The organism is Desulfoluna spongiiphila (assembly GCF_900101345.1).
Taxonomy (GTDB): Bacteria; Desulfobacterota; Desulfobacteria; order Desulfobacterales; family Desulfolunaceae; genus Desulfoluna; species Desulfoluna spongiiphila.
Genome location: NZ_FMUX01000003.1, coordinates 52,200 through 109,870, shown reverse-complemented (window position 1 = coordinate 109,870; position 57,671 = coordinate 52,200). Strand labels below are relative to the sequence as shown.

At 58.2% G+C, this 57,671-nt stretch carries 42 protein-coding genes and 3 tRNA genes (1 of these 45 only partly in view); 21 read left to right on the top strand and 24 right to left on the bottom strand.

Annotation, left to right across the window (positions count from 1 at the left end):
• From BLQ12_RS05780 to BLQ12_RS05760, 4 genes are all read right to left on the bottom strand, one after another.
• Window positions 1-938, bottom strand: partial view of a tryptophanase gene (locus BLQ12_RS05780; RefSeq protein ID WP_092209193.1) — the 5' portion only. 445 nt of this gene lie to the left of the window's left edge; the window shows 938 of its 1,383 coding nt (coding positions 1-938); the start codon lies at window positions 936-938; the stop codon falls past the left edge of the window.
• A gap of 62 nt (window positions 939-1,000) precedes the next feature.
• Window positions 1,001-1,384 carry a RidA family protein gene (locus tag BLQ12_RS05775; RefSeq protein WP_092209191.1) on the bottom strand — a complete coding sequence of 128 codons (384 nt, stop codon included), beginning with the start codon at window positions 1,382-1,384 and terminating at the stop codon, window positions 1,001-1,003.
• Window positions 1,385-1,885: 501 nt separating this feature from the next.
• Complete coding sequence (locus BLQ12_RS05770) at window positions 1,886-4,870, bottom strand: insulinase family protein (protein ID WP_175469529.1); 2,985 nt, start codon at window positions 4,868-4,870, stop codon at window positions 1,886-1,888.
• 720 nt (window positions 4,871-5,590) lie between these two features.
• A complete protein-coding gene (locus BLQ12_RS05760) occupies window positions 5,591-6,022 on the bottom strand; it encodes a hypothetical protein (protein WP_092209185.1) in 432 nt (143 codons plus the stop codon).
• Between the two features lie 549 nt (window positions 6,023-6,571).
• Here BLQ12_RS05760 and BLQ12_RS05755 point away from each other — a divergent pair.
• Together BLQ12_RS05755 and rsmA are read left to right on the top strand one after the other, a co-directional pair.
• Window positions 6,572-7,189, top strand: a complete 618-nt coding sequence (locus tag BLQ12_RS05755) for a DUF2062 domain-containing protein (RefSeq protein WP_092209183.1) — start codon at window positions 6,572-6,574, stop codon at window positions 7,187-7,189.
• Entirely contained in the window at window positions 7,173-8,045 is an 873-nt protein-coding gene (rsmA, locus tag BLQ12_RS05750; protein WP_092209181.1) for a 16S rRNA (adenine(1518)-N(6)/adenine(1519)-N(6))-dimethyltransferase RsmA, read from the top strand. The genes BLQ12_RS05755 and rsmA overlap by 17 nt, the downstream gene beginning before the upstream one ends.
• Window positions 8,046-8,166: 121 nt before the next feature.
• Here rsmA and BLQ12_RS05745 read toward each other — a convergent pair.
• The 6 genes from BLQ12_RS05745 to tig all read right to left on the bottom strand — a co-directional run bounded on the left by BLQ12_RS05745 (window position 8,167) and on the right by tig (window position 14,332).
• Window positions 8,167-8,244 (bottom strand) — tRNA-Asp (locus BLQ12_RS05745).
• A 5-nt stretch (window positions 8,245-8,249) separates the two neighbouring features.
• A tRNA-Val gene (locus BLQ12_RS05740) sits at window positions 8,250-8,325 on the bottom strand.
• Between the two features lie 106 nt (window positions 8,326-8,431).
• Complete coding sequence (gene lon / locus BLQ12_RS05735; RefSeq protein ID WP_092209179.1) at window positions 8,432-10,822, bottom strand: endopeptidase La; 2,391 nt, start codon at window positions 10,820-10,822, stop codon at window positions 8,432-8,434.
• 249 nt (window positions 10,823-11,071) lie between these two features.
• Window positions 11,072-12,316: an ATP-dependent Clp protease ATP-binding subunit ClpX gene (gene clpX, locus BLQ12_RS05730; protein ID WP_092209177.1), complete on the bottom strand. Its 1,245-nt coding sequence runs from the start codon at window positions 12,314-12,316 to the stop codon at window positions 11,072-11,074.
• A 3-nt stretch (window positions 12,317-12,319) separates the two neighbouring features.
• On the bottom strand, window positions 12,320-12,934 hold the full coding sequence (clpP, locus tag BLQ12_RS05725; RefSeq protein ID WP_092209175.1) for an ATP-dependent Clp endopeptidase proteolytic subunit ClpP: 615 nt from the start codon (window positions 12,932-12,934) through the stop codon (window positions 12,320-12,322).
• Window positions 12,935-12,994: 60 nt separating this feature from the next.
• On the bottom strand, window positions 12,995-14,332 hold the full coding sequence (gene tig / locus BLQ12_RS05720) for a trigger factor (RefSeq protein ID WP_092209173.1): 1,338 nt from the start codon (window positions 14,330-14,332) through the stop codon (window positions 12,995-12,997).
• Between the two features lie 428 nt (window positions 14,333-14,760).
• Here tig and BLQ12_RS05715 point away from each other — a divergent pair, with 428 nt between their 5' ends.
• Together BLQ12_RS05715 and BLQ12_RS05710 are read left to right on the top strand one after the other, a co-directional pair.
• A complete protein-coding gene (locus BLQ12_RS05715) occupies window positions 14,761-15,450 on the top strand; it encodes an N-acetylmuramoyl-L-alanine amidase family protein (protein WP_092209171.1) in 690 nt (229 codons plus the stop codon).
• A 64-nt stretch (window positions 15,451-15,514) separates the two neighbouring features.
• Window positions 15,515-15,591 (top strand) — tRNA-Pro (locus BLQ12_RS05710).
• Window positions 15,592-15,689: 98 nt separating this feature from the next.
• Here the strand turns inward: BLQ12_RS05710 and BLQ12_RS05705 are convergent.
• Window positions 15,690-16,007, bottom strand: a complete 318-nt coding sequence (locus BLQ12_RS05705; protein ID WP_092209169.1) for an STAS domain-containing protein — start codon at window positions 16,005-16,007, stop codon at window positions 15,690-15,692.
• Window positions 16,008-16,604: 597 nt separating this feature from the next.
• Here BLQ12_RS05705 and lnt point away from each other — a divergent pair.
• From lnt to BLQ12_RS05680, 5 genes are all read left to right on the top strand, one after another.
• The gene (lnt, locus tag BLQ12_RS05700) at window positions 16,605-18,203 is read left to right on the top strand and encodes an apolipoprotein N-acyltransferase (RefSeq protein ID WP_092209167.1); all 1,599 of its coding nucleotides are present in this window, start codon (window positions 16,605-16,607) and stop codon (window positions 18,201-18,203) included.
• Window positions 18,204-18,431: 228 nt separating this feature from the next.
• A protein-coding gene (prfB, locus tag BLQ12_RS05695) for a peptide chain release factor 2 (RefSeq protein ID WP_437438239.1) occupies window positions 18,432-19,533 on the top strand; the annotation gives its coding sequence in 2 pieces (ribosomal slippage) (window positions 18,432-18,488 and window positions 18,490-19,533; 1,101 coding nt in all).
• A complete protein-coding gene (locus tag BLQ12_RS05690) occupies window positions 19,530-20,078 on the top strand; it encodes an HD domain-containing protein (RefSeq protein WP_175469528.1) in 549 nt (182 codons plus the stop codon). Before prfB ends, BLQ12_RS05690 begins: the two co-directional genes overlap by 4 nt.
• A gap of 392 nt (window positions 20,079-20,470) precedes the next feature.
• Entirely contained in the window at window positions 20,471-21,430 is a 960-nt protein-coding gene (gene thiL / locus BLQ12_RS05685; RefSeq protein WP_092209163.1) for a thiamine-phosphate kinase, read from the top strand.
• A 16-nt stretch (window positions 21,431-21,446) separates the two neighbouring features.
• Window positions 21,447-22,226, top strand: a complete 780-nt coding sequence (locus BLQ12_RS05680) for a TatD family hydrolase (RefSeq protein ID WP_092209636.1) — start codon at window positions 21,447-21,449, stop codon at window positions 22,224-22,226.
• 710 nt (window positions 22,227-22,936) lie between these two features.
• On the opposite strand, the gene BLQ12_RS05675 is transcribed toward BLQ12_RS05680, so the two are convergent.
• From BLQ12_RS05675 to BLQ12_RS05660, 4 genes are all read right to left on the bottom strand, one after another.
• The gene (locus BLQ12_RS05675; RefSeq protein ID WP_092209161.1) at window positions 22,937-24,484 is read right to left on the bottom strand and encodes an amidohydrolase family protein; all 1,548 of its coding nucleotides are present in this window, start codon (window positions 24,482-24,484) and stop codon (window positions 22,937-22,939) included.
• A 48-nt stretch (window positions 24,485-24,532) separates the two neighbouring features.
• Complete coding sequence (locus BLQ12_RS05670) at window positions 24,533-25,297, bottom strand: hypothetical protein (RefSeq protein ID WP_139163870.1); 765 nt, start codon at window positions 25,295-25,297, stop codon at window positions 24,533-24,535.
• Window positions 25,298-25,490: 193 nt separating this feature from the next.
• Entirely contained in the window at window positions 25,491-26,012 is a 522-nt protein-coding gene (locus BLQ12_RS05665; protein WP_092209157.1) for a hypothetical protein, read from the bottom strand.
• A gap of 376 nt (window positions 26,013-26,388) precedes the next feature.
• Window positions 26,389-27,342 carry an AEC family transporter gene (locus tag BLQ12_RS05660; protein WP_175469527.1) on the bottom strand — a complete coding sequence of 318 codons (954 nt, stop codon included), beginning with the start codon at window positions 27,340-27,342 and terminating at the stop codon, window positions 26,389-26,391.
• Between the two features lie 460 nt (window positions 27,343-27,802).
• Between BLQ12_RS05660 and BLQ12_RS05655 the strand changes: the two genes are divergently transcribed.
• On the top strand, window positions 27,803-28,723 hold the full coding sequence (locus BLQ12_RS05655) for a molybdopterin-dependent oxidoreductase (RefSeq protein WP_092209153.1): 921 nt from the start codon (window positions 27,803-27,805) through the stop codon (window positions 28,721-28,723).
• 9 nt (window positions 28,724-28,732) lie between these two features.
• On the top strand, window positions 28,733-31,369 hold the full coding sequence (locus BLQ12_RS05650) for a hybrid sensor histidine kinase/response regulator (protein ID WP_092209151.1): 2,637 nt from the start codon (window positions 28,733-28,735) through the stop codon (window positions 31,367-31,369).
• A 146-nt stretch (window positions 31,370-31,515) separates the two neighbouring features.
• Here the strand turns inward: BLQ12_RS05650 and BLQ12_RS05645 are convergent, their stop codons facing one another.
• Complete coding sequence (locus tag BLQ12_RS05645) at window positions 31,516-33,582, bottom strand: methyl-accepting chemotaxis protein (protein ID WP_092209149.1); 2,067 nt, start codon at window positions 33,580-33,582, stop codon at window positions 31,516-31,518.
• A gap of 388 nt (window positions 33,583-33,970) precedes the next feature.
• Here BLQ12_RS05645 and BLQ12_RS05640 point away from each other — a divergent pair, with 388 nt between their 5' ends.
• The 4 genes from BLQ12_RS05640 (at window position 33,971) to BLQ12_RS05625 (ending at window position 40,061) form a co-directional block, all read left to right on the top strand.
• Window positions 33,971-35,410, top strand: a complete 1,440-nt coding sequence (locus BLQ12_RS05640) for an OmpA family protein (protein WP_175469526.1) — start codon at window positions 33,971-33,973, stop codon at window positions 35,408-35,410.
• 168 nt (window positions 35,411-35,578) lie between these two features.
• On the top strand, window positions 35,579-36,562 hold the full coding sequence (locus BLQ12_RS05635) for a Smr/MutS family protein (protein ID WP_175469525.1): 984 nt from the start codon (window positions 35,579-35,581) through the stop codon (window positions 36,560-36,562).
• A 404-nt stretch (window positions 36,563-36,966) separates the two neighbouring features.
• On the top strand, window positions 36,967-38,691 hold the full coding sequence (locus BLQ12_RS05630) for a hypothetical protein (RefSeq protein WP_139163868.1): 1,725 nt from the start codon (window positions 36,967-36,969) through the stop codon (window positions 38,689-38,691).
• 38 nt (window positions 38,692-38,729) lie between these two features.
• Window positions 38,730-40,061, top strand: a complete 1,332-nt coding sequence (locus tag BLQ12_RS05625) for a hypothetical protein (RefSeq protein WP_092209143.1) — start codon at window positions 38,730-38,732, stop codon at window positions 40,059-40,061.
• Between the two features lie 328 nt (window positions 40,062-40,389).
• Here the strand turns inward: BLQ12_RS05625 and BLQ12_RS26905 are convergent, their stop codons facing one another.
• Complete coding sequence (locus BLQ12_RS26905) at window positions 40,390-40,590, bottom strand: hypothetical protein (protein ID WP_139163867.1); 201 nt, start codon at window positions 40,588-40,590, stop codon at window positions 40,390-40,392.
• 13 nt (window positions 40,591-40,603) lie between these two features.
• Between BLQ12_RS26905 and BLQ12_RS05620 the strand changes: the two genes are divergently transcribed.
• Entirely contained in the window at window positions 40,604-42,403 is a 1,800-nt protein-coding gene (locus BLQ12_RS05620) for a hypothetical protein (protein ID WP_092209141.1), read from the top strand.
• A gap of 252 nt (window positions 42,404-42,655) precedes the next feature.
• Here BLQ12_RS05620 and BLQ12_RS05615 read toward each other — a convergent pair whose 3' ends face one another.
• A complete protein-coding gene (locus tag BLQ12_RS05615; protein WP_092209139.1) occupies window positions 42,656-43,552 on the bottom strand; it encodes a CE1 family esterase in 897 nt (298 codons plus the stop codon).
• Between the two features lie 344 nt (window positions 43,553-43,896).
• Here BLQ12_RS05615 and BLQ12_RS05610 point away from each other — a divergent pair, with 344 nt between their 5' ends.
• The 4 genes from BLQ12_RS05610 to BLQ12_RS05595 all read left to right on the top strand — a co-directional run bounded on the left by BLQ12_RS05610 (window position 43,897) and on the right by BLQ12_RS05595 (window position 48,275).
• Window positions 43,897-45,063 carry a P-loop NTPase family protein gene (locus tag BLQ12_RS05610; RefSeq protein WP_092209137.1) on the top strand — a complete coding sequence of 389 codons (1,167 nt, stop codon included), beginning with the start codon at window positions 43,897-43,899 and terminating at the stop codon, window positions 45,061-45,063.
• A complete protein-coding gene (locus BLQ12_RS05605; RefSeq protein ID WP_092209135.1) occupies window positions 45,060-46,415 on the top strand; it encodes a DUF2201 family putative metallopeptidase in 1,356 nt (451 codons plus the stop codon). The genes BLQ12_RS05610 and BLQ12_RS05605 overlap by 4 nt, the downstream gene beginning before the upstream one ends.
• 57 nt (window positions 46,416-46,472) lie before the next feature.
• Entirely contained in the window at window positions 46,473-47,162 is a 690-nt protein-coding gene (locus tag BLQ12_RS05600; protein WP_139163866.1) for a hypothetical protein, read from the top strand.
• A gap of 192 nt (window positions 47,163-47,354) precedes the next feature.
• The gene (locus BLQ12_RS05595; protein ID WP_092209131.1) at window positions 47,355-48,275 is read left to right on the top strand and encodes a transposase; all 921 of its coding nucleotides are present in this window, start codon (window positions 47,355-47,357) and stop codon (window positions 48,273-48,275) included.
• A 375-nt stretch (window positions 48,276-48,650) separates the two neighbouring features.
• Here BLQ12_RS05595 and BLQ12_RS05590 read toward each other — a convergent pair whose 3' ends face one another.
• The 6 genes from BLQ12_RS05590 to BLQ12_RS05565 all read right to left on the bottom strand — a co-directional run bounded on the left by BLQ12_RS05590 (window position 48,651) and on the right by BLQ12_RS05565 (window position 55,927).
• A complete protein-coding gene (locus tag BLQ12_RS05590; RefSeq protein ID WP_254781995.1) occupies window positions 48,651-49,571 on the bottom strand; it encodes a class I SAM-dependent methyltransferase in 921 nt (306 codons plus the stop codon).
• Between the two features lie 335 nt (window positions 49,572-49,906).
• On the bottom strand, window positions 49,907-50,941 hold the full coding sequence (locus tag BLQ12_RS05585) for an ABC transporter ATP-binding protein (RefSeq protein WP_092209127.1): 1,035 nt from the start codon (window positions 50,939-50,941) through the stop codon (window positions 49,907-49,909).
• Window positions 50,934-52,106 carry an ABC transporter ATP-binding protein gene (locus tag BLQ12_RS05580; RefSeq protein WP_092209124.1) on the bottom strand — a complete coding sequence of 391 codons (1,173 nt, stop codon included), beginning with the start codon at window positions 52,104-52,106 and terminating at the stop codon, window positions 50,934-50,936. The genes BLQ12_RS05585 and BLQ12_RS05580 overlap by 8 nt, the downstream gene beginning before the upstream one ends.
• 2 nt (window positions 52,107-52,108) lie before the next feature.
• Window positions 52,109-53,035, bottom strand: coding sequence for an ABC transporter permease (locus tag BLQ12_RS05575; RefSeq protein ID WP_092209121.1), 927 nt, complete (start codon window positions 53,033-53,035; stop codon window positions 52,109-52,111).
• A 30-nt stretch (window positions 53,036-53,065) separates the two neighbouring features.
• On the bottom strand, window positions 53,066-54,094 hold the full coding sequence (locus tag BLQ12_RS05570; protein ID WP_217640244.1) for an ABC transporter permease: 1,029 nt from the start codon (window positions 54,092-54,094) through the stop codon (window positions 53,066-53,068).
• A gap of 33 nt (window positions 54,095-54,127) precedes the next feature.
• Window positions 54,128-55,927, bottom strand: a complete 1,800-nt coding sequence (locus tag BLQ12_RS05565; RefSeq protein WP_092209119.1) for an ABC transporter substrate-binding protein — start codon at window positions 55,925-55,927, stop codon at window positions 54,128-54,130.
• Window positions 55,928-56,372: 445 nt separating this feature from the next.
• Here BLQ12_RS05565 and BLQ12_RS05560 point away from each other — a divergent pair, with 445 nt between their 5' ends.
• Window positions 56,373-57,467, top strand: coding sequence for a M20 family metallopeptidase (locus BLQ12_RS05560; RefSeq protein ID WP_175469524.1), 1,095 nt, complete (start codon window positions 56,373-56,375; stop codon window positions 57,465-57,467).
• Window positions 57,468-57,671 lie beyond the last annotated feature (204 nt).

Sequence of the window (57,671 nt, the reverse complement as noted above, 5' to 3'; positions counted from 1 at the left end):
AGGCCTTCATAGAGACCGATGGCCAGGGCTTCGAGGTCACGTCCGGACAGTCCGCCGTAGGTGGTGAAGCCTTCAAAGGAGATGGTTCGTCCCTTGCACGCGGTGAACAGCTCTTCGTCTTCCTTCACGCCGTAGAGGCCGCCCATGTTGACGATGGTGTCTTTTTTGGCGCTCATGGTGAAGGTGTCGGCGTAGCTGAACATCTCGTTGATGATGGCTTTGATGGATTTGTCGGCGTAGCCTTCTTCACGCTGCTTGATGAAGTACGCGTTTTCTGCGTAACGGGCGGCGTCGATGTTGAGCTTGATGCCGTATTTCTTACACACGGCTGCGGTCTCTTTGACGTTGGCCATGGAGACAGGCTGGCCGCCGGCGGAGTTGTTGGTGACGGTCATGATGACCAGGGCCACGTTTTCGGGGCCGTATTCCTTAATTAAGGATTCCAGCCGTTCAACATCCATGTTGCCTTTAAAAGGAGCCCTTTTGGCAGGGTCGTTGGCCACGGGGACCACACAGTCCACGGCGCGTGCTCCGGAAAGCTCAACATGGGCACGGGTGGTGTCAAAGTGCATGTTGGAGATGGAGTACTGGCCTTTTCCCATCATCACACCGAAGAGCACTTTTTCTGCGGCGCGGCCCTGGTGCACGGGCTGAATGTACTTGTATCCGGTGATGTCCTGGGCGGCATCCAGAAGCTTGTAGTAGCTTGAGCTTCCTGCATACGCCTCATCGCCTCGCATGACACCGGCCCACTGCTCCTGGCTCATGGCGTTTGTGCCGCTGTCGGTGAGGAGGTCGATGTAGACATCTTCGCCCCGCAAGTTGAAGGTGTTGTATTTCGCTTCCGCGATTTTCTGCACCCTCTCTTCTCGGGTGAGCATTTTGATGGTTTCAACCATTTTGATTCGAAAGGGTTCAGCTACATATTTGATTGCCATGATAAAAGCCTCCAAAATTTTTGATTTTATATGAATCGTAGGTGATAGGGATGTTTCGTCCGTTAGCCCATGGCTGCGATGGCTTCAATTTCAACCAGAGCATCCTTGGGCAGTCGTGCCACTTCAACAGCCGAGCGGGCCGGGTACTTGCCTTCCCCGAACATCTCCTGATAGACGGCATTCATTTCGCTGAAATCGTCCATGCTGGATAAGAAGACGGTGGTTTTCACCACATGGTCCAGCGTCATGTTTTTGCATGCGAGGATCTCGACAAGGTTTTTAAGGGATTGTTTCGTCTGGGAGGCGACGCCTCCTTCGGGAAACGCCCCTGTTTCCGGGTTCACCGGAAGCTGGCCTGAAACGAAAACCAGGCCTGTGGTGGCGATGCCTTGGGAGTAGGGCCCGATGGCCGCCGGTGCTTTTTTTGTGAACAGTGTCTCTTTCATGATCTATTCCTTAACTCGTGATTTCAACCATGACCGCCGTTGATTGATAGAGTTCTATAGTGAAAAAAAATTATTGTCAAAGAAATTCTTTATTATTATGAAAAATTCCATTCCGCCCGGGTTGGTTTTATTTTAACCTATTTTAATTGTTGGTTTAACTTAAAATGTTTGACGGGGCAGGGGTGTGTGTCTTGGTGTGATAGACTTTTATTAAAGGGGGGCAAGGACTGCCATGGGGCCTCAGGGGAAGGCGGATTTGGGCTGCGGGGCTTCGGCGACAAAAAATCCCCCGTTGACTGGTCAACGGGGGATTTTCTGTTTTGTTCGGGTGGAAAACAAAGGGCCATGGCTCTCTGCCGGAGGTAGGGGGCCGACACAAGATACATGCAAAAAAAAATGCCGCTGCCCTTTTCTCCGAGGGACAAGGGGGAAAGGGCAGCGGCAGACAGCTTTCAAGGTGGCTCACCTTGCCGCCGGAGGCATCGCTTGTGTCTGTGTTGCTTAGATGGTGTGGATCTCAAGCTCCTTGTCCAGGCGACCGGAGAGCCCTTTGAGGCGATCGGCCCCGGAGATGACGGCCACGCTTTTGAGGTCGGCTTTCGGGGGGAAGTAGCGTGCGGCGGCCCCTCGGACTTTTTCGGCGTTCAGGGCAAGAAGACCTTCCTTGTAGTCCCTGCGGGTGTCATCGGAGAGGCCCACGAGCTCGCGGAAAAACCCTTTGCGCGCGGCAGCCGCCGGGGTTTCGGGGCGGTCGATGGCGGCGCAGGCCTGGAGGATCGCTTCCTTGACGTCTTCGTCGGTGTAGTCGGTACCCGTAATGAAGCGGGCGGCGTTGTCGTAGGCGGACAGGGTCTTGGCCACGTGGGGGTCCCGATAGGATCCCATGCTGAAGGTGCCCTCTTCGCTGCTGTAGGCGGCAAAGGCGCCGTACGCTCCGCCCTTTTCCCGGATCTCCCGGTGCAGGTACAGGGAGCGCAGGAGCCGGGCGATGATGGACAGGGCCGGTGCGTCCTCGTGTCCCATGGAGGCCACGGGAAAGGAGGAGGCCACAAAGGAGACGGCGCTGTTGGTGGCCCACCCTTCGTGAACCGGGGCACAGGATGCCGGCACCGAGGCAAAGGTGAGGGGAGAGGAGCCGTTGGGCAGGGCCTGGGTAAGGGCGCGCTGGTCCGCTTCGGCCAAGGCCAGGGTGGCCTCATCCCCGGCCAGGGCGCAGCGCAGGTTGCCCCGGTTGAGAAAGGTGTCCCCGATGCGGGCCAGCTGATCTCCGATGCGTGCCAGGAGCTCCTCGGAGGCGTCTCCGCGTACCAGGTCGTCGGTGAGGGCCTTTATGTAGCGGATCTGTCCGACACCGTTCCACAGCTCGGAGAGGGCCAATGAGTCGGTGAAGTTCCGGTTGGCAAGGGAGATGGCCAGGCTGTGGCCGTTTTGGACCACCGCGGCTTCCAGGGAGGCCCGGTATTCCAGGAGCAGGTTCCGAAGCCGCTTCAGGTCGGTGAACCGGTATCGCGTCAGGGTTTCGGTGAGCAGGTCGAACATGGCTCCCCGATTCCTTGCCAGGCATTTGCTGTTGATGGCGATAAGGGGCAGGGATGAGCGGTTCTCGTCGTAGCGCCTCCGGGATGCAGGGGAGAGTCCCATGCCGCCGGTGTGGGCGGCAATGGCCCGGGCCAGCTCCTCGTAGTTCTTGTCTGCCGTGCCCACCTTCATGATGGAGGAGCAGAAGAAGGGGACCAGGGGAATCAGGTCCGCATCGAGGCTGCCTGCCTCCAGCACCCCGGTGTAGTATAAGAGGGTGTTGGTGGCGCAGGGGTAGGTGAAGAGGCGATTGCTCCCACGGTCTGCCGGGGCAACGGAGTCGATGGTGGCCGGAATATCCGACAGCTCCAGGGTGGGCAGGCAGGAGATATCTTCTTCGGCCTCCTGGAGGTCTTTCAATGCCTGGGCATCCGATTTGATTTTGGTTTTTTCATCGTCGGTGAGATTGCCTGCGATGGCACGAAGGGTTGACTCCTCTTTCTCGGCCTGCCGGGCGGCAAGGCTGCTGTCCGGGGCCAGGGTAAAGCGGACCCGGTGGGGGTTCTCCAGCAGGCGTTCGCGGATGAGGGATTCAAAGTACCCGCCTTGTTTGACCGCCGCCTTGATGGCCTCCAAGTCCTCGTCCAGGAGAAGGAGCTTTTCGGGGTCACCGCCGTGGAACCAACACCCGGAGAGGCCCAGCAGGATTTTGATGCCGTAGGGGTAAGGGGTATTGGAGATCTCGCGTCGCCGGATCTCCATCTGGTGGATGGCCGAATCGATGAGTTCTGTGTCGATGCCTTCATCGGCGATGCGCCCAAGGGATTTAAAGACCAGGGCTTCGATGGCATCGGCGTCTTCGGCCCGGGTCTCCTTGAGGCCGCAGCCAAAGGAGGCGTCCCGGGCATCGGAGTCAAAGCCCGTGGCGTCGCAGAGGGAGGAGCCGAGGTTGGCGTCGATGAGGGCCTTGCGCAAGGGGGCGGCCGCGTTGCCCAGGAGGATCTGGGAGAGGAGGCTGAAGGCCAGGGTCTCCCGGGTATTTAAGATGTCGGTCACCAGCCAGACCAGGCTCACCTGGGCCCGGTTGTCGCGTCCCTCTTCCTCATCGGCCGGGTAGTACTCGACGACCTTTCGGGGGGAGGTCCAGCGCGTCTGGGGCTGAACCGTGGTTCTGGGGTCGATTTTTTCAAAGCGGGTGAGTACTTTTTCACTGATAACTTTCAGGTGGTCAACCAGAGGGATGTCACCGTAGGTAAAGAAGTAGGCATTGCTGGGGTGGTAGTGACGGGCATGGAAGGCTTTGAGTTCTTCCCAGCTGAGGTCGGGGATCGCATCGGGGTCTCCGCCGGAGTTGTTGGCGTAGGTGGTTTCCGGCATGAGCGCTTTGTTGAGGGCTCGCCCTAAAACCTGGTGCGGTGAACTCATGGCGCCTTTCATCTCATTGTAGACCACGCCCTTGAAAGCCAGTGCCTCTTCGGCACCCTCTTTTCCTGCCTCGAACTCAAGGCGGTGGCCTTCCTGTTTGAAGCTCAGCTCGTCGATGCGGGGAAAGAAGGCCGCATCCAGGTAGACATCCATGAGGTTGTAGAAGTCTTTGCGGTTCTGACTGGCAAAGGGGTACATGGTCCAGTCCGACGCAGTGAAGGCGTTCATGAAGGTGTTGAGGCTGCGTTTGATCATGGAGAAAAAGGGGTCACGCACCGGGTAGCGCGCAGACCCGCAAAGGGCCGTGTGCTCCAGGATGTGGGCCACGCCGGTGGAGTCCTTGGGCACGGTTTTAAAAGCCACGGCAAAGGTGTTCTCCCGGTCCTGGGCACTGATATGGATGTGGGATGCCCCGCTGGCATCGTGCCTCAGCTCATAGTAAAAGGCGTGGATGTCGGCGATGGGGCATGCTTTGACGACCGTAAAGCCGTGGAGACTCTGGCCCGGTCGGATGGGGGCGTTGCAGGGGTCGGTGTGTGTCATGGTCTGATTCATCCCAAAATCTATGGTTCTGCGCATACCGGGTGCATTGTACAGGCTGGTTGAGCAGGCGTTGCGGAACTCTTGTACGTCGCCTTGCAGGGCGCTGGGTCCCGGTGTCGGCCAGCTGGGTGCCTCGGCTCTCAAGGCGGGACGCTGTGTCCGCCCCGGGGCCTGTGCGTGCGATCCGGTCGGGCGCGTGAAGGTGCGCTGCGATCTACGTAAGATGAGCATCCCAACCCTGTTTGTCGAGGGCTGTGGCAAAGAGTTCGTTTTTTTGTTCGGATGAAACAGTGGGAAGGAATGGAGATGTCCTCCCTGACAGGTTGTGGACAGCGCACCGGGCACCCGGGCGCAAAGGGAGTGTATCGCCTTTGCGCAAAGGCGTAAGGGCCTTGGAGATACCCGTCATACAACGCAAGAGGGCACGGAAACGTGCCTGGCGTATGTCCAAGGGCCCGGGGTATCCACAACCTGTAAGGGAGAACGATCCTGAATCGGGCAAGAGCAAATGAAATGGGTGCGGGACCCGGAAAGCAACGGCATCGTACGGACGCACACGGTGGTCGACCCGGCCGTATTGCATGGCATCGGGTGGTTGACCTGTGCGGGCAATCATGCCGGTGTGCACGGAGTCGTTTCCATGTCCCTGAAGCATGTACCGGGCGTCACTTGGAAGAAGGACGTCAGAGGGTCGGTGCCCGGTATGAAGCTTCCGGCTCTTTAGGCGGCGATATACACACCACGGGTTTTGCGCTTGATTCGGCCGATTTTGTTCAGACGGAAAATGATGTTGCGAAGCTTCTTGTCTTCAAAACCGGTTTTTGCCTGAATTTTAGCGAAATCGGCACCATTGCGGGAGCTCTTGATGACCTTGAGAACTGTACCGGATGCAGTCATTTCAGAGCGATCACCCTTTTCTTTACCAGCGCTGGCCACATAGCCGCGGCCGGAGGTCTGGCGAATCAGCTTTTCAAGGCGGTCAATCTGAGCAGAAAGCTTTTCGATGTCCTGGCGAGACGGGATATCGTAGCTTTTGATGATGGTCTTGAAAAGAGAGTCAATGCTTACCGGCTTTGTGCGTACGCGACGACGGCTGGCGGGTGCTTCGTGGGTTTGTTCTTCCTGAATGGGATTGGGGGTTTCTGCAGACATATGTCCTCCTTGTACTGTTTTGTTTCTTTTTATTTACGTTTATGTGTAACCAGAAGGATGCCTTATGTAAACACGACCGACCCGCACACCCCTGCACGCGCATTTCCCCCCTCTCGTCAGCACGCACGCTTAGGAGCTCCATGACAAACATGGTTTATGCTTGTAGGCAAAACAGAAATCGATCAAGAGACATCCTCTAGATAAGGATTACCCGTTAGATAACTTAATTGTTTATGAGAGTCAAGCAATCTTCAAAGGAAAAAAAGAACCTTTTAGTAAAAATCATGAAAACGGGGGGACGCCACGGCGGAAAAAGCACAAATCGTGTTGAAAGGGTGAGCTTTTCATGGTATTTTCAAATCGCCGAAAATAAAATGGATTGGTGAGGCGGACCATGAAAATTTTGGTGCCGTTTCAGCCCTTTCCATACCCTGCGACAGGCACTGTAACGAAAACGACCCCACGGGAAAAAAATTAGGTCGTAGTTGCAGTTTTTTGTTTATGTGACGTTGTTTTCTAAGGCTTTGCTTTTTTAGGGATTTGAGAAGTATGAATCAGACCGGACAGAAATCCTCGATGTCTAATGAGAATATAACATATTGGAACAAAATAAAAAAACACTTTTGTTCTCTTTTAGAAAAAATTAAGAGGTTGCAGGGGAATCCTCACTACATTGCCATGGGGATGGCTATCGGCGTGTTTGTCGGGGTAACTCCCACCATTCCTTTTCATACGGCTTTAGCAATCCTTTTGGCTTTTGCCCTTCGCGGCAGCAAGCCGGCGGCAGCAATCGGCGTCTGGATTGCCAATCCCTTGACTATTCCCTTGTTTTATTACAGCGGCTATAAGGTTGGGGTGGGGCTATTCGGCGGGAACCGTGGGGGTGGCCCGGATATCGACCTGATGATTCGTATGATGGAGAGTACGATTCCCCTGGCTGAAAAACTGGCGCTGATCAGGGGGTTTTTGTCTCACCACCTCGGGGTGGCGTGCATGATGCTCGCCGGCAGTGTGGTGCTGGCTGTGATTCCTACCATCGCGACCTATTTTCTGACGCGAAAGTTGGTTGCGGGTACTTATACAGGTGTAAAAGTGATCAGTAAATCAAGATACAAGAATGATGTAAATCGCCAATGCGGCGAGGAGAGTGATGATGACATCGCCTAGAATTACCCTGGCTGCGTGGGATATGCATGCGAAAAAAAAGTTTGGGCAGAATTTTTTGAACGACCCCTCGGTTCCGGAGCTCATTGCCGAGCGCGCGGGAATTTCTGCCGAGGACCTGGTGGTGGAGATCGGACCGGGCCTTGGGGCGCTGACCGTTCCCCTTGCCAGGCGGGCTGCCCGTGTGTGCGCCATCGAAAAGGACAGCCAGATCCTTCCCGTTCTCAGATCCGAGCTGCTTGCCTCGGGCACCGACAACGTGGAGATATTAAATGAAGATATCCTCAACGTCAGCCTGACGGAGATCGCCGAGGCCCATGGGGGTCCCATTATTGTGGCGGGGAACCTGCCGTACAATATTTCGTCGCAGATTCTTGTGCAGATGATTCGGGAGCGTCGCTGGGTCAAAAAGGCTCTGTTTATGTTTCAAAAAGAGCTGGCCGAGCGCATCACGGCCCCCGAGGGGACCCGGAACTTTGGCCGTATGGCGGCCATGCTGGGGTATTGCGCCACGATTCGGACCCTGGTGAGGGTGGACGCCTCCAAGTTTTTTCCGCGGCCCAAGGTGGACTCCGAGGTGATCGAGGTGACCTTTCTTACGGACCCGCCCCATGTGGCCACCGACGAAGCGCTGTTGTTTGCCGTGATCAAGGCGGCCTTCGGCAAGCGTCGCAAGAACCTTCGCAACGCCCTCTCCAACAGCGAGCTCCCCTTGTCTCCTGTGCAGGCCGAGGAGGTGTTAAACGGGGCGGAGATTGCGGTGAATCGTCGGGCCGAGTCCCTGACGGTGGAAGAGTTCGTCAGGCTGGCCAATGAGCTGGCCGGGTTCCTGGCGGCGTCTTCCGGTTCTGAAGGGTAGGTGGGCTTTTAAACTCAAAAGGCTCCGGGGCAGCGGCTCCGGGGCCTTTTTTATTGGTCTTTCCAATTTTCGGGCATAAAAAAAGGGCTCCCTTTGCAAGGAACCCTTGTTCTTTTTTTTGTGGCGGGAGTGACGAGACTCGAACTCGCGGCCTCCAGCGTGACAGGCTGGCGTTCTAACCAAACTGAACTACACCCCCGCATGTGGTGGGCGATGCAGGGTTCGAACCTGCGACTTCAACCTTGTAAGGGTCGCACTCTACCAACTGAGTTAATCGCCCGTTGCCGTGAAGGCTTTCGCCCTCAGGAACGAAGCCTTTTTAGCAATAATCATCGGGTCACGTCAAGGGAATAAAGTGACCCGATGTTATTTTTTTTTATGGGGCCTCAACACGGATTGGGGCTGGTGAAGAGGCTGGTTCCCTCGGGCGTGATAAGGGCTTCATTTAACACCTCATCCAGATGGTCGGCCGGGACCACCTTCATTTGCTTGAGAATGGAGGCCGGAATCTCTTCCAGATCCTTTTCGTTCTCTTTGGGGATGATCACCTTTTTCAGGCCGCCCCGGTGGGCCGCAAGGATCTTCTCCTTCAGGCCGCCGATGGGCAGGACCCGGCCCCTGAGGGTGATTTCGCCTGTCATGGCCACCTCTTTGTCCACCGGGTATTTGGTAAAGGCGGAGACAAGGGCCGTGCACATGGTGATGCCTGCAGAAGGGCCGTCTTTGGGGATGGCGCCTTCAGGCACGTGGATGTGAATGTCCACCTTGCTGTAGAAGTCGTCGTCGAGCTTTAAGGCGGCGGATTTCGATCGCACGTAGCTGACGGCGGCCCGGGCCGACTCTTTCATGACATCCCCGAGCTTGCCGGTGACGGTGAGTTGTCCCTTGCCGGGCATCAGGGCTGTCTCGATGCAGAGCAGCTCGCCCCCCACCTGGGTCCAGGCCAGGCCTGTGACGATGCCGATCTGGTCCTTCTCTTCTCCCTGGCCGTATCGGAACCGAATGGGGCCGAGGTGTTTTTCCACCTTTTTCGGGACGATCTTCACCGGCTTTTTGGCCTTTTTCTTAACCACCTCCAGGGCGCTTTTCCTGCACACGCCGGAGATCTCCCGTTCCAGGTTACGGACGCCGGCTTCCCGGGTGTAGTTGCGGATGATGTCAAAGACCGCCTGGCGGGTAAACTCGATCTCATCAATCTTCAGGCCGTTCATCTTGGTCTGCTTGGGGATGAGGTGGTCCTTGGCGATCATGTACTTTTCATGCTCGGTGTAGCCGGGGATGCGGATCACCTCCATCCTGTCCTGGAGGGGCAGGGGGATGTCGGACAGGGTGTTGGCCGTGGTGATGAAAAGGATGTCCGACAGGTCGTAATCCACATCAAGGAAGTGGTCGTTGAAGGTGTTGTTCTGTTCGGGATCCAGCACCTCCAGAAGGGCCGACGAGGGATCTCCCCTGAAGTCCGTGCTCATCTTGTCCACCTCGTCGAGGCAGAACACGGGGTTGTTGACGCCGGCTTTTTTCAGGTTCTGGATGATTTTGCCGGGCATGGCCCCCACGTAGGTGCGGCGGTGCCCGCGGATTTCCGCTTCATCGCGCACGCCCCCTAAGGAGATGCGGATAAAACGCCGACCCGTGGCCCGGGCCACGGAACGCGCCAGTGAGGTCTTACCCACCCCGGGAGGGCCCACCAGGCAGAGGATGGGGCCCCGCACCTTGTTGACCAGGGATTGCACGGCCAGGTACTCCAGGATGCGCTCCTTGGGCTTTTCCAGGCCGAAATGGTCCTTGTTGAGGATGGCTTCGGCGTCGTTTAAGTCGCTTTTGGTTTTGCTCCGGTTGTACCAGGGCAGGTCGAGCATCCAGTCGATGTAGTTTCGTACCACGCTGGCCTCGGCGCTCATGGGCGACATCAGCTTCAGCTTTTTGAACTCCTGCTTCACCTTGAAGGCCGCCTCTTTGGAGAGGCGCTTGCCCTTGATGCGCTGTTCGAGCTCCTGGAGCTCGTCATCGGCGCTGTCGTCGGCGCCCATCTCTTTTTTGATGGCCCGCATCTGCTCGGTGAGGTAGTAGTTTTTCTGGGTCTGCTCGATCTGGTTTTTGACCCGGCCGCGAATTTTCTGACCCATCTCGAAGATTTCACCTTCCCGCTTGATGAGGCCCAGAAGGATGTCCATGCGCTTGCTGATGTCCACTGCTTCCAGAAGGGTCTGCTTGTCGGCGACCTTGAAGGGGAGGTGGGAGGCGACGGTGTCGGCGAGTTTTCCGGAGTCCTCGATGGCGGCGACTTTTCCGATGAGCTCTTTGGAGATGCTCTTGTTGAGTTTGGTGTACTCTTCAAAGGCGTCGATGACGGCCCGGGACAGGGCTTCGCCTTCGGCTTCCGTCACCGGGTTTTCGGGCATGGGCTCGGCATCCACCGAGAGAAATTCTTCACCGGGGATAAAAGAGACGATGCGGCCTCGGGCTTTGCCCTCCACCAGGGCCTTGACGGTGCCGTCGGGCAGTTTGAGAAGCTGAAGGATGGTGCCCACGGTTCCGACACTGCTGATATCCTGCTCTTCGGGGTTGTCCACCCCGGCGATGAGCTGGGTCGACAGGAAAATGGTTTTGTTTTTTCCCATGGCCTCAGCCAGTGCGTTGACGGATTTGGTCCGCCCCACAAAAAGGGGGACCACCATTCCGGGGAAAACCACGATGTCCCGCAGGGGAAGAATCGGAAGCGTCACACGGCTGGAACTGGAATCGTCGTTTTTAAATATCTTCGGTATATTGATCATCGGAGCTTCTTCACCATCATCTGATAAGGTATTGGTCGAGGAGGAAGGGTCAGCGGCCTGAAGGGCATTCGGGGATGGTCCGACAGGGAGATCGCCGATCAAACCGGGGCCCTTCCGCACCGCGGGGGTGCGGAAGGGCTGTCAACCGGATTGCGCCGGCCGAAGGGGCTGGGGGAACGAGCACGCACGGGAAACTGTTTTTTGCCGGTCCGGCGCGTCAGGTTTCGCCGTGGTGTGTTTCCGTGTCCCTTAGGCCTGCTGCTGCGGTGTTTCGTAGAGAATGATGGGGTCCTCTTTTTCGAGGATCACATCTTCATTGATCACGCACTCGCTGATGTTTTCCATGGAAGGAATTTCGTACATGATGTCAAGCATGGAGCGCTCGAGGATGGCCCGAAGCCCGCGGGCACCGGATTTGCGCTCCACCGCTTCGTGGGCGATGGCTTTCACCGCATCATCGGTGAATCGCAGCTTCACGTCCTCGAACTCGAACAGCTTCTGGAACTGCTTGACCAGTGCGTTTTTGGGTTCCGTGAGAATCTTGATCAGTGAGTCTTCGCCCAGCTCGTTCAAGGTGGCGATCACGGGAAGGCGCCCGAGAAATTCAGGAATAAGCCCGAATTTGATGAGGTCTTCCGGTCGAACCATGGTCAGGAGTTCACCCAGGCTCTTGTCGGTCCGGCTGGTTACCGTGGCGCCAAAGCCCAGCGCTTTTTCGCCGGTACGCCTCTGGACCAGTTTCTCCAGGCCGGTAAAGGTGCCGCCGCAGATGAACAGGATGTTGTTGGTGTTGATCTTGACAAAGTCCTGCTGCGGGTGCTTCCGCCCTCCCTTGGGGGGGACGCTGGCCGTGGTTCCCTCAATGATCTTGAGGAGGGCCTGCTGCACCCCTTCCCCGGAGACATCCCGGGTAATGGAGGGGTTGTCGGAACGCTGGGCGATCTTATCGATTTCGTCGATGTAGACAATGCCGCGTTCGGCCCGTTCCACGTCGTAATCCGCGTTCTGGAGCAGGGAGAGGATGATGTTCTCCACGTCTTCGCCCACGTAGCCGGCCTCGGTGAGGCTGGTGGCGTCGGCGATGGTGAAGGGCACATCAAGAAAGCGCGCCAGGGTCTGAGCCAGAAGGGTTTTTCCTGAACCGGTGGGCCCGATCAGAAGGATGTTACTCTTCTGGAGCTCCACGTCCGATGAGCTCATGGCCGAATCCAGCCGCTTGTAGTGGTTCCGGACGGCTACGGAGAGGACCTTCTTGGCCCGATCCTGCTCGATGACATACTCATCGAGGCGCTCTTTGATCTCCTTGGGGGTCAGCAGCACTTCGGGGCTCTGGGGCTCCTTGATGCCTTCATCCTCAATGATCTCGCTGCAGAGCTGGATGCATTCGTCGCAGATATACACTGCGGGACCGGCGATGAGCTTCTTGACTTCCTTCTGGTTTTTGCCGCAGAACGAGCAGAAAAGCTTATCATTTCCGTCCGACTGTTTTGTCATGGATTACTCCTCCGATTTTACAAGGTTCGCCAGATCTTCCCTGTTCTTGACGACATGATCGATGAGGCCGTACTCCTTGGCTTCCAGGCCGGACATGAAGAAATCCCTGTCGGTATCCGCCTGGACTTTGTCGTAAGGCTGCCCTGTGTGGGTAACCAGAATGTTGTTGAGCTCTTCGCGCATGCGAAGAATCTCCCGGGCGTGGATTTCGATATCCGCCGCCTGGCCCTGGGCCCCACCCAATGGCTGGTGAATCATGATACGGGAGTTGGGAAGGCTGTATCGTTTTTTCTCGGCCCCTGCACACAGGAGCAGGGCTCCCATGCTGGCGGCCTGTCCGATACAGACGGTAGCAACCTCCGGTTTGATGTATTGCATGGTATCGTAAATAGCCATACCGGCTGTTACGGAACCCCCCGGGGAGTTGATGTACAGGTTGATGTCCTTGTCAGGATCTTCCGACTCCAGGAAGAGTAGCTGCGCCACCAGCAGGTTGGCGACTTCATCGTTGATGGCGGTGCCTAAGATAACGATCCGGTCTTTGAGAAGTCGTGAATAGATGTCGTACGACCTTTCACCTCTGCTTGTCTGCTCAACTACCATGGGGATAAGTGGCACGAGTGTCTCCTCCTTGGTGAAGGCTGCCCGCCAGGGGCAGCCTTTGGTTTTAATTCGGCGTTACGCTTCGTCCGCTTCCGCGGCATCGGCGTCTTCGAGCGTTGGTTCCACTTCGTCAACGTCGCTACTTTCAATAATAAGACGCGCTGCCTTTTTTTCAAGCAGGGTGAGCTTCAAAACCTCGATTTTATCGGGGTTGGCCTGGTAAAAAGCGTGGATGGCGTCCACGGGCTGGCCCACCATGGCCGCCATGTCGGCGTATCCTGCTTCGAGCTCTTCGTCGGAGAGTTCCATCTCTTCCTGCTGGACGATGGCGGCCAGAAGGAGGTGACGGCGCACCTGCTTGTCGGCCAGTTCGCGGTACTGATCGCGAAGCTCTTCACGGCTTTTGCCCAGCTGCTCGATGTTCATGCCGTTCATCTGGAAGGCACGCTCGGCTTCGGCCAGGATGGCGTCGAGTTCGTACTCGACCATGATGCCGGGCACGTCGAACTCATGGCGCTCGATGAGGGTGGAGAAGACCTGCTCGTTGAGCTCCTGCTCCATCCTTTTTTCGTAATTTTCGCTGAGGTTCTTGATGATCTCCTCTTTGAGGGCGTCCATGGAGTCGAAGGGCCCCATGGTCTTGGCGAACTCATCGGTGAGCTCGGGGAGCACCTCGACAAGGATCTGGTTGAGCTTGACCTTGAAGGTGAGGGTGTTGCCCGCCAGGTTGGAGTTCACGTAGGAGTCGGCGTAGGTGATCTCGAACTCTTTTTCGTCCCCTGCGTTCATGCCCACGAGCTGCTCGTCGAACTGGTTGCTCATGGCTGCAGCACCGACTTTCATCTGCTGGTTTTCCACGAGGGGGGTGTTTTCGAAGGACTCGCCGTCTTTGAAGCCTTCGTAGGTCAGCACGGCGTAGTCGCCGTCGGCTACGGGACGGGCCTCTTCGATGGGCTCACGCTTGGCGCCGTTTCGGCGAAGCATCTGGAGCTGGGCTTCAACCTCTTCGTCGGTGGCCTTGTAGAGGGTCTTGGTGAGCTTCATCTCTTTGAAGTTGATCTCGCCGAGTTCAGGGCGGAGTTCAACGGATGCCGTGAATTTGAAGTCGGCGGCGGGGTCGAGCTCAGGAGCCTCCACCAGCTCGGGCTGGCCGATGATGTTGTACTCTTTTTCACGGATCGCTTCCATGAGGGCGGACTGGATCAGTTTGGAGACGACGTCGCCGCTGATATCATTCTTATACATGCGCTCCAGAACGGAACGGGGGGCCTTGCCGGGGCGAAAGCCCTTGACTTTGGCAGTTTTTTTCAGCTGGTTGTATGCTGCATCCAGTTCGCCGACAACGGTTTCATTCGGCACTTCGATATGCAGGGTCTTCTTGACGCTGCTGACGTCTTCTACAGTAAAATTCATTGTGATCCTTTCCACTTCGGCACCCTTTTGGCCCGCCTGGGATCAGGCGGGCGACATGCGCCTTGATTGCTGCTGACGTTACCCCACCCTTTGGTCGGCAAAAGGTGAATACCCGTATGGGCCGCGCGAGGGTGCAGCCCTGATTCATAATGTCATCATCCCACGGCGTCCGCCGGGTTCCGGCAAGGCCCCTGAGGGATGTTTTTTCCTGTTCAAATGCCGCTTTATCTTTTATAGTTTTCAGCGGCGTTGAACGCCTGAAAGGGCCTTGGAATCAAGATTTTGGGCGATTCCAGGGGACCCTGGGTTAAATCTGTGTATTAAAGCCAAATTTTTCGGGCAATGTCAAATACTATTGGTGATGGGCGGGATGAGAAGGGGCTTCGGGTTTCATCCTCCCCGTGCAGCGCCGCCAAAGGGGTGAAGGAATGCTGAAAAATGGAAGGGGGCCGCAGGCCGTGGCCTTGGTTTCCGCCTGTGTCATGGTTTTGATGCTTGCCGGGGCAGGCTATGGCGCCACAAGGCCCGTGGTGGTCCTGGATCCCGGCCACGGCGGTGAGGATGCCGGTGTGACCGGCTCCTACGGAACGCGTGAGAAGGATGTGGCCCTGGCCCTGGCCCTGGAGTTGAAGCGGCAGCTGGGGCTCTCCTGCGATGTTCGCCTGACACGTGAGTCGGACCGCGGGGTGTCCGTGATGCGCCGGGTCGAACTGGCCAACAGCTTCCACGGAGACCTGTTTGTCTCCCTGCATGCCGGGGGCGGACTCTCCCGGGATGCAAACCGCATCGCCCTTTTTGTTCAGCGGGAACCCAAGGGGCGGGCGACGGCCCCGGGTCGTGTGGAGGGGTGGGACGGAGGCCATCGGCCTCATATTCCGGAGAGCCAGGCCCTTGCCACGGTGTTGCAGCGGCCCCTGGCCCTTCTTGCCGGGTACGACGGGGTGGACTACTCCGGGGTTCCCCTGGGGGTGGCAAAGGGCGCCGGGATGCCCGCGGTGCTCATTGAGGTGGGCAACCTGACGAATCCCCGCGAGGAGGGACGGCTCGAAAGTCCCGAACACCTCAGGCGGGTGGCATCGGCGGTGGCAGCCGGAATCGAAGCCTTTCTCCAGCGTTGACTCTATGGGCGGTTTTAGCCCTTGCATGGCCCCGGCAACTGTGTTAGTTTCGCTGTCGATTATCCGGGGCGTAGCGCAGCCTGGTAGCGCGCCTGCTTTGGGAGCAGGATGTCGCAGGTTCGAATCCTGCCGCCCCGACCAGATTTTTTGAAGCCACCGCTGACCACAGGGGTGGCTTTTTTTATGGCCGATCCGGGCAGGGGCCCATGGGCTGCCCTCTGGGTGCAGGTGCCCTGGCCTCAGGACGCCCCCCCCGCCTTTTCAATGGTGAAGTGCCGGTCAAGGCGCATGGTGGTAAACAGGCCGTAGATGTCTTCGGCGATGTTGATCACCTTAAGGGTGGCGCCGTGCTGATCCAGGGTGTTGTGGGTGGCGATGATGACGCCGATCCCCACGGAATCCACCATTTCCACTCCTTTTAAGTCGATGGTCAGTTCTTCCAGGTCTTCGGCAATCTCTCCGTTTAACTCCGATCGAAACTCGCCGGCCATGGAGGCGACAATGTCTCGTCCCGGTCGAATGGTCACGCTGTTCTCGTCTCGAATTATTTCACTCATGCTCCACCTATGCGTCGTTAAAAAAGGGATGGATGGTGTGGCGTCAATGGCTGTTTTGGTTGTCGTCCGGCCATGGCCAAGGAGCCTGTAGAGCCGGGCGGCGGCATGCACGCCGTGACACCCTTTGATCGGGTGGCCTCGGGACATGGTTGGGCGTCGGTGAGAAAGGGCAGGGTGTTGGTGACCCTTTCGCTGAGGTGTCGGTTCCGGTGAGGCGAGGACGGTTTAACGGTTTTTCATTTCGGGAATGGGCCGATGCCCGGTTGGTGTGAGGCGGTTTCCAGGGAAAGGGCGCAGCCTCGGCAGTGAGCGTGTATGTACTTTTATTTTTTACCATACCGCCTGGGAAATCTCAAATAAAATATGGGTTCAACATCTTGTGCTTATGAGGAATTCTGGCCGGGCTGCGAACCGTAAGAGGGTGTAAAACCCATTGACACCCCGCCCGGGCCTGGTCAATAGTTGGCACGTAAAGGGCACGGGGTGCCGTACGGCACTGTTCCCGGGCGGAGGGCCCGCTGACAGGACCGGTATACATGGGGACATGGGGCAGCTTCTGGCTGCTGGCGTTCCGCATCTGAGTGAGGAGACAAACGGGTGGTATCTGTAAACGACATCGCCATGTGGCGGGGGGAGTCAAGTTCCCGGGTGTGGACGGATCTTTTCTGGGCCTGCGCCGGTGCATTTTTGCTGACCTTTGCCTTTCCCAGGCCCGCCCTGGGGCTGCTGGCATGGGTGGGGCTGGTTCCCCTGATTGTAATCTCCCTGACATCGGCGCCGATACGGGCCTTTCGGGTGGGGTATCTCACCGGCGTCCTCCATTTTCTGGCCCTGCTTCGCTGGGTGATCGGCACCATTCATCAGTACGGAGGCGTTCCGTGGATTGCAGGTGTCGCCGCCCTTCTCCTGCTTTGCCTTTACCTGGGTGCGTACCTGGGGGCCTTTGCCTGGGGGCTCTCCCGCTGGCGCCGGGGCGGTTTTTTCTCCCTTCTTTTTGCTCCGGTGCTCTGGGTTGCCCTGGAGTACCTCCGAACCATGGCCCTTACCGGCTTTCCCTGGGGCCTTCTCGGGTACACCCAGCAGAATTCCCTGGCCCTTATCCAGGTGGTGGATGTCACCGGGGTGTACGGGCTCTCCTTTCTCGTGGTGCTGGTAAACACCGCCCTGGCCCTGTGTGTGGTGCCCCTGGCGGATCGGGAGAGCGGGCGATGCGGGTGGGGAGCGCCAGTGCTGGGGATGGCTGTGGCCGCTGCCTGCGTGGGGGCGGCTTTTGTTTACGGCACCCATCGCATGGCCCAGGTGGATGAGGCGCAAGGCAAGGCAACGACCTTGAAGGTGGGGGTGGTCCAGGGAAACATCGACCAGGCGGTGAAGTGGGACGGGGCCTATCAGTTTGCAACCCTTGAGACCTATCGGCGGCTCTCGGCGGAGGCCTTGAAGCAGAAGCCCGACCTGGTGGTGTGGCCCGAAACGGCCACGCCCTTTTATTACCTCAACCCCGTGGACGGGGTCCTGACCCGGGAGGTGAACCGGGGGCTGGCGCAAGGGGACGCGGACTGGATCCTCGGCGCACCGGCGGCAGAGCGCGCAGGCCAGGGCTGGCGCTATTTTAATCGGGCCTATGCCGTCACCTCCGAGGGAGCGGTCATCGGAAGTTACGACAAGGTACACCTCGTTCCCTTCGGGGAGTACATTCCGTTTCAGGACCTTCTTTTTTTTGTGAAGCGGCTGGTGGCCTCCGCCGGTAATTTTTCTGCCGGGACCAAGGGAGACACCATCAAGGGGTGGGACTGGCAGGTGGGGGTACAGATCTGCTTTGAGTCCATTTTTCCGGAACTCTCCGTGGCGTCGGTGCGATCAGGGGCGGGCCTTCTCGTGAATCTTACCAACGACGCCTGGTTCGGGCGGTCCGGAGCGCCCTTTCAGCATTTTCAGATGGCCCGTTTCCGGGCAGTGGAGACCCGCAGAGCCCTGGCCCGCAGCGCCAACACCGGCATCAGCGGGTTTGTGGACCCTGTGGGCCGCGTCACGGGGGCGACCCCGCTGTATGAAGAGGCCTGGCGCGTTGCCTCTCTTCCGGTGATGTCCCTCACCAGTTTGTATGTGCGCTTCGGGGATCTGTTTGCCTGGGTGTGCGCGGGCCTGGCCCTTCTCATGGGGCCTGTCATCGGGGGCGTCAGGCGCCGGAACCCCTGAAAAACGAGGGGCTTTTCGGGCATTGGGCTTGTGCCCGGGACCCTTGGGGACAGGCCCCTCGAAAAAACGGTTTCACTGTGTGGGGATCAATGGTAGATAGGGTGATGAGGCCGGGTGTATCCCGGCTGAGGAACCCTGTTTTCTTGCAGGCGAATCCCGCTTTTGACTGGGGTTTCCCGCAGTTGCAGGGATCACGACTTTGACGGCAAGCCTTTAAGGAGAAATAACATGTCAATTGAGTTGAAGCAGGCATTTCGAGAGTTCAGTACTCGCCTGGGACAGCTGGGAGGTTGTCTTTGACCTGCCTGGCAAAGAATTCCGACTGAAAGAACTTGAAGCCCAGGTGTCCCACAAGGACTTCTGGAACAATCCCGACGCCACCACCGACGTTCTTAAGGAACGCTCCTGCCTGACAACCCTTTTTTCCAATTGGAACGAGCTTACAAAGGACATCGAAGACGGTGAACTCCTGCTGGAGCTTGCCATGGAAGAGGGGGACGAGGAGACCCTTGAGGAGGTCGCGCGCCAGGCCGAAGGGATTGACAAGCGATTGAAGAGCCTCTCTGTTGAGATGATGCTCGATGGAAAAGATGACGATCGAAACGCCATCGTATCCATCAACCCCGGCGCAGGGGGCACCGACTCCCAGGACTGGGCCGAGATGCTGCTGCGTATGTACACGAGATGGTGCGAGCACAAGGGGTTCAAGGTGACCATGGTGGACTACCAGCCCGGTGACGAAGCCGGCATCAAGGGGGCCACCTTTACGGTGACAGGAACCAATGCCTTCGGTTACCTGAAGGTGGAGAGCGGTGTGCACCGGCTGGTGCGGATCTCTCCCTTTAACGCCAACGGCAAGCGCCAGACTTCCTTTTCGTCTGTTTTTGTCTGTCCCGAGGTGGACAACGAAATCGTCATCGACGTTCAGGAGAAAGACCTGCGGGTGGATGTCTTCCGAGCCAGCGGTGCCGGTGGTCAGCACGTCAACAAGACGAGCAGCGCCGTGCGCATCACCCATATCCCCACGGGGATCGTGGTGCAGTGTCAGCAGGAGTCCTCCCAGCATCGCAACCGCGAGATCGCCATGAGCGTGCTGCGGTCCCGCCTCTACCAGGTGGAGATGCAGAAGGTGGAGTCCGAGATGCAGGAGATGCACGACAACAAAGACGAGATCTCCTGGGGCAGCCAGATCCGCTCGTATGTGATGCACCCTTACCAGATGGTGAAAGACCACCGCACCGAAGAGGAGTCCGGCAACATCAAGGCCGTCATGGACGGCGCCCTGGATCCCTTTATCGAATCGGCCCTGATGGCGAGGCGCAAGCGATGAGCCTGAACGTGGATGCCATTTTAAAGGCCCACTACGGCAACGGGCCGGAAGCCCTTGATGTGCTTTTGGCCCACAGCCGTTGCGTGGCGGAAAAAGCTCTTTCCGTCGCCCATCGGGTGGCCCACCTGGAACCGGACCTTGGGTTTATTGCCGAGGCGGCCATGCTCCACGACATCGGCATGATCCACACCTGGGCGCCGGGGATCGGGTGCCGGGGGGAGGCCCCCTATATCCGCCACGGCGTCATTGGTGCCGAGATGCTTCTGAAAGAGGGGCTCCCCGGCCATGCCCGCGTCTGCGAGCGCCATACCGGGGCCGGACTCACCGCCGAAGAGATCATCGACGCCGATCTTCCCCTGCCCCACCGGGACCTGCAGCCCGAAACCCTGGAAGAGAAAATCATCTGCTACGCCGATAAATTTTTTTCCAAGAACCCCGACACCCTGACCGTGGAAAAATCCATGGACAAGGTGCGACGCCTCATGGCCCGTTACGGCGACAACCAGCTCAAGCGGTTTGACGCCATGGCCAGTCTCTTCGACTAAGGTCCGGCGCAAAAATAAAACAGACAAAAAGCGTAACTATTCAGCTCAAAAAAAAAGCCTCCGGCGGCAAGGTGTGCCACCTTGAAAGCTGGTTGCAAATGTGCTTTCCCCTTCGTTCCTCAGGGAAAATCACATTCGCCTTTCATTCAAGGCATGGTGAGGGCATTGTGTTAATTAGCTGTTTGTCAAACTTTTCAAAAGTTTGGCCCCCGGCAGGGCCGCCGGAGGCGTTTTTGACCTGGCTGCCTCCGGCGGCAAGGTGAGTCACCTTGAAAGCTGGTTTTCGCAGCCCTTTAACCCTCGTTCCTCGGGTTGAATCACTGCGGTATTCTCATAGGATTCGTACATTTATTTTTTGCGTGTGCCCTAACCTGATACGAAGGCGCTTCCCAATGAATTCAGACCCAAAAGAAACCGGAGAATTCGGGCTCATTGAGACCCTGGTGAAACGGCGGCCCCCCAGATCGAGCTTGTACCGGCCCTGCCGCGTGGCCGCAGGGGACGATGCAGCCCTCCTGGCCTGGCTTGCCCAACCGGTGATCACCACGGACACCCAGCGGGAAGGGGTGCACTTCAGGCGTGACTGGCAAACCCCCTTTGAGATCGGGTACAAGGCCGTTTCCGTCACCTTAAGCGATCTGGCTGCCTCCTTTGCAAAGCCCGTGGCCCTGTTTGTGAACCTGGGGCTTCCGCCCAAACTCCCCGGAGCCGTGGCCGAAGAGCTCTACGACGGCCTGGGCGCAGCCCTGAAGCGGTATGGGTGCGACCTGGGCGGGGGAAACACCTCCCAGTCGTCCGAACTCTCCCTGGACCTGTTTGCCGTTGGAGAGGGGCAGGGGCGCATGCCCCGCCGATCCGACGCCCAGCCCGGGGACCTCCTGTGCGTCACCGGCCCTTTGGGCCTTGCCAGGGCCGGGCTGCGATGCCTGGAAACGGAAGAGACCCGGTTCCCGGAGCTTCTGAAAGCCTTTAAGGAGCCCGAAGCCCGGTTCGATGCCGCCGAGGTGCTTAGAAAACACCGGGTGCGCTGCGCCATGGACATCAGCGACGGCCTTGCCGGGGATGCCGGGCACCTGGCCCGGGAGTCCGGGGTGAGCTTGGAGTTTCACCTGACAGAGGAGATGGCAGGCGGGGCCCTGGCCGCCTGGTGCGGGGCCACAGGCGAGGACCCCCTCTCGTACATGGCCTCCGGGGGGGAAGAGTACGAGTTGCTTTTTGCCTGCAACCCGGATACCCTTGCGGCCATTGAAGCCGAGTTACCCGGCGTGATGTGCGTGGGCCGCGTGATGGCCCGGTCCGGTTCGCCCCTTTCGGGCCTCCCGGAGGATGCATCCTCTTTTGAACACCGATGAGCAAAGCAACAGCGATATGCGTATTATAGACAGTCATTGTCACCTGGATGACAAGAGTTACCAGGATGACCTGAATGAGGTGGTGGCCCGGGCAGAGGCCGCCGACGTGATCAGGGCCATGGTGGTGGGGGTCTCCGAAGCAAGCTCCAAACGTTGCGCGGCCCTTGCCGACAGTTCCGATTTTTTCTATGCCTCCGTGGGCATCCATCCCCACGACGCCGCCGATACCGACGAGGCCGTCCTGGCCCGTCTGGCCGAGCTGGCCAAAAGCGAAAAAGTCAAAGCCTGGGGCGAATGCGGCCTGGACTTTAACCGCATGTACTCCCCCAGAGACGTGCAGGAGACATGGTTTGTCCGCCAGCTTGAGGTGGCGCAATCCCTCGACCTTCCCCTGATTTTCCACGAGCGGGACACCGACGGTCGGTTTCTGGAGATGCTCTCCACCCACCGATTCGACGGCCTGCGCGGCGTGGTCCACTGCTTCAGCGGTTCCACCCGGGAGATGGAAGCCTACCTGGACATGGGGCTCCATATCGGCGTCACCGGCATCGTCACCATCCAGAAACGGGGGGAACACCTCCGGGAACAGGTCCTTGCCATTCCCCGCGAACGTCTCCTCGTGGAGACCGACGCCCCCTACCTCACCCCCGCACCCCACAAAAACAAGGTCAGGCGAAACGAGCCCGCCTTCGTCCGCGAGGTGCTCTTCAAGCTTGCAGCGGTTCGTGGCGACGACGTGGAACTCCTTGCCGACACCGTCTGGAACAACACCACAGCTCTGTTTGATTTTTCGTGAAAAAAACAGCCTCCGGCGGCAAGGTGGGGGCACCTTGAAACCCTATGGCGAATGCTTGGAGGCCGCCGTTATGCAGGTGCTTTCGGGGCATTCGCGTGAAGGGTGAAATTCGGCCAGCGTCTCTGCAGGAGATGCCCATTTCAGCGTTTTGAAAAACGATTATGGGCTTTCCTGATTCGTTTGATTTTACCGAAATGATTCCAGTTGCGAAGGCAGCAACGCCTTTTAGGTAAAACACCTCGAAAGCTGGGCGCGAATTTTTCCTGTCTTCGCCTGTGATGGATACGGGTATCCCGAGGGGGCAACGCAGGAGCTTTCCCTTCGCTAAAGAGAACACAAAAAAGCCCTGATGATTTTTGCAGATCATCAGGGCTTTTTGCGTGTCGTACCGTGAATTCACCAAAGCCGATGCAACTCACGTGCAAATGTGATTTTTCCCGAGGAACGAGGGACAAAGCGCAAGGGCAATCAGCTTTCGAGGTGGCTCACCTCGCCGCCGGAGGCAGCCAAGTTAAAGATACCTCCGGCGGCCCTGCCGGGGGCTAAACTTTTGCCTGATCTTATAACGACGGGTTTAACAAATAGGTTTTAAACGCAGATTCAGTTTAATCTGAATCAAAGGCGAATGTGATTTTCCCTGAGGAACGAAGGGGAAAACGCATTCGTAACCTGCTTTCAAGGTGGCACACCTTGCCGCCGGAGGCACGCTTTTACGTTTTTTCGTACACGGTGCCGTTTTTGACGATAAGGGTGAGATCGTTTAAGGCGGCGAGGTCTTTTACCGGGTTTTTTGCCATGGTGATGACGTCGGCGCGTTTGCCCGGCGCAAGGGTTCCGGCCTCGTTTTCCATGCCCAGGATGTGCGCGTTGTTTAAGGTGGCGCAGGTGAGGGCTTCGGCGTTGGTAAAGCCCAGGCGGGCCATGCATTGGAGCTCGCGAACGATGGTGCCGTGGTAGTTTAAGGGGACCCCTGCGTCGGTGCCGCAGCCTATGCGGATACCGGCCTCTTTCATGCGCATGAGGTTTTGCCTGCCGTGGGTGAGGATGGGAAGGTACTGGTGGGGGTTGAAGGTGTAATCGCCGCGTGTGTAGAGCTCGGAAAAAGGGTATTTTTGCATGGTCTCCAGCATGGCCAGGTTGGTGTGGTGGATGGCGGGCTCCACGTCCGCTTCGGTGACGGAGGCCAGGTAGGCCTCCCGGATGGGGGCTTCCAGGTAGGCCCTTCGGGAGAGGAGGCCTTTGGGGATGGGTTCGGCGAGATCCAGGAGGGTGTAGAGGTTGGCCAGGATGGTGGTGGGGACCACGGAGACCTTTTTATCGACCATTTTCTGCAGGGTGGTTTCGTCCAGGGGGCCGTCGGAGACGGTGTGTTCCAGGGAGTGGATGGGGTAGGCAAGGGCCCGGCGCACGCCGAACCGGCGCATGGCGTGGCCTGCCACGGGTTTGCCGGCGGCATCGGCCAGGCGGAAAATGGCGGGCAGTGCATCGTCGCTGTAGCGGTTGATGGAGGGTTTGCCGGCGATGAGGGAGGTGTTGTCCAGGGTGATCTTGACAAAGTCGGCATTTCGGCAGTTGGCCTCAAAGGCCGAGGCCAGCTCTTCCTCCTTGAACGCCACGGTGGGGGCGCCCGTGAAGAGGCTGCCCATGGCCGCGAGCCAGGAGACATCGGAGGGGGTGATGTCGGGATGGCCCCCGTCCACGTTGAATATGGCGTTGCAGGTGATCACATCGGGTCCGGCCAGCTCGCCTTTTTCCACCTCGCGGACCAGTGTGTGCAGGAGCGGGGGCATGGCGCCCATGTCCCGGACCCGGGTGACCCCGGAGGCGAGTTGGTTTTCGAAATTTCGCCTGAGCTGTCGCCAGGTGGCCGGCCCCAGCAGGGGGGAGAAGCTTGCGGCCGAGGGGAGGGTCATGTGGCAGTGGGCGTCCATCAGGCCGGGGAGGAGGTACTCTCCGGCCAGGTCGATGCGTCGGGCCTCCATGCCGGAAAAGGGCTTGTCCGGACCGGCATAAACAATGCGCCCGTCCTCAATCAGCAGGGACCAGCCCGGGGTGACGCGGCCGTCGGGCAGGGAGACAAGCCGCCCGTTGCCAAAAAGGGTCCGGGGAGGCAACGGTTCCCCGGTGGCGTCAGGGATGATCACGGGTTTTCGCCCGGCACACCCGGTTGCTGCCATGGAACCTGCAATGGCGGCGGCAGATGTGCTTTTTAAGAAATCTCTTCGTGATAATCTGTTGATGAACGGCGATTTAGCCATGGCGGATTCCACCTTCTCAAGGGTGTTCAGAGATAGGACCCCGGATAATTATGGCTGAAACACCGAGGTGGCCCCCTTGTATCCGTAGGCAACGGTGGTGGCTCTGGCGTGTTCGTCTTCGATGAGGATGGCGCCGTTGACCGGAATGGAGCTGTGGCTCAGGCTGCGACCGCTGGAGGTGATGCCTGCAACGGAGAGGGTGTATCGGTGAGAAAAACAGCTGGGGGTGCGGATATACGTCCCGTCGTAGGCCTGGCGTTCGGCCTCCCCCACACGGACCGTGGATCCGGCCAGTGCGCTGTCGGTCATGGTCCGGGCCATGGCCAGGAGTTCAGGGGGCATTTCGGTGACGGGGCCGTCGCCCTCGCGGGTGAGGACCCGGGTGATACGGAGCCGGTTCGCAACCCGGTCGTATTCGTCCCGGGTGTAGGAGAGGCTCCCTGATACCGGGTAGTTTTCGAAGGTGACCTGGCTGTGGAGGGGACGGGCGTCATCCGAGGCGGAGCGGCTCTCCGTTTCCATGACGACGGTGGTGCCGTCAACGGAGATGACTTTTGTGGTGGTCAGGGAGACGTTTTTATCGCCGCCCAGGGTTTCCTGGAGGACCGTAATCCACTGTCCTTTTTTCAGGCCCATACGGCGATTTTTGGATCGTCCCAGTTCCCGGGCTTCGGGAAAGGCCATGGCGTCAACCATGTCGTAAATCACCTGCCGCTTTTTCATGGAAACCTCGGGCATGAGATTCATGAGGGTGGTGCAGGAGGTCACAAGAAAAAGGGCCGGTACGAAAAAGGCAAGCGTGCGCATCTTCATGGTATGGGCTCCCCTCTGGGTGTGCGGACGGATTTTTTGTGTGTGGCAAACGGTCAGGGCTGTGATGATTCGAAGGTACCAGAGAACAGCAGGAGAATCAACGGCTTCCATGGGGAGGGACCATCGGGGGGAGCCGGTGTGAAAGGGCCTTGGGAGGACGCATCATGGGGCTGTGCGTCCCTTTGTCCTGGCGTCAGTGCGCCTTGCCCGACTGCGCATCAAGGGTGTCGATCATGTCCAGGCAGCTCTGGCGGAATTCGGTGTAGTCGGCAAGGGACATGTCCCCGGTGAGAATCCATTCCAGGGCGTAGTTGAACCCCAGGTAGTCGTAGGTGTAAATGCCGTAACCCTCGCGCAGGGCGTCGATGCTCTTTCGGCACATGAAGGCAAGGCAGATGGGGCTTTTGCAGGTAGGCAGGACGCAGCCGGTGTCGGTGTGGTACTCGCAGGGGCTCACCAGGCTGGAGTTTTTTACACCCTCGGGCTTGCCGTAGAGGCGTTCCCGTTCTTCCCTCAGCAGGTCAAAGCTGGGATGGTCCAGGTCGTAGACCTTGTAGTATTTGTCCTTGCAGCAGGCAGCAAAGGGCTGGTTGCCGTTTCGCTCCAATTCGGGCAGGACGCATCCCTTCAGGCAAAAATCAAAGATCCCGAAAAAACGGTTCAGGATCGTTTCCATCTCCAGGTACCGGGCCAGGTTGTCCTGTGCACTCTCCATCCATTCCTCCTTGCAGTCGTCACAACCCGTCTCTTTTAGCGCAATCCCGGCCTGCTGGCAAGGGCAGCCGGTGACGCCCGCAGGGCGAATGCCTTCAGGGGGCTCTGCAAAAACAAATCATCCAAGGGCGATGCTTTCTATGATTAAAGCCGGGTTAATCACAGATCCACAGAGGGCTCAGGACAAAACAAAAGCAATGCCTCCGGCGGCGAGGTGTGCCACCTCGAAAGCAGATTGCGAATGCGTTTTGTCCCTCGTTCCTCGGGCCAAATCACATCCGCCTTTAAAAAGTTTATTCAAAAAGAGCCATTAAGACCTGTTTGTCAAACTTTTTAAAAGTTTGGCCCCGGCAGGGCCGCCGGAGGCGTTTTTGCGTTTAAAGGGGCGCGGCCAGGGTGAGCCAGAAGGGGATGGCGAGCAGGCAGACGGCGTAGCAGACCAGCATGGCGCCCCCGATTATCTCTGTGCGGCCGTTGTAGGCACGGGCCTGGAGGATGAGATTGGTGGCCGGTGCGGCGGAGGCCTGGATCATGAAGAGGGAGGCGATCAGGTGGCTGTGGTCCGCCAGGTTGAAGGCAGAGATGCACCCCCAGGTGGCAAGGGGGATGAGGGCGAATTTGATGCTCGTCAGGCCAAGGAGGCGGTGCCAGGGGGGCAGGCTCTTCAGGCGCACCTCCCCCAGGGTTGCTCCGAGGATGAAGGTGGCAAGGGGGATGGTGGCGCTGCCCAGAAGGCTTGTTGCATCCAAGGCAAGGGAGGGCACATGGGGCGAGAGCCCAGAAAGGGCGATGGTGATCCCGGCCAGGCTGGCCACAAGGGGCGGGTTGACCATCTCCTTGAGGCGGATTTTGCCCTTGCCCCCCACCAGCCGTACACCGAAGCTCCAGTGAATGGGGGTGTTTCCGATGACAAAGAGAAAGCAGTAGGCGGCGAAGGTGTCAAAGGTCGTCGGAAAAAGGGCCTGGCCCACGGGCAGGACCAGGTAGGCGGAGTTCTGGATGCCGCACATGGCGATGAGCTCCGGGTGGTGGCGTGTGGTGCGTCCGAAGAGGAGCCATCCGAAAAAAAGGCCCCCTAGGTTCATGGCCATGGAGGCCAGGGGAAGGACCCACCACAGGGGGGTGGAGGCCGTGTCGAGTCGCGTGATCAGCGAGGTGAGGATCAGGCAGGGGAGCAGGACATGGATGGTGATGCGGGACAGGGTGTCGATGTCTTCGGAACGAATGACCCTGCGCCTCACGAGGAACCCTGCAAACAGGGCAACGACCACGATGCGAAGCATGGAGAAAAAAACGGTCTGGAATCCGGCGGCAAACAAAGGGGGTATCATGGGGCTCCTTGGTCGGCGTGGTTGTCTGGCAAATCCCTGCATGTTGTTATGGATGAGGGCAACCCTACCGCGCATCTCGTCGATGGTCAACCAAAGGGCGCGGTGGCCACGATAAAGACCACTGAACGGATAGTGCTGGAACGATTCTGGTCTTCTCCCGATTAAAATTAACGGTGGGGTGTGTCACCTTGAAGGCTGCTTGCGAATGCGCTTTCCCCCCTGTTTCTCGGGGAAAATCACATTCGTTTTCATTCAGGCTATGTAGGAGAAATGTTGGCAGATTGCTGTTTGTCAAACTTTTCGCAAGTTTGGCCCCCGGAAGGGCCGCCGGAGGCTATTTTGAACGGAATGGTTACATAGGGTTTAACTATTCGCCCGTGACGTCCGATACGTTTTTCTAGACGTGTATTTTCTATGACATGAGGCCCCCAATGTTATTTTAACCCACCATGGTGAGGACATGACCGTGCGATCCGGCTCCTTTTATTTTTGTGTGTGTGCATGGCTGCTTTTTACCAGCGCCCCTTTCCTCTCGGCGGAGGCCTCCCATACCGGGAGCATCAAGGTCATGGGCACAGGAAAGGGGAACGCCCTTGCGTCCATTGCTCTGGATGCCTGTGCGGGTGAGGTGGTGACCGTCACCTCGGTGGACCCCAACTTTGGTTCGGACGGTGCCTTTCGGTACACGGGGGTCCCCCTCCAGGCGATTCTCAAGCGGGCAGGGGTGTCGGGCATGAAGGGCATTACGCTGGTGGGCCGCGATCAATACACGGTGTATCTGCCTGCCGGACTTGCGGCAAACCCAGACGTGATCATTGCCTCAGAGCGGGACGGAAACCCCCTCAGCCAGTACCTCGGAGGGCCCCTGAAGCTTCTGTTTCCCCCGGATTTGAAGATGCATCAGAGTGCCTACTGCTGGTACGTGGAGACGCTGATTCCGGATTACGTGGACAATCCCGGGGTGACGGTTACCGTCGGTGGCAGGACAACACGGTATGCCCTCTCCGATCTGGATGCCCTTCGCCCGGAGCACAAGACCCTTTATCTCTCCATTCCCTTGGGGTACCGCTGGGACCTGCCGAAGCTGAAACAGCCGTGCCGGGTGACGGCCATTCCTTTGGGGGCGCTTTTTGACGGAGAGGACGTCACCGGGAAAAAACTCACCCTGACCCCCTTTTCGGGGCGCCCCATGACCTTGCCCGTGGCGCCCATCCTCTCCTGTGAGGTGATGCTGGTTTACCGCATCAACGATCAGCCGATCCACCCGGCGCTGGGCGGCCCTTTTTCCGTCTACTTTCCCGTCATGAGCTGCGGGGAGCTCGAAGGCATTGCCCCGGAGACGGCCTCACTCTTTTTTTTACATGAAATCTCCGTGGATTAGGAGCAGTTTATGGCGTTTCACATGCGGTTGCAGACCAAGCTTCTGGTCGTGGTGAGTGTGCTTGTTCTGGGGGTGGTGCTTGTCACCTCGGGCCTGGTGACCTATTCCCAGAAGAAACGGGCCACCGAGTCCACCTACCGGCTCATGGAACGGGATGCGAGGTACCTGTCCCGTCGCATCAGCCACAACATTTACAACTCCAACTGGCGGACGATTCAAATTACCCTGGACATGGCCCTGCAGTCCAACGGGGACATGCTGTACTACGCCATCCACGACAAGGACGACCGGATCTTGTTCTCGTCGGATACGAAAAGCGTGGGGACCTGGCAGCCGGGGTGCATTGCTGAGGCGCCGCAATCCGAGGAGTCGGTGCGCTATCGCTCCAACGAGTTTACCGTGCGGGAGCTGCCCCTTTCAGAGCCCGTCGCTTACAAGGGAGCCCCCCGGGGTGCCAAAGGGGAGGTGGTGTTTGACACCTGCATGAAGGTGAGCTACATCGGGCGGCCCATCGGCTGCCTGAGGGTGGGCTACTCGACCCGGGAGCTGTCGGCCCATATCCAAAAGAGCGCCACGGATGTCCTGGCGGGGGGGGCGGCCATCCTGCTGACCGTCATTCCGGGGCTCCTGATCCTGATCCGCATCAGCATTGCCCCGCTGGGCCGTCTCAACCGAAATCTCCTGCTGCTGAGGAAACGGGCGGAGACGGAATCCATCGGTAAAGTGCTGGGGAGCGTGGACATTGATGAGATCTCAGATGGCTCCACCACCACGGAAATTCGCGAACTCTCTCTCTCCTTCGGGGCCCTCAGCGGGATGCTGGTGGAGAACTGGCAGCAGCTGGAGGCCCAGCAGTACAACCTGGAGATGAACGTGACGCGGCGTACCGGGGCCCTGCGCAAGGCCAACCGGGCGCTGCTAAGAGAGATCGCGGAGAAGAAAGAAGCCGAAGAGAAACTGCGGGTAAAAAACTCCCTGATGGAGGCTCTGCACGACACCACCCTGGACCTGATGCGTCACCTGGAGTTCAACGAACTCCTGGAGCTTCTTCTCAGGCGGGCCGGCGGGCTCATGTCCATGGAGAGCGGGTATTATTTTGAGTACAGGGAGTCCACCCGTCAGCTTTATCCCATTGTCACCTCCGGACGTTTTGAGGAGGTACCCAAGCTGCCCACCCGCATCGGGGAGGGGCTGGTGGGGCGCGTGTGGGAGACGGATCGTCCCCTGTACGTGGAAGACTACAAAACATGGAGCGGGCGGGTCAAGGGCCACCCCGGCCTGGAGTCCCTGGGGGCGTCTGTGGCCGTGCCCATACGCCTGGAAGGCAACGTGGGAGGGGTCATGGGCCTTGCCCAGTTCGGCGACGAGTTTGAGATGGAAGAGACAGCCATGGGGGTCCTTGCCCGCTTTGCGGAGCTGGCCTCCATCGCCTTGAACAATGCCATGATGCACAGCAAGCTCCAGGGGGAACTCGACGAGAGGCGCCGCGTGGAAAAGGAGAAGGACCGGTTGTTCCAGCACCTCCTCCAGGCCCAGAAGCTGGAGGCCATCGGAACCCTGGCCGGCGGCATTGCCCACGATATCAACAACCTTCTCATGGCTGTCCAGGGCAACATCTCCCTGATCATGAGCCTGACCAGCCCCGGGGACATTGTCCACAAGCGCGGCGGAAAAATCGAGGAGCTGGTGGCCAGCGGCTCCGCCCTTACCAGCCAGCTCCTGGGTTTTGCCCGGGGGGGGCGGTACCATGTGCGGCCGGAGAGCGTGAACACCGTGGTGAAAAGCAGCCTCTCCATGTTCGGGCGGACCCGAAAAGGGATCATGATCTCGGAATCCCTGGCCGAGTGGCTTCCCAATGTGGAGATCGACCGGACCCAGATGGAGCAGGTGCTCCTGAACCTCTACTTGAACGCCTCCCACGCCATGCCGGACGGGGGACGCATCCGCATCGAAACGGGGATGACGGACCTGGACGACAAACTGGCCGCCGCCTTTAACCTTAAATCCGGGGCCTACGTGACGGTTGCGGTCTCCGACACCGGTGTGGGCATGGACAAGAGCACCCAGAGCAAGATCTTCGATCCCTTTTTCACCACCCGGGAGATGGGGCGGGGCACGGGCCTGGGCCTGGCGTCGGCGTACGGCATCGTCAAGAACCACAAAGGGGCCATCACCGTGACAAGCGAGAAGGGCCGGGGGGCCTGTTTCACCATCCATCTGCCCGCCACCGCCAAACCCTGCTGGGAGGATGAAGCTTCGCCCCTTGCGATACACAGCGGCGAAGGGACGGTGCTGGTGGTGGACGATGAACCGGAAATCCGGGAGGTGGTAAAGACCATGCTCAAGGGCTTGGGATACCTCTGCCTGGAGGCGGAGAACAGCAGTCAGTGCGTCTCGGTCTATCGGGAAAAGGCCCGGGATATCGACCTGGTGCTCCTGGACGTGGTGATGCCCGATGCCGGAGGAGATATTGCCTATCAGGCCATGAAAAAGATCAACCCCGAGGTGCGGGTGATCCTCTGCAGCGGGTACAGCCTGGAAGGGCGCGCGGAAAAAATGATTGAGGCGGGGTGCAACGGGTTTATCCAGAAGCCCTTTACCATGGAGGTCCTCTCCACGGAGATCCACCGGGTGATGGAAGGGTAAGCAGGGGGCGCGAATGCTCCCGACCTTCGGTTCTCAGGTCCATCACATTCGCTGACGGGTTGTGTAGCGATGATATGTGAATACAAAAGCCCGCAGGGTATAAAACCCTTCGGGCTTTTGCGTTGTAACTCTTGTTGGGCCTTTGGTTAAATCTTAAAGCGTCCCACCAGGCCGTTTAAGGCCTCGGCCATGGCTTTAAGTTCCCGGGCGCTCTCTTCGACCTTGTGACTGCCGTCGGAGATCTCGCTGGAGGCGTTGTTGAGGTTGCCCATGTCCCGGTTGATGGCGTCGGCGGCTGTGGCGCACTGGCCCACGTTGTCGTTGACTTCTCCCACACCGGCTGAGGCCTGGCCGATGTTTGCGGAAATTTCGCTGGTGGCGACGGACTGCTCTTCCACGGCTGCTGCGATGCCCCCCACGATGTCATTGACGTTTTTGATGACTCCCAGGATGGCGTTGATCTTCTCCACGGAGACGTTGGTTTTTTCCTGGACGCTGTGGATGTTTCCCCGGATCTCAAGGGTTGCCGCAGCGGTCTGCCCGGCCAGGTCCTTGATCTCGCCTGCCACCACGGCAAAACCTTTTCCGGCCTCTCCGGCCCGGGCCGCCTCGATGGTGGCGTTCAAGGCCAGGAGGTTGGTCTGTTCTGAGATCTCGGTGATGGTGTCCGTGACCTTGCCGATTTCGTCCACGGCGTTGCCCAGGCTGTTCATGAGCTCCGCCGTTTCCATGGCATCGGAGAGGGCTCCGTCGGATACGGACCGGGCGTTTTCTGAGTTGGCGGCAATTTCGCCGATGGTGGCGGTCATCTCTTCGGCGGAGGCGGCCACGTTGTTGATGTTGGCCGTGGATTGCTCCATGGCCGAAGCAATGGTGGCAAGGTTCATGGCCATGTTTCCGGCCTCTTCCCCCACCTGGGAAGCGAGGCTGTGGGTTTCGTCGGAAGATGCGGACAGGGAGCCCGAGATGGTGAGGAGCTCTCCGGAGGAGCTGTCCACGGAGACGGCATTTCCCTTGACGTCCCCGATGATGGTCTGAAGGTCGGCCATGAAGGTGTTGAACCAGCCGGAAAGTTCCCCCACCTCATCTTTGGACTGGACCTCCAGGCGCTGGGTGAGGTCTCCGTCGCCTTTGGCGATCTCTTCGAGCAGGGAGGCGCTCCGGCGCAGGGGCTTGGCAATGGAGCCCGCCACCCAGATCACCACAGCGGTGAGGAGAACAAAGGCAGCCACCCCGATGCCCACGATGAGCCAGCCGATGGCGTTGGCTTCGGCCATGACCTGGGCCATGGGGATGTTGACCAGAAAGGACCAGGGCGTGTCCTGGCCTTCAAAGGGAATGGGGGCGAAGATGCGGACGATGTCGGTGTTGAGGTCCCGGGACATCGCCTCGAACTCAAAGGGTTGCCCGTTTTGGATGGCTTTTTTTGCGGCCATCCAGTTTTCAGACGAGCCGGAGCTTTTACCGTGCTTGGCCTGGTTGATCTGGTGGGCCACGTAGGTGCCGTCGTTGGCGATGACCGAGGTGTAGCCGGAGCCGAAGGGGTTCAGTCCTTTGATGAGTTCTGAAAAGATGGAGAGTTTTACGTCCACCCCGCAGACGCCGACGGCCTTGCCCTCAAATTCGATGGGCACGCACAGGCTGATGATGGCCTCCTTGCTGCCCTGGACCTCATAGAGGTACGGCGGGGTCATGGTTTCACGGCCGGTGCGCAAGGGAACGAGGTAGTAGTCTCCTTCGCCTTCTTTGTCGTAATTGACCAGGGGAGTGACGGCCAGGGTGTCTCCGTTGCGGTACCAGTAGGGGACGAAGCGGCCTGTGGCGTCGTGGCCTTCCTTGTTTTCGAAGGCGGCGTCCAGGTCATCCAGGGCATTGGGTTCCCAGGCGGTCCAGACAGCCAGGAGCTCCGGGTTGTTCTCCAGCACCTCGGTCATGATCTGGTTGAGGGCCTCTCGGGGGTTGAAGCTGCCCGCTTTTTTAAAGGCCTCCATGGTCTCGGAGAGGGCCCTTACCGTGTTGAAGGAGGCGTCGACCTTTCCGGAAATGACAGCGCTGTACCGGGCGGCGATCTCCTGGCCCTGGGCGATGGCTGCGTGATGGGCAGAGCTGCGTACTTTCAAGGTTACAGCTGTGATGGTGATGAAGTAGGAAAGAAAAGCAATGGTGGAAATGGCAAGGATCAGCTTGCCGCGAAGTTTTATGTCCCTGAACATCCGCAGAACTCCAGTTTGATGTTGTTAAAGAGGTTGATACCTATACACATCGGATGAAGGGGCGACTGAGTTTAGGGAGATCACATAAAATATTTGATAAAATTGATCGCCACCAGCCAGGGAACCATGGCCGTTTTTTTTATTCAATGGCAAGTCGGTATCTGAAAATGCGGGCCTTTTCAGGCACAGGAGGGGTTTTCAGGTGACCGGGGGCTTTTTTTTAAGGTTGAAACTTGGCGGGTGTTTATCATAAGTAAGTATTCGATATGGCTTGAGTTAAGGTGTCGACCGGTGAACCCGGACGAGAACAACCTCAAAATACAGGATCAAGGGGAGTGTTATGGGTTTTGTCAGAAGGACTGCAATTCGATGGATAGCCGCTGCTGTCATGGCGGCATGTGTGCTTGGCTTCTGGCAAACCGGTTTTGCAGGCAATGAGACGCGGGACTCTTTGTTCCACGGCACCGAAGCGCTGATCGTCAAGGCCAAAGAGAAGCGGGCCTACCTCTTTGCCCCGGAAGCCTTTGGTGAGGCCATGGAAGCTTATCAGGACGCCCTGAACGACTTCAACAAGGGCCGGAACCTGAACGGGATCCGCAAGGAACTCAAGAAGGCGGAGTCTTACCTGTCCCGTGCCATGACCGTCAGCGTGACGGCTGAGGTGACCTTTGAAACCGTGATGAAAGCCAGAGAGGATGCCGCCGCCATCGGGTCAGAAAAATACAGCAGCAAATTGATGTCCAAGGCGGAATCTGAATTCCAACGGGCGGTGAGGAGTCTTGAAGACGGCGACGTGGACAAGGCCCGGGGGCAGGCAGCAGAAGCCGAGGCACTGTTCAGGAGCGCGGAGCTCGACACCATCAAGCACGCCCTCCTTGGAAAAACCCGGGAAAAGATTGCCCGCTACGAGGATCTGGGGCGAAAGAACAATGCCACGAAGACCTTTGATAAAGCCCGGCGCCTGGTGGTGCTGGCTGAGAAAAAACTGGACCAGAACCGCTACAACAACGCGGAAGCCGTTGCCCTGGTGAAGGATGCCGAGTACGAACTGGCCCACACCGAGCATATCCACACCCGGGTGGGCAAACTCGTGGAGGCGGAGTACAGCTTTGAGGACGTGATCATCGACATGGAGATGCAGCTTGTCAAGATCGCCCAGGGGCTGGACATGACCCTTACCTTTGACCGGGGCGTCAGTGGCGCCACCTGGCAGCTCCTGGACGGGGTGCAGGCCATGAAGGCATCAAACGATGCCAAGGACCGCGAAATTGCGGAGCTGAAGGCCAAGGTCACGGATCTTGAGACCTCGGTGGCCAGTTTGAGCAAGCTTGAGCAGGACCTGATGGCACGCAAGCATGAAGCCGAGGAGGCCCTGAAACGCCAGAAGGAGGCCGAGCGCCTTGAGGACATGAAGATCTCCAGAATCCGCGACGCCTTTACCCCGGAGGAGGGGAAGGTGCTCATGGACGGAGACAAGATCATCATCCGTCTTTACGGGCTTTCCTTTTCCAGCGGAAAATCGGCGATCGACTACAAGTATTTCGGACTCCTGGCCAAGGTGCGGGACACCTTCAAGGAGTTTCCGGGGTGCCGGGTGGTCATCGAGGGGCACACCGACTCCCTGGGCAGCGATAAAGTCAATAAAAGGCTATCCAAAGAGCGTGCAGACTCGGTGCGTCATTACCTCATCGCCAACTCCGTGGTGACCGACGACCAGATCAGCGCCGTGGGATACGGGGAGGACAAACCCGTGGCCTCCAACGAAACCCGCCAGGGACGCGCCAACAACCGGCGTATTGACGTGGTGATCGTGCCTGACAGGGGATGATCCCGGGAACACAGGCCATGATGATAAGGGGCGGTTATCCGCCCCTTTTTTGTGTGGATTTGACCTTTGGTGAAAAATAGCCTATTCAGTTCGCCTTCGGCGGCAGGGCCACCGGAGGCTGTTTGGGGCTGAATCGTTACAACGACACATGGGGCACAGGGTATGGGGATGTTTGAGAAACTGAAGCAGTTGTTGAAGAAAAAAGAGACCGAAAAAGCGCATGGGGATCCGTGCCCAGAGCCCTCCGTGGAGGAGAACGCCCCCGTTGACCCTCCGGCTGCTGCGCCCCCGGTTCCCCCTGTGACACCCGATAAGAAGACAACGCCCCGGTCTTCCGGAAAGGCGAAGGCAGCCCCCAAAAAGGGAAAACACGGGATTTCCGTGCTCTCCACAGACGAGGACCTGGCGTCTCTGTTCCAGGAAGAGGGCCCCCACGATATCCCCGCACCGCCCAAACCGAAGCCCGCGCCCCGACAGACCCGGCCGGCCCCTCCGCCGAAGAAAAAACAGAAAAACCGAAACCGCAACGGGATCCTGGTTCTTTCCGATGAGAAGGACCTTTTTGGCCTCATGGCTGAAGAGGCCGAAAGGGAAGGGGACCGCATTGTGCCATCGGCCCTGAAGCGGGAGGCTTCCGAGGAGGTTGCCCCCGCGAAAAAGGTGCAGCGGGATCGCCACGGGTTGCCCATCCTGGAACAGGGCCAGATTCCCGCCTCAGAGGAGAGTGACGAGTTCGCCGAGCTGCTGGCCTCTTCCCTGTCTGAGAAGAGCGGGGAGGTGCTCTTAAGCGAAAAAGTGGACAAGCTTGAGCAGGCCCGCACCCTCACCGTCAAAGAGCGGCTCAAGCGCTACCCGGCTCCCCAGGGCCAGCTGGACCTTCACGGCTACACCGCGGCCAAGGCCGATCAAACTGCCGAACACTACGTGCGGCGCGCCTTCTCCGTGGGCACCTACACCCTTCGCCTCATTGTGGGAAAAGGGCTCCACTCCGAACACGGAGCCGTCCTTCCCGACACCATTGCCGATCGGATGACAACCCTGAAACAGGAGGGCATTGTCCTTGCCTGGGCCTGGGAAAAGGGCAAAAAATCCAAAAGCGGCTCCATCCTCGTGTACCTCAACAACTACGACTCCTCCCGCCACGGCCGGTAAAACAGGGCCCGACTCGCGAACGCTCCAGGCCTTCGTTTATCAGGTAGGTTCCACTGGCGACAGGGGGTATCGACTATCCAAGAGTTGTCATGTTTTCATGGGGTCGCGTGCATTCTTGCAACCTGGCGACCATGTCCCACCTTTCTTCTTTTCAATGTGGCCCGAGTCCCCTGATTTTCATTGTTTTTTTAGCTGAAAGTAACAATGTTCCTCTTGGGGTTGCCTTTGGTTGTCAGTCATGAGGCTTTGGGAAAGCATGAACCAAAGGCCTTTTCGGGTGTGTTGTGATTATTCTGAGTAAAAAACTGTAAACAATGTTTGCGAACGGGAGTAGGTATTCATATAATGCATCACGTTCTATCCCGACATGATTATCTACCGTTTAAGGCCGGAGGCTTCATGCCATGAATCAACCGATTCTGAGACGACCCCTTCTCGTTGCGATGATGGCCGCAGGGTTTTATTTGATGACGGGCAGGTGCGTAGAGGCCCTGACCCCCCTGTCCGACGAGGGGTTGGCGCAGACCCACGCGGCCAACGGGATTCGACTGGCTTTTGAGGATGTTATGGTCCACCACAACAGCGCAGGCATGGGATACGTTGCCTATGACAACCGGGACTCCCTGGGACAGGGACAGGGTAGCTACGGGAGCCTGGGCCTCAGCGATGTGTCCCTGGCGCTTCGTGCCCACGGTACCGTGGACATGGAGGCAAAAGCCTTTGCCTATCCAGAGAATTCCGGCCCCTATTTCGCCACGGACGTCTGGAAGGAAGATGACTTCGTGCATGTCTCCAAAACCCATACCCTGGACAAGGAGCCACAGGTCAATGATGCTCACCGGCAGGTGGTGGTGCTGGAGGCCGTGGGGCTTGGGGGGGCCTTTTTGACCGTTGGCCCTGACGGCACCCCGGTGGAAGGCAACCTGGAGGTTCGGTACGGCACCGAGAGTGACCTGTTTGCCCTGGGTACCCTGGGGCTCTCCAGCCTGCAGCTCATTGATCAGCGCATGATCCTGTATGCCATGCCCGAGATCGACGGGTATTGCTCGGGTGAGGGGGTTGCCATGGAGATCGGAACCCGTCTCTCCGTCGATTCGGTGGCCATTGGAGCCCCCCGGGAGGAGGGCCTGACATTTTTCCAGATGAAAGGGTTTCATCTGAGGGAGAGCTTCGAAGAGCTGGACCCTGCATACGACCATCTGGGGCATTACAAAAAAAACAGCATCGACGATATGTACGCGAACAGCACGGGAGACTCAGGCGGGTACGGGCCCGGGGACAGGGAGGCACTTGAGGCTGACTATGAGGACATGACCCGCACCTGGGGGAGCACGGACGTCCCTGCCGAGCGGTCCGTCAACAACATGTACGACGGGCGTTTTATGATCGGGAACCTTCGCCAGGTGGGGTTTACCGATTATGTGGCCGGCAACAAGGGCATCCCGTTCCATGAAAACCACAGGGATCAACTGACCGATGACTTGAGAGACGACGGGTGGGATAACCAGGAGTACAGCATCGCCTTTCCCATTCACTATGTGGATGACGAGGACCGCGTGGATTATTCCGAGATTGTCGAACGCCCCATGACCCTTTCTTTTAAGACAAGAACCAGCGACGACTCCCCGGATGAGTCGTCCTGCATGGTGCTCAACATGCCTCTTCACGGAGCCATCCGGGTGGAGGAGACGATGGGCTACAACTCCAGCGGCGATAACAGCTACCTGGGGGGGAACTCCATGGGGCCCCTCATCGTGGAAGGGCTTCGGGTGAAAAAGCTGTATATCGAGTTTCCGGGGCGGAACACCACCTATGAGCTGGAGACCGCCGTCAACGAGAGCCTATCAAACCCGAACCCCCACCTGTACACCTACCGGGCCGGGGAGCTTCCCGTGGCCCAGGCCATTCCCGCAGGGCAGAAGGAGTACAACCCCATGGGGAGGGGGGTGGCATCGTTCATGGACCGGTTGGGACCGGAGCCGGGTCCGGTGGGGTCGGGGTGGGATCAGTACCGCACCCGCATCGGCGAGAACGTGTATGACGGGGACAGGCTGGTGAAAGACACCTCGTTCTGGCAGATCCGGGAACCCTATCCCATCAACAGCGATTACACGGTGTATCGGAATTGAGTCGGAACGGGCGCAGGTGGCGCAGGAAAGGGGCGAGCATGGGACAGTATGTGGCGGAAAGAGCGTTTGTGACAGCTTCAAAGATGGCGGGGCGCCTCCTTGCAGGGGTGTTTTTTTCTGTGTGCTTTTTTTCGGCAGATCCTGTGGGGGCCATGGAGCCCCTGGACGATGCGGCCCTTGCCCTGGTGGATGCCCAGGCCGGGCCGGTGACGATCTCTATTGAACAGGACACGGTGCGCCTTTTTTTCGATACCTATATCGAGACCTATGCGGAGATCGACCAGGTCCGCATGGGCTATTACTACAAGGACAAAACAGACCTGGTGACGCGAAAAGGGATGAACCCCGGGGTGCATGGTGGCCCGGGCATGGAGGACTTTGACCCGCGGATCAATCAGAAGTGGAAGAAAAATGAGATAGTGGACGGGCACAGGACCTTTAAAGTCGATTACAGAATGTACGGCGGAGAAAAGACGCCCGAGCGCTATGCCATGGAGTATCAGCTTTTTAAGGACGGGGCCTTGGAAACGGAGTATGTGCCGTGGACCGATGACGACCTTTTCATGGCCAAATACAAAGTCTCCACAGGGCAGAAATTGTGGGTGGACGGCGTTCAGGCCGACAACAATGCCAATTTGATCGGCGTCCCCCTGTTTCAATTCTCGGAAAAAACGTATCAGAATCGAAATTACCTGGACTGGGACGTCAGCCTGGACAATCTGCGCCTGGGGGCCAGCCCGGATAACCCGGCCATCATCAACGGTCTGGTGATTCGCATGAAATACGACGACATCAATGACCCCGACCGCCGCCTCACCGATATCATCATCGGCACCAACGATCTGCAGGCCGATCTCATGGTGGATTTCAGACGGGCCACGGGGCTGTTCAGTCCGAAAAACGCCTACCGATCGAGGCAGGTGGGCAGTATCCTGGGGATCCCCATGCTCCAGGGCTCCAGCGACCTTGCCAAGGAGTTCAACAGCACCCCGGTGCCGGTGATCCTTCAGCGGGACTCCATGCTGATGCTCGTGGACCACTACTACTTCGGGCGGGATTATCGCGTTCCCGACGGCGAAGCCTATATGGCAGCGGTTCCCGACAACCCCACCAACAGCAATACCCACAGCGGGATGTTCCTGCGCATTGGCCTTGATCGGGAGAGCCCCCATTTCGGGTACCAGATCATCACAGGCTATAATGAGCTGGTTGCCACGAGTTTTCAGTACCGTGGGGAGCACATCAACGAGTCCCTCTACAAGTGGTGGCATGGGGAGCCCCACGCCGAGGCGACCTACACCTATCCCGCGTATCTGCCCCAGGACGGCTTGTATACGGACAACTCAAGCAATTTCAATTACCACCCATAGTGATCTCCGGTCGTCTCCTTGACCCGGATATTTTATGGGAAAATGATGGGCTGAAAAGAGTGTAACTATTCAGCTTATGCCTCCGGCGGCCCTGCCGGGGGCTAAACTTTTAAAAAGTTTAACAAACAGGTTTTAAAGATGCCTCCGGCGGCCCTGCCGGGAGCCAAACTTTAGAAAAGTTTGACAAACAGGTTTGAAAAAACAGATTCAGTTTAATCTGAACCAAAGGCGAATGTGATTTTTCCTGAGGAACGAAGGGGAAAGCGCATTCGCAAGCAGATTTCGAGGTGGCTCACCTCGCCGCCGGAGGCAGGCTTTTCCATGTACTTTAACCATAGAAGACATGGATGCCCATGGCCTGGAAAATGATGACCACTTCTTTTGCCGGAGGCATGTCTGTATCCGTCCCCTCCTCCTCTTCCTTCCCTTTTTTCCGCAGATGATGCATATTTTTTAGTGGTGATACCGGTACCCTGTCTATGCCGGGTTGCGAGGTGTCTCCGCGTATGCGTTGCCGTTTATCCAGCATGAAAGGGAACCCCATGAAAAAATGGCTGATCGGGATTGCCGCGGTTTTGGGCCTGCCCCTTGTGGCCGTGGCGCTGCTCTGGGTGTGTCGAAACCCCATTATTACCTATGGGCTGACCCACAGTGCAGAGGCACTGGTGGGTGCCGAGGTGTCTTTGGAAGGGGTGAAGGCCGGTCCCTTTGGCTTGACCCTTGCGTGGGAGCGCCTGGTGGTGGCCGACCCTGATAATCCCTGGAAAAATGTGGTGGAGACGGGATCCTGTCGCCTGACCTTGGCCGGTCCCCCGCTTTTGAAAGGGTGTGTCGTGGTGGAGAGCCTGACGGCAAACGGGGTGAGCGTGGGCAAAGGGCGCCGGGTGAAGGCACGGGTCGTGGACGCATCGCCCCGACCGGAGAGCACACCGGAATCCCTGTCACTCTGGCTGCGCAGGAAACTGGAAACAGATGCAAAGGAGCTCCCGGCCTTGTCCCTTGGTGACCGGGGAAGCCCGGAGATCGTGCGAGAGGTGATGGCGGGGGTGGACTTTCAGACCCCCGGGCTCGTGGACAGGGCCCGGGCGGATATCAAGGCACGGGTTACCCGGTGGCAGTGGCGCTTAAGGGCCCATGATTTCAAGGGGCCCCTGCGGGCAGTGGGAGAGTCCCTTGACGGGGAGGATCCCACCAAAGCAGAGAGCACGGAGGCCCTGGCGGCACTGAGTGAAAAGGGGGAGGGCCTTAAGCGTGATTTAAAGCGTATGAAAAGGGAGCTCCGAGCCGAGAGGGGCGCTGCCGAGGCAGAGGTGGCACGCCTTCGACGGTGGGCTTCTGCGTATCGCGGCTGGGTGGCTCAGGACGTCGAAGGGGCGGTGGCCCTGGTCCACACCAAGGCCCCGGACTTGAAGGATGTGGGAGGGACCCTTTTTTCTTATCACCAGGCCGAGATGCTGATTCCCATGGTGACGCGTTTGGAAAGCCTTGGGGCTCTGATCTGTGCCCTGCAGGAGGATGGGGCAGAATCCGGGGAGCCCCCCCGCCCCTGGCCGAGGCTGTGGGTCCGGCATGCCGATCTGGAAATCAACGCCGGGTCGTATCTGTTGCAGGGGACCGTCACCGGATTGTCCAGTCGGGAATCCAAAACGGGGGACCCCTTCACGTTTCATCTGCAAGGGGAGCCACCCCTTCAGGCAGGGCGCATGGAGGTAAAGGGGGACGTCAGCTGCCGTTCCGACGTTTACCGTCAAGGGGTGACGGTCCGTGCCAGGGGGATTCCCCAGGGTGAGATGGTCCTTGCACCGGGGGTGCACCTTACCGGTGGAGAGGTTGATGTAACGGTGGCATACCGCGCCCGGGGCGAGGAGGTCCGTGTGGAGAGCCTTCTGGCCGTAACCGGGGGGGAGGTCACAGGAGACAGTGGTGATCTTCGCTGGTTTCAGCAGGCCCTCAAGGGAGCCCTGGGTCGGGTACCGGCCCTTGAGGTGGACTCGGTGGTGACCTTTGTAGGCGGAGAGGGGCGCTGGGACCTGGTGAGCAATGTGGACGCCTACCTTGCGATACGTTTTGATGAGGCCGTGGCCAGGGAAACCAAGCGGTTGACCCAGGGCCTGAAGGCAGAGGTGGAGAGGCACCTCAGTCGCCATGGCATGGTGCTGGAGGAAGAGCTTGCCGTTGCGGAGCAGCGAATCCTGTCACCCCTTGAGTTATTGGAGGAGAGCCTGAGGCGGGAGGAGCTGGCCGTGGACAGGTTTCTTGCCGGGGTGGACAAAGAGCGAGCCAAAAGGCAGCAGGTGATTGAGGAGAAAGGCATGGATGCCTTGATGAAATGGAAATATTAATCCGGCGGTAACTATTCAGCTCAAAAAAAACAGCCTCCGGCGGCAAGGTGTGCCACCTTGAAGCAGGTTGCGGAAGCGTTTTGCCCCTCGTTCCTCGGGTCAAATCACATCCGCATTTAAAGTAAAAATTCACCCAAAAAGATTTTTTAAGACCTGTTTGTTAAACTTTTTAAAAGTTTAGCCCCCGGCAGGGCCGCCGGAGGCATAAGCTGAATAGTTACGGCTTTTTTTTGTTTTATTTTGTGTCGATTCTTACCGCGTACAGTCTTTCATGACATTCCAGGACATTCGGCTGACATGGATGTCGCCGTGGTCGTAGAGGGTGTTGTGCGTGCCGTTTTTCAGGGTGCAGAGGGTGACGGTCACGCCGTCGTCGCAGGTGCTGGTGGTCGTGCACCAGCTGGCCCCGTGGTAGCGGGTCTCGGCGGTCCCTTCGGTGCAGCCGTTTTTTATAATCCAGTCGGCAAAGCTCGCCTCGGCCCCGATGTAGGGGGCGCCTTCCAGGGGGATGGTTCCGCCGCCGTAGGCGATGGTGGTGTCCTGGGTGCCGTGGAAGTGAATGACCGGGATGGGATAGTGCGGTGTGATGTCGGGCACGAGGACCGGCATGGAGGAGACGGAGATCGCGGCAAAGAGATCCGAGGCTTCCCGGCCCAGCCTGTGGGCCATGCCCCCTCCGTTGGCGTGGCCGTGGGCGTAGATTCGCCTGCCGTCGATTGAACAGCGTGTTGTGAGGTGGGCGACGACGTGGCGGGCAAAGCCCACATCGTCCACGGCGTTGTTTTCAGCCAGGCCGCAGCAGGCCGGACCGGCGTTCCACCCGAGGAGTCCGGGGGTTCCCATGCCTTCCGGGTAGGCCACAAGAAAACGCTCGCTGTCCGCAAGGGATGGGAAGCCGTCTTTTTCCGCCTGGCCCGCGGGGGTGTCCCGGTATCCGTGGAAGGAGAGCAGCAGGGGAAGGGGGGGCTCTGCCCGGTAATCGGTGGGAACGTGCAGGTAGAAAGCCCGCGTCTTTCCTCCATACGAGAGCTTGAGTTCCCAGTTTCCGGGGCCCAGGGGGCCTCCGGGATCTGCGGTGTATTCATCGCATCCCGCCAAGGGGAGCACGCTGATCAGAAGCAGGCATACCATCCAGGGTCGAAGGGGCATGGGGCACTCTCCATCGTGTCTGTGACTGTTTGTCGGGCATGGTGCTCAAAGGGCTTGGTAAGGGGTGTAAACCTGTGGGGAGATGTCGGAATCACCGGCCTTCAAATTAGCATGCGTGTTCGGGTTGTGTCAAAACGTGTTCGGCAAGGTATGCTCCCTTTGCGGAGCGGCGTCGCAGTCATGGGTAGAATGGTTATTCTAAATGGTGTATGTTGTGCTGATGGCGTGAACAATGATGGCAACAGGCGTAGGCGAAGCGACGCATGGCCCTGGGGCCGTCATGGTACAGGAACCGAGAAGTGGGCGGGCGGCATGATGGCTGCCCTCCGGGAGGCAGCAAGGGTATGCAGAAACGACCGGTGGAGGTGGATGCAGGGGAGATGGCGGAGATTCTGGACCGCTATCTGGACGCCGACGGGCAGGTAAATTATGCCGTGAAGATCGTGGGGCATCCGGGGATCGGCAAGTCATCCATCGTGAAGCAGGCGGCGGAGCGCAAAAACCGATATTTTATCGATACCCGGCTAGCCTTCAAGGAGAACATCGATTTAGGGGGGTACCCGGTTCCGGATCACGAGAACCGGCGCATGGTCTATTATCGTCCCCGGTTCATTCCCCCCGAGGAGGTCCCGGAAGGGTTTGACGGCATCGTCTGGTTTCTGGACGAAGCGAACCGGGCCCATCCCACGGTGATCCAGACCCTGTTTCAGGTGATCACCGAGGGGCGGTGCGGGGAGCACCTGCTGCCGGAAAAGACGGTCATCGTCATTGCGGGGAACCTGGGTGAAGAGGACCACACCCACATCACCGATTTTGACGACAGCGCCCTGGACGGTCGCCTCGGCATCTTTCACCTGAAGCCTGCGGCGGAACACTGGCTGGACTGGGCGCGCAAAAGCGGGATCCATCCGACGGTGGTCCGATATATCTCCCGCTTTCCCGAGCGGCTCTGGGATGCAGCAGCCATTCACCCCAACCCCCGGGGCTGGCACCAGGCTTCCCAGGCCCTCCGACTCTCTTATGGTCTGGGTGATGAGGCCACTCTTTACACAGCCCTTTCCGGCCACCGGCGCGGGTCCGTGGAAAAGGTCCTGGCCTCCCTGGTGGGGGAGCTGGCCGCTTCGGATTTCGTAACCCAGATCCTCACCCCCAGGCAGCTCACCACCCATGAGATTCTCTCCGGTGACGAAGGGGCCTTTGTCCGGTTCAGGGCGGGAGAGGTACCCGTGGAGGACCTGCTCTGGGCCGTGTCCGGGGCGGTGACACGCATACGGGAGAAAAAGATGGCAGGGGACGAGGGGCTGCTGGTGCCTTTGGGGTTTTTGGTGAAGTATGTGGCGGCGTCCCGATCCGATGCCCGCGTCAGCTTTTTTCTCATGCTCTTGCGGGAGTGCGGGGTCTTTTCACAGATTCCCGATGCGGTGCGATCTGTTTGTGAGGGCGGTGAGCGGGAAGAGGTTCTCTCCCTTTTGACCGATGTGGTCTTCGACGGGGAGAAGATACCGGCATGAACCCTTGGGAATCGTCTCTGAAAGCGCTCTGGAAGCGCAGTCGGTTTACCTCCTATTTTTATCAGATGGTCACCTTCGCCGAGGAAAAGAGTCTTTCCACCCTTGCCCTCACCGTGCGGGCAGGCCGGGTGACCCTGTTGTACAACCGTGAGTTCTCCCTTGGGCTTACCGAAGAAGAGCGCATCGGGCTTCTGGTCCATGAGATGATGCACGGGGTGTTCGGGCACGACCACCGGGGCTTTCGGGATGAACACCCGTACCTTCAGAACATGGCCCAGGACATGGTGATCAATTCGTGGATGGACGACCACAGCGCGACCTTTTTTTCCGCGGGGGAACAAGGGCTTACACTCCCTTCGGGCCTGCCTCGGATTCCTCGGGAGTTTTACGAGAAAACCGGTGAGCTTGACCCGGCGTGGGAGAGTGTCTATCGGTTTTTGAAGACGGATGAACCGGCTATTCTGGGGGATTTTGCCGAGGGGCTTAAGGAAAACTTCCGGTCCAGTGGGAGCAGCGAGCAACCGGAACATCCCGAACCCTCCCGGATGCCGGCTGCAGATGAGGGGCAGACATGTGACGGGGACTGGTGCCTCTCCCCGGGACAGGGCCAGCAGCTTCCCACGGGGATCCACCGCATGGAGGACGCCTCGGCCGCCGTGAGGATCCAAAAAAACGTCCGTGAGGCCCTGGTGCTTTCCGGCCAGGATTTCAAGGCCCGTGATGAGCGGCTCGTTCAGGAGATCAGCGCACTGATTCAGAGGGTGGCAAAGGTGGACACCTCCCCTTTAAAACGGAAGATTCGCACCATTGTGGACCGGGGCACGCCGTCCCGGGAGTGGGAGTACAGCTCCGCCCGGTTCAACAGGCGTTATTTTACCGAAGGGATCTACTCTGCGGGACGGCACTACGTGGATAAGAAGCTGTTGACCGTGGTGGTTGATCTCTCTGCGTCCATGGTGACCCGGCCTGAGCATATTGAGGAGGCCTTTGGTGCGGTGGAGGCCCTTTTGGACGGGTACCGGATCAACCTGCTCTGCATTGACGAAACCCTTTTCGTCCCGGAAAAACAGGGGGAGCGCTTTGTCAAAGGGGGCAACGATACCCGGCTGTGTAGCTACCGGCGGGGCGACTGGCGCCTGATCCGATCGGGGAACAGCGGGACCACGTTTTTTGCATCCCTTTTCAACCGCTACCTGGCGCATCACCGGGAGATGGTGGTGGTGATCACCGACGGAGAGATTTACGACCTGGAGCGACTCGTCCCTTACCCCCGAACCCTCTGGCTTCTTCCTTCCAATGCCCAGGGGTTTCACGCTCCCTTTGGCGAAGTCATCCGGCTGGAGCGACAGTGAATTGAGAAAAGGGGACAGGCAAAATAAGATGAAAACCCGACACATGAGGCAAGGCGCATGGCAGTGACGATTGGCAAGGATGTAGATGCGGAAACGATTGTCGAGATGGGAGCCGTCGGTGACGGGTTTTCGGTGGCTCAAGGGCTTGCCCGCCTTGTTGTGCTGGGCGACGGCCAGGCCATTTACAAAGCCGGGTTGCGTTGGGAAGGCTTTGATGTCGATAAAGGCCTGACGGCCGTCATCGGGTTGCGGGATGCGGAGAGTCTGTATCGGTGCGGTTGGATGTGGCAAGGCTTTGATTATGAACGCGGCATGGAGGCTCTTTTTTCATGGGCCGGCCCCCGGCATATCTACCTTGCCGGCCTTAACTGGAAAACTTTCGATGCGGTAAGGGGCCTTGAAGCCCTCACCAGGGCCGGGGACCCGGAGCAGATCTGTTACGCCGGGTACCACTGGAAACGGTTTGATTACGGACAGGGAATGAGATCCCTCCTTGAGATGCGATCACCCGAACATCTTTACAAAGCCGGGACCCGCTGGCCCCTCTTTGATTATGCCGCCGCGTGGGAGGTCATGGAAAAACAGGTGGCTGAAGGCGAAAAATGGCGTGATGAGGCATTTGAGAACTCTGCCTGGAAGCAGGCCTTGCGGTGCATCTGGCTGCGCAAGCTGAATCACGCATCTAAGGTGCCCATGCCCGAGGGTGCCCTGAAAGTAAAGCGACAGGGCGGGAGCTGGTCCCTTTAACGAATGTCTGTGTAGGGGTGTAAAGGGGACAGGCAAAACAAAGTTGACAAACGTACTGTTGTGTATCATAAAGTAACATCTCGATGTGTTTCCATTTCATAATCGCTATACTTGTACAATCAATTCACATTATCCACCCCTTGAACTGAGCATCCTGCACGACGATGCCATGATCCGATGAAGGAGGTCCCAATGCCTCGAAGTCTGAGAATGGTAGTATCCGAAGAGAGCACTGCGTATCATATCATTTCGCGAACGGCCCTGGACGGTTTGCCCTTTGGGGATGTAGAAAAAGAGACACTCGTTGATATCATTCGAAAATTCAGTGCTGTCTATTTCGTCGATATCCTCGGCTATGCCATCATGGGCAACCATTTTCACCTGTTGGTGATGATGCACCCGGAGATGGCGGCGTCAGGTGAAGAGATCAGGCATCGTTTTGGACTTCTGTATGGAGAAAAAAGCCGTTTTCCTGAAGGGAAGATGTCTCATTTTCGAAGCAAATGGTGCAATTTGTCTGAGTTTATCAAAGAGATCAAGCAGACCTTTTCTCGGTATTACAACAAACGATACGACCGAAAGGGCACCCTGTGGGGCGAGCGTTTTAAAAGCGTGATCCTGGAACGGGGAGAGGCCGTTGTAAACTGCCTCTCTTATATTGATTTAAACCCTGTTCGCGCGGGAATTGTCAAAAGACCGGAGGATTACAGGTGGTGCTCCATCGGGCACCATGTACAGACGGGGAACAGGGACGGCTTTCTTTCCCTTGATTTTGGGCTTGTGGACTTTGGTGTGTTGGACGCTGAAGAGCGGTTTGTCAGGTATCGTGAATACATGTATCATGCCGGAGCCATTGAAAAAGAGGGAAAGGCCAACATCTCCAAGAGCATTTTGGCTGAGGAAGAGGCCCATGGCTTTAAACTCAACCGAGCCACTCTTTTCAGAGGGAGGATACGTCATTTTACCGAGTCCGGGGTTATCGGTTCTCGTGTTTTTGTGGAAGCGACGTGTCGGCGATTTAAGGAGCAAACCCCTCGAAAAAGGGCACGTATACCCAGAGAGTTCGAGGGGCTCGGTGGTTTGTTTCTGCTAAAGCGAGTGAGTCAATCCTGAAAAGTGAGATTTTCGGTTGCACCCATCCGTTAGCGCTCAGACAAAAAATAAATGTACAAGTCACACATGAATGCCGCTGTGCTTTAACCCGAGGGACGAAGGGGAAAGCGCTGCGGTAACCAGCTTTCAAGGTGGCTCATCTTGCCGCCGGAGGCAGCTAAGTTAAAGATGCCTCCGGCGGCCCTGCCGGGGGCTAAGCTTTTAAAAAGTTTAATAAACAGGCTTTAAAAAATAGATTCAGACCAATCAAAATCAATAGCGAATGTGATTTTTCCTGAGGAACGAAGGGGAAAGCGCATTCGCAACCTGCTTTCGAGGTGGCACACCTCGCCGCCGGAGGCATTGTTTTTGTCTGTTATATTTTTGTCCCGTCCCTTACACGATGATCTTCCAGCACCGATGAATGGTTTTCCGTTTGCTGATGTAATCTTCAGGAATGGTTTGCTCCGTGATCTCTTCGAAGCTGGAGATCGGAAGAACGTCCAGTTTTGACGTGAAATTCTGATGGTTGGTCGAGAAGAAAATCGTGCTGTTCGGGCGCATGATGGAGACGACGGCATTCAGCAGCCACGTGTGGTCTTTGACGATATCAAATGCTTCCCCAGTGGTCATGGTGGTGGAGTAGGATGGTGGGTCCACCACGGCGAGATCAAAGGTTCGTCCCTCTTTCTTTGCTTTTTTAAGAAAATCAGGGGTGTGCTTCTGGATGACCTGATTGTTTTCAGAGGAGAGCCCGTTGAGCTCTAGGTTTTCCCTGACCCAGTTGACCGCAGTTTCGGAGCGGTCCACGCTGGTGGTGGTGGCTGCACCGCCTTTGGCGGCGTAACAGGTAAAGGCCCCTGTGTAGCAGTAGAGGTTCAGGAAATCTTTTCCGCGGGCCATTTCTTGGACCATAAGTCGTGTGTTTCGGTGGTCGGAAAAGAGGCCGGTGTCCACATAGTCGCAGGGGTTGACGTAAAACTTCAGGTCCCTTTCCCCCATAATGATTTTGGTGTCGGTGTGGTCGATACGTTCGTATCGTTTGCCGTTTTGCCTTCCTGCTTTGCGTTGTTTCAGGTGGACCCTTTCCATGGGAACGTCAAATGTCTCGGCCAGGGCTTTTCCCATCATGGGGAGCCACTCGGGTGTTGATTGAGCCCTGGTGTACTCTCCCACAACCAGATGTCCTGCGTACCAGTCAACCACGGCCCTGATTTCCGGAATATCCCAATCATAGACCCGGAACACCTCGATTCCCTGTTTGGCGAAACGTTTTTTCAGGTGTTTGTGGTTCTTTTTTGCTCTGTTGGCAAGCATTTCTCCTTGCCGGCGATATTTTTCTTCAAGAATTGGATCCATTGGTTGCCTCATATATATAAAACCTGAACAGGTATGTTGGTTTAGCGCGTTTTTCTGTGGCCTGCCGTGTTATGAATAATCAGAATGTTAAAACGCCTGTTTTATAACAGAATGATGCAGCAGGGTCCATGCCTTCGGGATCGTATGTCCGTTGCATGGTTTTTTTCTGATAATAAAGTTGCCTGACCCCTTTTTTCCACTTCATTTATTTCGAACCGACCGATTCAAGTACTCCACACATTTTTAATATATTTGCCTGACCCTTTTTCTTTTCTTCCTCCGCCTTCGGAAAATTATGTGGCGTCTTTGTACTGGCGGAACAGGGCCTGGGTATCGCCATGGCGATGGCAGGCCACCATGTGGCCGCCTCCGATATCTGTGAGGCTGGGTTCGGTCTTCAGGCAGGTGGCGATGGCAAAGGGGCAGCGGGTATGGAACCGGCAGCCGGAGGGCGGGTCGAGGGGGCTGGGAACATCGCCTTTCAAAAGGACCCGTTGCCGGGTTTTGTCGGGCTTGGTGTCGGGGATGCCGGAGAGAAGGGCCCATGTGTAGGGGTGGCGGGTGTTTTCAAAGAGAGTCTCTGTGGTGGCAAGCTCAACGATCTTGCCCAGGTACATCACGGCAATGCGATCGGCCATGTACTTCACAACAAGAAGGTGGTGGGTGACAAAGAGGTAGGTCAGGCCCATTTTTTTTCTCAACCCCTGCAGCAGGTTGAGGATCTGGGCCTGCACCGATACGTCCAAAGCGCTCGTGGGTTCGTCCAGGACGAGGCATTCCGGGTTGGTGGCGATGGCCCTGGCAATGGCGATGCGCTGTCTCTGTCCCCCTGAGAATTCGTGGGGGTATCGGTAGAGGTGGGAACGGTCCAGGCCCACAAGTTTCAGAAGCGTCACCACCCGGTCTTCCAGTTCAAGGGATGTCAGGGACTCCCCTTCGATGATGGGTTCTGCGATGATGTGCTTTACCAGCATGCGGGGGTTCATGGAGGTGGTGGGGTCTTGAAAAACCATCTGAAGCCGGTGGCGGAGGTTCTTTTTTTTGAGTTGCCTGGCAGAAAGGAGTGCGATGTCCACCGGCGTTTCCTGACCCTTGGGCAGGAAGAAGATGGCGCCGGAGGTGGCGTCGTGTAGCCGGATCACGGCTTTTGCGGTGGTGGTTTTTCCGCACCCGGATTCGCCCACGATGCCCAGGCACTCTCCCCGCTTGATGGCAAGGGAGACACCGTCCAGCGCCTTGACGGAGTTCACCTCCCGCCTGAGCACCCCGCCCAGGACAGGGTAATGCTTTTTGACGTCCACAAGTTCCAGGATGGTCTCTTCAGACATCGTTTTCCCCCTTATCTCCATACAGGTGGCAGGCCACCTTGTGATTTGTCCCAATGGCTTTCAGCTCGGGCACCTCGGTCTTGCAGACCCCCATCACGTGGGGGCATCGGGGGTGGAACCGGCACCCGGGAGGGGGATCAACGAGGTTGGGCACCGCACCGTCAATGGTTTTTAACTCTCCCTCCTGATGGAAGCGGGGAACCGAGTCCATCAGGGCCACGGTATAGGGGTGTTTGGGCCCTGCGAAGAGGTCTGAGACATCGGCCTCCTCGCAGAGGGTGCCAGCGTACATCACCCCCACGCGGTCACAGCTTTCAGCCACCACGCCCAGGTCGTGGGTAATCATGAGAATAGAGGTGATCTCGGTTTCCTTCAGCTCCTGCAACAGGTCGAGGATCTGGGCCTGGACCGTGACGTCCAGGTTGGAGGTGGCCTCATCGGCGATGAGAAGGTCCGGCTTGCAGGCCAGGGCAATGGCAATGACGATGCGCTGCTTCATCCCCCCGGAGAGGTTGTGGGGATAGTTTTGCGCCACCTCCTCGGGGTGGGCGATTCCCAGGCGGCCGATGATGGCTGTGGCGCGTCGGAATGCCTCCTTTTTGATCCGTGACTCCCAGCGTTTCAGCAGGGGGATTTTTCGTGAGATTCGAAGCAGAGCAGCATCGGGGTTTGATGCGGTGCGTGCATAAAGTGTGTGTTGCAGCCTTCGGGTTCCCAGGAACACCCGGGTGTCGGGGTCTGCCAGATCCTTGAGGATTTTTTCAGCCATGGAGCGCCTGCGGTGGAAGAGAAAACTCTCCGCCACCTGGTCCCCCACCCGCATGATGGGGTTCAGGGCTGCGTTGGGCTCCTGAAAGATCATGGAGATGCGGTCTCCCCTCAGCCCCTGCATCCAGGCTTCCGTTTGGGAGAGCAGCTCCACGGGTTTTTCGCCTTGCCTCTGCCTGCCGTAAAACAGCACCCTGCCATCCACAATCCGGCCGGGCTCCTGGATGATGCGCATCATGGAGCGAACCGTCACGCTTTTTCCGCAGCCCGACTCCCCCACGAGGCCGAAGGTGATGCCGCGGTCCACGCAAAGGCTCACCCTGTCCAGGGCTTTGACCACCCCTTCATAGGTGTAAAAATGGGTGGTCAGGTCCCTTGTTTCGATGAGGGCCGTCATGGTCATCTCCTCCGCAGCTTGGGGTCAAAGGCGTCCCTCAGGGCATCCCCGATGAGGTTCCAGGCCAGAACAAAGAGAATGATGCAGGCGCCGGGGATGGCCACGGTGTACCAGAAACGCAACGGGTCCTCCGCCGGGCCGACGATGTAGTTGCGTGCCAGGGCCACCATCTGCCCCCAGTCCGCATACCCTTTTGGGGCCCCCAGCCCCACAAAGCTCATGAAGGAGGCGGAGATGACCATGGAGCCCATATCCATGGAGGCCATGATGAGCACCGGATAGATGGCGTTGGGGAGAATGTGTTGTGTGATGATTTTTGCGTCGGAGCGCCCCATAAGGCGGGCTGCCTGCACAAAATCCCGGTCCCGCAAGGTGAGGACTTCGGACCGGATGACCCGGACATACCAGCGCCACTCCACAAGGGCCAGGGCGATCATGATGTTTTCAAGCCCCCGGCCGAAGGCCACCACGATGGTCATGGCCAGCACCAGGAGCGGCACGGACCAGACAATGTCCACGATGCGCATGAGGACCTCGTCGAACCAGCCCCCGTAATACCCCGAGACCACCCCCAGTGAGATTCCGATGAATCCCGCGATTCCCACCACGAAGAGACCGATTTTAAAAGCGGTTCGCGTGCCCCATACCACCCCGTAATAGATATCGTACTGGCCGGAGGTGGTGCCGAAGAGGTGATGGGCGTCGGGTGGTTTGGGCGTGGGGGAGAACCCTGTGTGGGGCATCTGATACGGCGCATGGGCATATTTAGGCGGTGCCAGATACGGCGCGGCCACGGCCACGGTCACAAAGAAGAAGAGCAGGGCAAAGCCCATGACGGCAGAAGGGTTTCGGAAAATCCGGTGCAGGGTGAAGGTAAATTCGCGCCACCTCGGGTGCCTGGTTTGTGTCGGATCGATTGCGGAGTCCATGATGTGTGCCTTCGGCTAGCTGTGAGGTCTTTATGTGAGCCGGATCCTCGGGTCAATCCTGGCGTAGAGGATGTCGATGACAAGGTTGGAGACCACGAAGACAACCCCCATGAACATGCAGACGCTCATGAGCACCGGCATGTCGAGCTGGGTGGCGGATTCGGCCAGCCACCACCCCATGCCCTGGCGGCTGAAGACCACCTCCACGGCAATGGAGCCCTCCATGGCCAGGGCCACGAGTTGTCCCGCCACGGTGATGACGGGAATCAGGGCATTTGGCCTGGCGTGGCCCCGGGTGACGGTGTGGCTGTCGGCCCCTTTGGCCCGGGCGGTGATGATGTAGTCCTTGCCCATCTCTTCGATCATGCCGGATCGCATCACCCGCATGAGAAGGGCCACAACCACGATGATCTGGGTGATGACCGGCAGGACGAGGTGGGCCAGGGCGTCGCCGGTGATCCAGAGCTCGCCGTTCAGGATACCGTCCACGGAGTACATGCCGGTGTAGCGGATAAAGTCCGGATGGTTGGCCACCCAGAGGGCGGTGTGGGTGGAGGTGATGCCCGGCTGGAAGAGGTCCAGGTAGCCGTAGAACACCATGAGCAGGACCAGGGCAAAGAGAAAGGTGGGCAGGGACCAGCCGATGATGGCGACGATGCGGGTCCCGTGGTCAAGCCAGGTGTCCCGGTGCTCCCCCGAGAGGGTCCCGAGCCAGATGCCGATAAGGATCACCAGGGGGGAGGCAAACAGGTTCAGTTCCAGGGTCACGGCAAAGTAGCCCCAGAACGCTTCTGTGACGGGCCGGGCTGCCACCAGGGACCAGCCCAGGTTGCCCGAGGCCACCTCTTTGACCCAGCGCGCGTACTGCACGGGAAAGGGATCGGTGAGCCCGAATTGCTCAACGATCCTGGGGATGTCTTCGGCCTGCTGGGGGCTCGTGACGTAGGCTGCGGCCCGCCTCTCCGGGCTGAAGGTCATGAGCAGTCCGAAGATGAGAACGGACACCCCGAAGAGCACAAACACCAGGAAAATCAGGCGACGCGTAATGTAAGCTGTCAAGGATGGCCCCCCTTCACCATGGGTTCTTGCGATTTATTTTGAGAGCCGTTTGAGATCTTCCCAGGCCGCATCCAGCATGGGGTGCGGGACAAACCCTTTGACATTGTCCCGGTACACGAAGTTGTCAATTTTCTGGTAGACCATGCATCCGATGGCCTCTTCGTACCAGAGGTTCTGGAGGCGTGCATAAATGACCCGACGTTTTTCAGGGTCCACCTCAAAGCGGCCCTCCTTGCAGAGGCGGTCCACCATCTCGTTTTCATAGGCCATGAACTTGCCGTAGACCCCTTGGGAACTCATGAAGGTAAAGAGGAAGTTGTCGGGATCGGGGTAGTCGGCGCCCCAGCCGATGATGAAGATGGGGTATTTGTATTTGCGGTAGGCCACGGTGTAGTCTTTCCAGTCCACGTTGCGCACCTCTATCTGGAACTTGGGGCTCAGACTCATGATGTTTTCCGCCAGCATGTGGGCTGCGGCTTCCCGCTGGGCGTTGCCGGTGTTGTGGGTGATGACCATCTTGAACCCCTTTTCCCACAGCTCGCCCCCCCAGGCCTTTTTCATCTCCTCTTTGGCTTTCTCCAGATTGAAATTGTAGACGGGGACGCGGATGGTGTAGGGCATGCCGCTGGCGTTGGGGCTGGTGGGCATGACCACGCGGTCGTTCCAGACGTCCTTGGCGTAGGTGTCGCGATCAAAGGCGTGGAGGAAGGCACGGCGCACGTGGATGTCGGCAAAGAAATCAGGGGGGATCCCCTCTCCGTCAAGTTTACCGCTGCCGATGTTGGGGTTGGCCTCGGGGTTCACCTGTCGGCAGAAGAGGGCGGCCGCAACCGAGAGCTGGGGCACGGCGTGTACCACCACGCCTTTCATTGACTGCACCTCGGGCAGGTACTGGGTGTCCACCTGGACGCGGTCGGCGTCGCCGTTTTGAAGGGCCAGCTTCCTTGAACTCCACTCTTTGTTGTAGCGAAAAATGGCGGTTTTCAGGGCGGGCCGTTCTCCCCAGTAGCCGTCAAAACGCTCGAAGATGAAGGCCTTGGAAGGCTCCCACTTCAACATGGCGTAGGCACCGGTGCCGTTGGCAATGTGGTGCAGGGGCTCGGACCCGAAGGCGGGGTTGTTGTAGGCGGCCGCGTTTTCAAGGGTGCCGTCCCAGCCGCCGTTTTCCACGGTCCACTCTTTGTCCAGGATGGCACCGCAGTTGGAGTAGGCCAGAAGCGCCAGCAGGGGGGGGAAGGGCCGGGGCAGGGTCAGGATAACCGTGTCTCCGGACACGGAAATGCTCGCATCGATCTTTTCAAAAATTCCAGGCTTCAGGGTGCCACCCTTTTCCCGGGTACTGGTTTCACCCACAAGGGCCTCAAGCAGCATCCACATGGGGCCCCCGTCCTGGTCCACAACCATGTGGCGCTTGAAGGAGTAGGCCACATCCTCGGGGGTGAGCTGCCCGCCTTCGTGGAAGGTGACGCCTTTGCGTATTTTAAAGGTGTAGGTCTTGCCGCCGTCTGAGATGCCCCCGTTTTCTGTGGACGGGACCTCTTCGGCCAGGACGGGTACGAAGGCATCGGTGGCGGAGCCGTCAAAGGCGATGAGCGGCTCATAAATGTTCATGATGCGCTGATGGGAGATATTGTCGTAGGAGCAGGCGGGGTCAAGGGTACGAACCGTGCCGTAATCTTCAAAGACAAAGGTGTCCGGGTTTTTAACTTCAGGTTTGACCACTTTTATTTTTGTGGGTTCCTGGGCTTCCTCGTTGGGAGGACTGCATGCGGTGACATAAAAAAGGGCAAAGAGGAAAAACAGGATGCGTTTCAACACGCTTGATCGGGTCATGGACTTTTCCTTTGTGCAGGTGACGGGTGCCCGGGACGGGACGCCTGGCCGTGTTATGTACTTCTTTTTTATGGTTTAGCAGATTGAACGAAGGGCGATATCGTGAGCTTTGTTATACGCTATCACAAAGTGAATTGGGCTTCAAAGGCGAAGTTTGGTTTCCTTGGAATGATCGATTTTTTACTCGGGCCTTGCCCGGTCATTTCCTTTGGAATACAACGAAAAGGATTCCTCCCTCGGTATGATTTTTATCTAAAGAGAGCGATTGCGGATGACTGGGAGGGGAGCATGGCATGGTGTGATCATGCTCCGGGTATGATGTGCTTGATCGGGAGCCCTCCTTCTTCAGGCGCGCCGTCCGTGTCGCTGTTTGGAATGGGATGCGTAATCCGGGTGGTGAGGTTTGCCTCGGTGCCCGTATCCGGCAGATATGAAGGATGTGAGTATGGACGAGATGGTTCCCCTTTTAAAACGCCTGATTCAGTTTCGCTCCGTGGCCGACAGACCCGATGAGATCACGGCCTGTGCCGATTTTATCCAAGGCCGGCTGACGGAGGCGGGGCTTGCCGTGAATCGCATGGATGTTCACGGTACCCCCTCCCTGTGGGTGACCCCCGAAACTGACCGCGCCCCGGTGCTTTTCATGGCCCACTTCGACGTCGTGCCAGCAGGTGAGGACCTGTTTGTCCCCCGGGAGGAGGGGGACCGGCTTTACGGCCGGGGGGCCGTTGACGACAAATACGCCGTGGCCCTGTGCATGGTGCTTTTACGGGCATGGCTCCGCCGCTTGAAAGCCGAGGGCAAAGGCCAGGAGTCTCTGCCCTTTGGCGTGCTGTTGACCGGCGATGAGGAGACCGGGGGGTATAATGGTGCCGGGGAAGCACTGAAGCGTATGTCGTGTGACTACTGCGTGGCCCTGGATGGCGGAAGTCCCGAAAGGCTGGTGGTCAGGGAAAAAGGGATCGTCCGTCTCAACCTTACCGCCCGAGGCAAAGGGGCCCACGGAGCCCGTCCCTGGCTGGGAGAAAATGCCATTGATACCCTGTTGGACGATCTGGTGAGGGTGCGTCGTCATTTTGCCCAGACCCGGGAAGACCACTGGCATCGAACGGTGAATATCGGGTGCATCCAAGGGGGCAGTGCCGTCAACCAGGTACCCGGTGACGCCAGGGCAAAGCTTGATATCCGCTACACCGAGGCCGACGACCCCCATGCTCTCATCGAGACGATCCGTGCCGATGTGACCTCCGAGGTGGAGGTGGTCTCCGTGGACACCCTGTTTAACGGCGGGGAGGGGCCGGTAACCCGGTACCTGGCAGCGCTGGCCGGGGACATTGAACAGGTGGCCGAGCATGCCTCAAGCGACGCCCGGTTCCTGAACCGGTCCGGTACCCCCGGCGTGATCTGGGGCCCCCAGGGAAACATGAGTCAGCACACCGATGAAGAGCATGTGGAGATCTCGAGCCTGTTTACCCTGTATGGGCATCTGGACCGGTTCGTGACCGCGGTGTTTTACAAAGAGGTGAGCCTGACAGATTAGGGTCGGTACAAAATAAAACAGACAAAAGCGGTGCCTTCGTACCTGTTCAGCTCCGAAAAGCTGCCTTCTATGGCTAAAGTCGGATGAACGACAGGGGCAAGAGGGCTCAGAGTAAAAACCAAAAAGATGCCTCCGGCGGCAAGGTGTGCCACCTTGAAAGCAGGTTGCGAATGCGCTTTTCCCTTCGTTCCTCAGGAAAAATCA

Excerpts from the sequence above, each read along its gene's own strand:
- BLQ12_RS05775 (WP_092209191.1), bottom strand. The coding sequence starts at position 1,384 with ATGAAAGAGACACTGTTCACAAAAAAAGCACCGGCGGCCATCGGGCCC.
- BLQ12_RS05770 (WP_175469529.1), bottom strand. The coding sequence starts at position 4,870 with ATGACACACACCGACCCCTGCAACGCCCCCATCCGACCGGGCCAGAGT.
- BLQ12_RS05760 (WP_092209185.1), bottom strand. The coding sequence starts at position 6,022 with ATGTCTGCAGAAACCCCCAATCCCATTCAGGAAGAACAAACCCACGAA.
- BLQ12_RS05755 (WP_092209183.1), top strand. The coding sequence starts at position 6,572 with ATGAATCAGACCGGACAGAAATCCTCGATGTCTAATGAGAATATAACA.
- rsmA (WP_092209181.1), top strand. The coding sequence starts at position 7,173 with ATGATGACATCGCCTAGAATTACCCTGGCTGCGTGGGATATGCATGCG.
- lon (WP_092209179.1), bottom strand. The coding sequence starts at position 10,822 with ATGATCAATATACCGAAGATATTTAAAAACGACGATTCCAGTTCCAGC.
- clpX (WP_092209177.1), bottom strand. The coding sequence starts at position 12,316 with ATGACAAAACAGTCGGACGGAAATGATAAGCTTTTCTGCTCGTTCTGC.
- tig (WP_092209173.1), bottom strand. The coding sequence starts at position 14,332 with ATGAATTTTACTGTAGAAGACGTCAGCAGCGTCAAGAAGACCCTGCAT.
- BLQ12_RS05715 (WP_092209171.1), top strand. The coding sequence starts at position 14,761 with ATGCTGAAAAATGGAAGGGGGCCGCAGGCCGTGGCCTTGGTTTCCGCC.
- BLQ12_RS05705 (WP_092209169.1), bottom strand. The coding sequence starts at position 16,007 with ATGAGTGAAATAATTCGAGACGAGAACAGCGTGACCATTCGACCGGGA.
- BLQ12_RS05690 (WP_175469528.1), top strand. The coding sequence starts at position 19,530 with ATGAGCCTGAACGTGGATGCCATTTTAAAGGCCCACTACGGCAACGGG.
- thiL (WP_092209163.1), top strand. The coding sequence starts at position 20,471 with ATGAATTCAGACCCAAAAGAAACCGGAGAATTCGGGCTCATTGAGACC.
- BLQ12_RS05680 (WP_092209636.1), top strand. The coding sequence starts at position 21,447 with ATGCGTATTATAGACAGTCATTGTCACCTGGATGACAAGAGTTACCAG.
- BLQ12_RS05675 (WP_092209161.1), bottom strand. The coding sequence starts at position 24,484 with ATGGCTAAATCGCCGTTCATCAACAGATTATCACGAAGAGATTTCTTA.
- BLQ12_RS05670 (WP_139163870.1), bottom strand. The coding sequence starts at position 25,297 with ATGAAGATGCGCACGCTTGCCTTTTTCGTACCGGCCCTTTTTCTTGTG.
- BLQ12_RS05665 (WP_092209157.1), bottom strand. The coding sequence starts at position 26,012 with ATGGAGAGTGCACAGGACAACCTGGCCCGGTACCTGGAGATGGAAACG.
- BLQ12_RS05660 (WP_175469527.1), bottom strand. The coding sequence starts at position 27,342 with ATGATACCCCCTTTGTTTGCCGCCGGATTCCAGACCGTTTTTTTCTCC.
- BLQ12_RS05655 (WP_092209153.1), top strand. The coding sequence starts at position 27,803 with ATGACCGTGCGATCCGGCTCCTTTTATTTTTGTGTGTGTGCATGGCTG.
- BLQ12_RS05650 (WP_092209151.1), top strand. The coding sequence starts at position 28,733 with ATGGCGTTTCACATGCGGTTGCAGACCAAGCTTCTGGTCGTGGTGAGT.
- BLQ12_RS05645 (WP_092209149.1), bottom strand. The coding sequence starts at position 33,582 with ATGTTCAGGGACATAAAACTTCGCGGCAAGCTGATCCTTGCCATTTCC.
- BLQ12_RS05640 (WP_175469526.1), top strand. The coding sequence starts at position 33,971 with ATGGCGGCATGTGTGCTTGGCTTCTGGCAAACCGGTTTTGCAGGCAAT.
- BLQ12_RS05635 (WP_175469525.1), top strand. The coding sequence starts at position 35,579 with ATGTTTGAGAAACTGAAGCAGTTGTTGAAGAAAAAAGAGACCGAAAAA.
- BLQ12_RS05630 (WP_139163868.1), top strand. The coding sequence starts at position 36,967 with ATGAATCAACCGATTCTGAGACGACCCCTTCTCGTTGCGATGATGGCC.
- BLQ12_RS05625 (WP_092209143.1), top strand. The coding sequence starts at position 38,730 with ATGGGACAGTATGTGGCGGAAAGAGCGTTTGTGACAGCTTCAAAGATG.
- BLQ12_RS26905 (WP_139163867.1), bottom strand. The coding sequence starts at position 40,590 with ATGCTGGATAAACGGCAACGCATACGCGGAGACACCTCGCAACCCGGC.
- BLQ12_RS05620 (WP_092209141.1), top strand. The coding sequence starts at position 40,604 with ATGAAAAAATGGCTGATCGGGATTGCCGCGGTTTTGGGCCTGCCCCTT.
- BLQ12_RS05615 (WP_092209139.1), bottom strand. The coding sequence starts at position 43,552 with ATGCCCCTTCGACCCTGGATGGTATGCCTGCTTCTGATCAGCGTGCTC.
- BLQ12_RS05610 (WP_092209137.1), top strand. The coding sequence starts at position 43,897 with ATGCAGAAACGACCGGTGGAGGTGGATGCAGGGGAGATGGCGGAGATT.
- BLQ12_RS05605 (WP_092209135.1), top strand. The coding sequence starts at position 45,060 with ATGAACCCTTGGGAATCGTCTCTGAAAGCGCTCTGGAAGCGCAGTCGG.
- BLQ12_RS05600 (WP_139163866.1), top strand. The coding sequence starts at position 46,473 with ATGGCAGTGACGATTGGCAAGGATGTAGATGCGGAAACGATTGTCGAG.
- BLQ12_RS05595 (WP_092209131.1), top strand. The coding sequence starts at position 47,355 with ATGCCTCGAAGTCTGAGAATGGTAGTATCCGAAGAGAGCACTGCGTAT.
- BLQ12_RS05590 (WP_254781995.1), bottom strand. The coding sequence starts at position 49,571 with ATGCTTGCCAACAGAGCAAAAAAGAACCACAAACACCTGAAAAAACGT.
- BLQ12_RS05585 (WP_092209127.1), bottom strand. The coding sequence starts at position 50,941 with ATGTCTGAAGAGACCATCCTGGAACTTGTGGACGTCAAAAAGCATTAC.
- BLQ12_RS05580 (WP_092209124.1), bottom strand. The coding sequence starts at position 52,106 with ATGACGGCCCTCATCGAAACAAGGGACCTGACCACCCATTTTTACACC.
- BLQ12_RS05575 (WP_092209121.1), bottom strand. The coding sequence starts at position 53,035 with ATGGACTCCGCAATCGATCCGACACAAACCAGGCACCCGAGGTGGCGC.
- BLQ12_RS05565 (WP_092209119.1), bottom strand. The coding sequence starts at position 55,927 with ATGACCCGATCAAGCGTGTTGAAACGCATCCTGTTTTTCCTCTTTGCC.
- BLQ12_RS05560 (WP_175469524.1), top strand. The coding sequence starts at position 56,373 with ATGGACGAGATGGTTCCCCTTTTAAAACGCCTGATTCAGTTTCGCTCC.